Origin of the sequence: Halorubrum sp. F4 (assembly GCF_027257195.1) — an archaeon.
Taxonomy (GTDB): domain Archaea; phylum Halobacteriota; class Halobacteria; order Halobacteriales; family Haloferacaceae; genus Halorubrum.
Window position 1 is genome coordinate 56,017 of the sequence record NZ_JAPDFS010000005.1, and the last position, 52,425, is coordinate 108,441.

Here is a 52,425-nt window from a genome sequence, read left to right on the forward strand (position 1 = left end):
TGGGGATGGTCCCCGGCGAGACGACGATCCACGACGTGCTCGCCGGGCGCGCGGAGCCGACCGAGGCCGTCCACGACGGCCCCTCCGGGCTTCGGGTCGTTCCGGGTGATCCCGATCTCGACGCGTACGCGGCCGCCGATCCGACCGAGCTCGCCGGGATCGTCGAGGCGTTCGCGGACGCCGAGTACGTGTTCCTCGACTCGGGGGCGGGGCTCTCACACGACTCGACGCTTCCCGTCGGGCTGGCCGACGAGACGCTTCTCGTCTCCACGCCGGACCGGAGCGCGCTCGGCGACACGGAGAAGACCCGGCAGCTCGCCGAGCGCATCGGCGGCCACGTCGCCGGCGCGGCGATCACCCGCATCGGCGGCGACGGGGACGAATCCGGGGACCTCGGCGAGGACGACGGGACGGCTGGGTCGGAGGACCCGACCGTCGACATCGTCGACGAGATCCTCGCGGCGGAAGTGCTCGGACGGATCCCCGAGGACCCGACCGTCGCCCGCGCGAGCGCGGCCGGAGAGCCCCTGACGACCTTCGATCCGAGCGCGCCAGCGAGTGGCGCGTACCGTGAACTCACGCGGATGCTGACGGGGTTCGACGTCGCGGAGCCGGAGGCGACGGGGACCGAAACGGGATCGGACCCGGAAACGGATGCGGATCCGGAGATGGAGACGGACCCGAAACTCGATGCGGATTCGGAAACCGATCCGGAGACCGAAGCCGATTCGGATCTACAGTCGGCGTCGGAGACGGGGTCGGTGGCGACGACCGGGACGGAGACGGACGAGACGGAGACGGACGAGGGGACCGGAACGAAGGAAGACGCCGACGATGCTGCGGACGACGACGTCGCCGTGGCCGAGACGGAGACCGTCGTCGAGGAGTCAACGGAGAACGACGATGAAAACGAGGGATCGGCCGAACTCATCGGGGAGGCGGAGCCGGAGACTGACCCCGACGACGAGGGAGACGCTGATGCCGACGAGGGAGACGCCGATGCCGACGATGGGGATGACATTGACGAGGACCTCGCCGGAAGCGTCCCGTTCCGCGACGACGACACCGGAACGATGGACACCGCGCTCACGGGCGCGAGCGACGATGAGCGGAAGACGGGCGACGGCGACGAGCGAGGCGACGACCACGAAGGCGGCGACGGCGACGAGGGAGACGGGAAGGACGACGACGGGAAGCGCGGGTTCTTCAGTCGGCTGCTCGGCCGGTGACGGTCGGTCGAACGCCCCGCGACCCGACTACGCTTCCGACGGGGCTTCCGCGCGGTCGCGGATCAGTTCGCGGATCGTCTCGGGGTCGCTGACGTTCTCTATCTCCGCACAGGAGACGATCGCGGTGCCGTCGACGGACTCCCGGTCCTCGGACTCCTCGGTGAAGTACACCGATCGCGTGTGAGCCACCTCGCCGATGGATGACATGATCCGCGCACGCTTCTTCGCGGCGGGCGTGAACGCCGAGTGACCGGTGAGCAGCCGCATTACGGGGTCGTCGTCGTCCTCGGAGACGGCCTTGAACGGCGCGCGAGCGGTCGGGTGGACGGTGAAGCCCGCGGTGGTGAGCACGTGGACGACGTGTTCGTCGTCCGGATCGGCGTCCGGCGCGGAGGGAGTCGGGTCCGCGTCGCGGACGTCGTCGGCCCCCTCCAGTACGTCCACCGGGCTGGAGAACGGCTCGTCGAACAGCTCCTCGAGCTGGATCGCGACCTCGATGGAGGCGTTCATGCCGTCCTCGTACTTCGAGACGGTCCGCCGGGAGACGCCGAGCTCCGTCGCGAGCCGGCCGAGGGACCAGCCGCGCTCCTCGCGTTCGTCCGCCAGCAGGTCGCCGTCCAGACTGACGTAGAGTCCGCCGGGGGCCGCGTAGATGAGCGGCGGCATCTCCTCGATGAACAGCTCGTAGGCGGTGTCGGGGTTGATCACCGGGACGCCGTGTCTGAAGTAGACGACGCCCGGCTTCAGCTCCTCGTCGCGGGTCCGGATCCCGATCACCATCGGCGTGGCGTCGAGATACTCGCCGAGCCGCCGCATCTCCGCGCCGGTCGCCGCGTCGAGCGCGTCGACGTTGCCGAGGATCTTCAACAACAGGAGGTCCTCGCCGCGCCGGATGGCCACGTCGAAGCTCTTGGGCCGGACCGCACACCGGTCGCTGACGAGGAACCCCGCGTCCTCGAGCATCGCGGTGACGTTCTCGATCAGCGCAGTCCGGGACATACCCGAGATAAGCGGCTCGGAGCATATATACGTTGTGTCGGCGGGTTTCGCCGATACCCGTGCCACCTTGCGTTTTTCCGAACCACTGCGGACGATACGGTTATATAGGTGTTCCCGCCACGGGCGGCGGGCGGTCGAAACCAACCCGTCCGCCGAAGGGTCGAAACCGGCTTGTCCGCCGGCACGAAACCCCGACCATGCCGATCGTCGCCGTCGACGACACCGATTCGCGGGACCGCGGCATGTGTACGACGTACGTCGGGGTCCGGCTCGGAGAGCGGCTCGAGGCGGCCGGCGGCCGGGTGTCCCGGCGGCTGCTCGTGCGGCTCAACCCCGCGGTGAAACACAAGACGCGGGGGAACGCCGCGGTGGCGACCCACGTCGCGGGCGTCGACGCCGACGCGGCGTTCCGGATCGCGGGAGAGACCGTCCGGGAGTACGCGGCCGCCGAGGACCCGCGAACCTCACCCGGCGTCGTGGTGGCCGACGTGGAGATCGCCGACCGCGACGTCGGCGCGGGGTTCGCCGACGGCGTGGACGACCTCGCGGGGCGGATCCCCGACGACGTCGCGGCCTTCGCCCGCCGCGCGCTCCGCGAACGGCTGGACCTCGCGGAGGGCGTCGCGCTCGCGGACCGCCACGGCTTCCGCCACGCCGGGTTCGGTGCCGGCGGCGCGGACGGAGACGAGACCGAGGGTCGCGGACGGATCGGCGCGCTCGCCGCGGTCGGCGCGCCCGCCGCCCACGACGAGTGGACGTTCGAGCGGATCTCCTACCGGGAGTTGGACCGCTGCGGAACGCCCCGCGACGTCGACGCCGACAGCGTCTTCGAAGCCGCGGACGAGGGATATCCGGCGGTATGGGACACCGTCGACCGCGGAACCGGCGAGGTCGTCTGCGTCCCGAACGCTCCGGGCCCGATCCTCCACGGGATCCGCGGCGACGACGCGGCCGCCTGTCGGCGGGTGGCGGGTGCGATCGACTCCGAGCTGGTCGAGCGCGCCGCGACGTTCGTGACCAATCAGGGGACGGACGCCCACCTCGCCGACGGCTCCCTCGGCGACCTCCGCGACGGGGCGGGCTACCGCGTGACCGGCGTCGTCGCGGACGAGCCGGAGACGAAACGAGGGGGTCACGTCCACGTCGCGGTCGCCGGCGTGGACGACGACGGCGACGAAGACGACGGGGCGGAGGTCGGTCCGGCCCTCCGGGCGGTCGCGTTCGCGCCGACCGGGCGGTTCCGTGACCGCGTGCGCGCGCTCCGCCCGGGCGACCGCGTGACGCTGTGTGGCGAACACGAGGTCCGCGAGGGGGCGTCGGGCCCGGAAGCGACCCTGAAACTCGAGAAGTTCGCCGCCCGCGAGCTGGTCCGGACGGAACCGACCACGCCGACCTGTCCGGAGTGCGACCGGAGAATGTCGTCGGCCGGAAGAGGACAGGGATACCGCTGTCGCGACTGCGGAACGACGGCCCCCGGGAAGGTCGAGGAGCCGATCGACCGGGAACTCGAGCCGGGCTGGTACGAGGTTCCCCCGAGCGCCCGGAGACACGTCGCGAAGCCGCTCGTCCGCGGCGGGTTCGACGCGCCGACCCACCCGGAGCGGTAGGGCGTCGAGCGCGACCCGGTCCGGCATCGGCGCGCCCGGGAGCGGGCCGTCGGCCCGCGACCGGACCGCGAGGGAGTCGGCCGCCTCCGGGCGGCCGACGAGGCTGGGGAGGCGTGAGGTGCGGGGCCGTGCGGTGCCACGAGCGTGAGAGAGCGGGTGGAGGGAAGTCGCAGCCCGCGCAGCGAAGCGAGCAGGAACGTCTTCGGTAGTGCGGTCGCGGAGGGCGGGACTCAAAGGGACAGTTGTGAGGCTTTGGAGACGGTCACCGCGCGAGCAACGATCCCGTTCTCATCACCCGCGTCTCCCTCGAAACAGCCGTCCTACAACACCCTTCATCGCTCGGCCGTTTCGCTCTGTTTTGTATTCGAAGAATAGGATCTCAACGGACCCGAGTGACCTACCGATCGCTTCGTTCCGATCGGGTCCTCGAACCCGTGCGACTCGGCGGAGCGATTAAGTCACTCCGCCGTACCCACGGTACCATGTCAGGGATCGTCTTCTACGCGACGGAGAACCACGACGCGGTCGTCGGTTTCTACCGCGAGCGACTGGGAATGGACGTCTGGCTCGACCAGCCGGACTGCACGATACTTCGCCACGGGAACCTCCTCGTCGGGTTCTGTGACCGGGATCGAACCGACGACTGCGGGATCGTGACGTTCGTCTACTCGGACCGTGCGGGAGTCGACGACGCCCACGACCGCCTCGGCGAGGCCGCGGACGAGGAGCCACACGAGAATGAGAGATACGACATCTACCAATTCTTCGCGACTGACCCCGACGGACGGACCGTGGAGTGTCAGGCGTTCCTGAACGAGGACGTGGAGCTGCCCTGATCCGTCCGATCCAGGCGGCACCCCCGCCATAACGACCCGTTAATCGTCGAGGTCGCGTTCCTCACGCCACGCCGCCGCCCGCTCCTCGGCCGCGGCGCGCTCGTCGAGGACGACCCGATCGTACGCGCGGTCGTCGACGGCCTGCTCCATCACGTCGAGGCGCACGACGAACCGGCCGTCGCCGCGCTCGCGGATCCGGACCGTGGCGTACCCGTCCGACCGTTCCCACTCCGTGATCGTCGCGTCCTCCCGCTTCAGAGACCAGGTCATACGGGAACGGGGAGTGCCGCGGGGCTAAAACGACGCGATCCCGTCCCGACGAGCCGGAGATTCAGGCGTCGACGACGCCTTCGGGACCGGCCGAGTACGAGCAGGCGGGACAGACGGCGTACCCGAGGGCGTCGTACGGCACGGACGTCGACGGAACGGTCTCGCCACAGTCGGGACAGCGGAACGTCGAGGGGTCGGTGCCACCGCCGAAGTCGAACGACGTGAAGTGATCGGTCGCCATGGCTCGGATCAGGGGAGAGATCCCTATAGTTACGACCCGCTTGATGGGGCGGTAGTCATACCCTGATTTATATGCTCCCGCCGGGCGGAGGGTGCGTATGACCGACGACGCGTACGCGGCCCGCCGCGACCGGGCGGGAGGGCGGCTCCGGGCGATCGGGGCCGACGCCCTGATCTGTTTTCCGAGCCGGAACCTCCAGTATCTCACCGGGTTCGCGACGGAGCCGGGCGAACGCCACTTCCTGCTCGTCGTCCCCGCGGAGGGGGAACCGGGCCTGCTCGTTCCGTCGCTGTACGGGGCCCAACTCCGCGAGGAGACGAGCGTCGCCGACGTGTGGACCTGGGCCGACGGCGACGATCCGCGGACGGAGGTCCGGAACTTCCTCGAGGCACACGACCTCCGCGACGGACGACTCCTCGTCGACGACACGATGTGGGCGCGGTTCACTCAGGACCTCCGGGCGGTCGCACCGGACGCGGAGTGGGGGCTCGCAAGCGAGGCGCTCGCCGATCTCCGGGTCCGCAAGGACGGGACAGAGCTGGCCGCGTTGCGGGCGGCGGCCGCGACCGCGGACGCGACCGTCGAGGACCTCCGGGGGCTCGGCTCCGATGCGGTCGGGATGACCGAGCACGAACTCGCGGACCGGATCGCCGACCGACTGGCGGCCCACGGCGGCGAGGGGACCTCCTTCGAGACGATCGTGGGCGCGGGCGCGAACGGGGCGAAGCCGCACCACGGCCACGGGGACAGGGAGATCCGCGCCGGCGACCCCGTCGTCCTCGACTTCGGGACGCGCGTCGACGGCTATCCCTCCGACCAGACGCGGACGCTCGTGTTCACGGGCGATCCGCCCGACGAGTACCGGACGGTTCACGCTATCGTCCGGGAGGCACAGGCCGCCGCGATCGACGCCGTCGAGCCCGGAGTCACCGCGGCGGCCGTCGACCGTGCGGCCCGGTCGGTGATCGAGGCGGCGGGGTACGGCGACCGCTTCGTCCACCGGACCGGCCACGGGGTCGGCCTCGACGTCCACGAGGAGCCGTACGTCGTGGCGGGCAACGACCGCGAGCTGGAGCCGGGGATGGTGTTCTCGGTCGAGCCCGGAGTGTACCTCGAGGGACGGTTCGGCTGTCGGATCGAGGACCTGGTCGTCGTCACGGACGACGGCGCGGAGCGACTGAACGCGACCGATCGGGGGTGGCGATGAGGAGGAAGGGGGCCGTACCGAAACCGTTACCACCGACCGACCGGAATCGCGAGCCATGAGCGAAAGCGACGAGGAGGCCGACGCGGAGGCCGAAGAGGACGCCGAGCCCGCCGTCGAACTCGGCGACGGCCCCGTCGTCGCGGGCGAGCCGGTCGCCCGCGTCGCCTCCCGGCTCACGTGGCCCGCGACCCGAAGCGACGTGCGCGCCCAGGAGGGTGACGCGACCGTCCGGACTCCCGACGGACCGACGAGCCTGGACGCCGTCCTCGAGGAGTCGGAGGTCCCGCTCTTCGAGAGCCGCGGCGAGTTCCGCGAGGCGGTCGAGGACGTGGTGGGGAGCGGCCCGGTCGCCACGGAATAGACGGTCCCGAACGTCCCGGCCGGATCGAGCCCCCGGACGCGCCCGCGACGGGCCGACACGCCACCCTTTTTGTCCGTACCGGTCCGACGGTCGCACATGACGCTCCCGTTCGATCCCGACGACCTGGACGGCGACGACTTCGGCGAGAAACGCACGACCCTCGAGATGGACCACGAGACGGCTATCGAGCACGTCCGCGAGGTCTGTGCGGACGTGGGGTTCGGCTTCCCCGTCGAGTTCTCCCCCTCGGAGATGCTGAACGAGAAGGTCGACGCCGACCGCGATCCCTACTACGTTCTCGGCGCGTGTAACCCCGCCGTGGCCGACCGCGCGCTCGACGCCACCGACGGCCGGATCGGCTCGCTGTTCCCGTGTAACATGGTGATAGAACAGGTCGAGCCCGGGAGACAGGTCGTCCATCACGTCTCGATCATGAAGATCGCGCGGCTGCTCGGCCTCCCGAGCGACGACGAGGAGATGGACGCGATAATCGACGACACCGGCGAGATGGTCGGCGAGGTCTTCGAACGCCTCGAGGACTGAGCGGTCCGCGACGTCGACGTCCCCGACTCGGTTCCCGTTCGTCTCCGGACCTTCCTTCTCGTTCGTCTCCGGCTCGTCCGCCGCCGACGGGCCCGCCTCCGCGGCCGCGAGGAGCCGGTCCAGCCGGGCGCGTCAGCCGTTCACAGGTCCGATCGAAGGGAGTTCGGCTCGCTCGAATCACCGCACGTCCGGGTGTTATCGCCCGTTCTCGACGCGCTCGCGGAGCCGGTCCACTTCGGACTCCAGTTCCGCGATCCGTTCCTCGAGCGTCGACCGACGGCGAAGGAGGAGGAACACGGCCACGGCGCCGAGCGCGACGGGAGCGGCGAGCAGCAACAGCACCAGCATGATGATCACGAGTTCCGGACCGCCCGGGACGCCGAACTGCGCGGGGAGGGCAACGAGCATGTCGAACGCTCATCATGACGGGACAAAAACCCTCGGTCCGGACCGCCGGATCGACGGGGGCGAGCGTCCGAGCCACGACCACTCCCGACGTGAGCGTCCTCCCCGCGGACGTCCCCGCCGCGCCCTCTCGAGCGCTCAGTCGTCCCGGCCGGTGAAGTCGGCGAGGTTCGCCTGGAGTCCCGCCGCCATCGTCGACTTCCGCCGGAGTCGACCGAGCGAGATCGGCAGCCGCTCCGTGACGCCGCGAACCGCCTCGCCGAACGTCTCCGCGGTGCCGTGCTCGCCCTCGAAGGCGTTCCGGACGGCCTCGCGGACCTGCCAGACCCCGACCGGTCCCCAGTAGTCGTCGGAGACGTGCCGGCAGACGAGGACCTTCGCCTGTCGGCCGCGGTCGTGGAGGTGTTCGAGGACGCCGAGGCGGGCCGCGTAGTACGCGCCCGCGGTCTCCTCGACGTACCCCGTCCGGCCCTCGCGACCCTCGCTCGCGGCCGCGAGGTAGACGCCGGCGTCGGGGCCGGGGTTCCAGATCGAGCCGGGGGCCTTCATCTCCACCAGCTCGTACTCCCAGTGTCCGGGCACGAGAACGACCCAGAACGCGTTTCCGAGGTACTCGTTGCGGTGGACCTCGATCCGGTCGATCGACGGTGCGTCCCGGATCGACCCGCGGAGGAACTGCCCGATCGTGTCGTCGACGGCGGTGATCGACCAGCGGGTCGGCACGAGCCGGCGGTCCCGCCCGCGCCCGAGCGCGCCCGCGGAGAGGATAGTGTTGATGTCGTACACGTCGAACCCGCGACGGTAGAGGTACGTCATCGCCCCCTCCGCGCGCCAGTCGTCGTCCTCCAGGGTCTTCTTCACCGGCCGCGGCACGTGCGGGTTCTCCCCGAGCGACGCGTCCCGCGCCGCCGCCCGCGGCCCGGTCGGCGTCTTCACGTCCTCGAGGCCGACCTCGAAGTCGAGGTCGGGCGTGCCGTCGAGGCCGATCTCGACGTCGACGGGGCGGTCCGCGATCGCGACCTCGCGTTGAACGCCGAGCCAGCCGTCCCACGCGTCGTGGACGCTCGCCTCGCTGCTTCCGGTTTTCCCGACCCCGGAACTGCCGATCCCGGCGTCGGTCACGTCGACGCCGCGGTTGGCGTTGAGCAGGCTGGTCCGGCGCTCGAAGACGTCCGCGATCGAGACGCCCTCGTCGTACCACGCGCCGGAGGTCCGGAAGCTGGCGGCGCGCTCCTCGCGACCGACCGGCGAGAGCAGCCCCGTCGAGACGTTCGGATAGTCCGATCGGCCGACGAAGATCGACGGGGAGACGCTGCCGACGACCGCGTCGTCCGAGACCTCCGCGTCGAACCGCCGCTCGAAGGAGTCGAGGTGCTCTATGATCCCGTAGTCCTTCTCGCGGGCGAGCCGCCGGCGCTCGGCCCGTTCGCTCGTCTCGAACTCGAGGAACTCGTCGAGCCGCATTCGTCGATCGTTGGCGGCGGGCCGGCTTGAACGTTGCTTCGATCGATGGGTTCCAGTTCGGTCGAGTCGTACCGCGTTATGCGGTCGGCGCGCCCGGGAGCGGGCCTTCGGCCCGCGACCGGATCGCGAGGGACGCGGTGAGCGCTCGAAGAGCGCGAACCGCGAGGCTGGGGAGGCGTGAGGTGCGGGATCGTGAGGTCGGCTGGGGCTTCGGCGGTGTTCGTAGACACCCTGACGACCGAGTATAGCCGATCGGCTGGAATCGTGGAAAGGTTCACCGCGCCAACAACGATCTACGCGTGGATCCCCATGGCCTCGATCTGCTCCTGATAGCGGTTACGGATGGTGACTTCCGTGACCTGGGCGACGTCGGCGACCTCGCGTTGGGTCTTCTTCTCGTTACACAGAAGCGACGCGGCGTAGATGGCGGCGGCGGCGTAGCCGGTGGGGGACTTCCCCGACAACAACCCCTGTTCGGCGGTGGTCTCGATGATCTCGTTGGCCTTCGACTGGACCTCCTCGCTGAGGCCGAGCTCGGAGGAGAACCGCGGGACGTACTTCTGGGGGTCGACGGGGCGCATCTCCAGTCCGAGCTCCTGGGAGATGTAGCGATACGTCCGGCCGATCTCCTTGCGGTCGACCCGAGAGACGTCGGATATCTCCTCGAGCGATCGGGGGATCCCCTCCTTGCGACAGGCGGCGTAGAGGGCGGCGGTGGAGACGCCCTCGATCGACCGGCCGCGGATGAGGTCCTCGGAGAGCGCGCGTCGATAGATGACCGAGGCGACTTCCCGGACGGATCGCGGGACGCCCAGCGCGCTCGCCATGCGATCGATCTCCGAGAGCGCGAACTGGAGGTTGCGCTCGCCCGCGTCCTTCGTCCGGATCCGTTCCTGCCACTTGCGGAGCCGATGCATCTGCGAGCGCTTCTTCGAGGAGATGGAGCGCCCGTACGCGTCCTTGTCCTTCCAGTCGATCGTCGTCGTCAGCCCCTTGTCGTGCATCGTCTTCGTCGTCGGCGCGCCGACGCGGGACTTCGACTGCCGCTCGGAGTGGTTGAACGCCCGCCACTCCGGGCCGGGGTCGATCTGCTCCTCCTCGACGATGAGCCCGGTCTCCTCGTGTATCAGTTCGCCGTCGGCCGTCCGGGTGAGCTCCGCGGGGTCGAGGTCGTCGGGGTCCAGCTCGTCGGGATCGACTTCTTCGACGTCCACCTCGTCGGTTTTCGATCCCTCCGCGTCCTCGTCCCGCACGCGCTGCCGGTCGTGATCCCGTTGCCGGGTGGGCCGTGTCATCGCATTTATATACTACATTTACCGACTGACTTAAAAGTTCGTGAGCGATCGGATCGAGCGGCCGCGGAGGTATCGCGCCGACCGGCGGACGGACAACGCTTTGGGTCGCCGACACCGACTCCCGAGAGATGCCGACGATCGACTGCGATCCGACCGACGCGCGGGCCCGTCTGGAGGACGCCGGCGTCCGGATCGACGCCGGAAACACCGCCCACGAGCGGTGGCGTGCCGAGCGCGACGGGGCGGTCGCCGTCGCCTACGACGACAAGGTGGTCGTCCAGGGAAGCGATCCCACTCGACTGACGAACCTCCTCGCGGACGGGGGCGGACGCGCGCACGTCTACTTCGACGGCGCGTCCAGGGGGAACCCCGGGCCCGGCGCGGTCGGCTGGTGTCTCGTCACCGCCGACGGCGTCGTCGCCGAGGGAAGCGAGCGGATCGGTCGCGTCACCAACAACCAGGCGGAGTACGCCGCGCTGATCCGCGCGCTGGAGGCGGCGGACGAGTACGGCTTCGACGAGATCGACGTCCGGGGGGACTCCGAACTGATCGTGAAACAGGTGCGCGGCGAGTGGAACGCGAACGACCCGACGTTACGCGAGAGACGCGTCCGGGCCCGCGAGCTGTTGGACCGGTTCGACCGCTGGTCGATCGCGCACGTTCCGCGGGAGATAAACGCGCGCGCCGACGACCTGGCGAACGAGGCACTCGATGACGCGAACTGACGACGAGCCACCGGAGTGGGCGAAAGAACGGGCACGAGAGCTGATGGCGGCCGAGGACGACGAGGGCGTCGATGACTCGGACGAAGGCCACGAGGACGGCGAAAGCGGGGGCGACACGCCGGGCGAGGACGGGTCCGAACGGGTTCCCGACGTACCGGTTGAGGTCGTCGACGAGGCCGAACGCCTCACCCGACTCGCGAAAGAGGCGACCGATCCCGCGGCCGCGGAGGGATACCGCGAACGCCGGGACGACCTGGTGACCGACCACGAGTACACGCCGCGACTCCGCGAGGAGGACGACACGCTCGTGTTGTACCCCGAGGAGTGGATGGAGTCGGGGACCGTCCGACTCGACCGCATCGAGGACACCGACCGGGCGGTGGAGGTGTCGCTCTCGGGGCCCGGCGACGCCGACCGCTACCGCGAAGTCGCCGCCTACAACGACGCGGTCGCCGACGCGGTCGCCGAGCGGGTCGACGGGGTCCACGCCGAGACCGCACGGAGCTTCGCGGCGTTCATGAGCAACCACTACGTGCGCGCGGTCGACGACGCGACCCCCGAGATGCGCGCGGAGTTCCGCGAGGAGTTCTTCCCGCGGAACGCCTGGCCGAGCGACGAGCAGCGGGCGGCTCTCGAGGAGTCGCTCGAGACGATCGAGCGCGTCGCGGCCGCGCTCGACGAGCCGGCGCCGTAACGGACCTCGGTCACGCTCGCAGCCGGTCACGTTCGAAACCGGTCATCCCCCTCGCTCAGTCGGCCGAGCCGACGAGGCCGGGGCTCCGAGGGTCGAAGAAACGGACCGCGAGGTTCCGCGACGGAACGGTCTACTCCTCGATGAGTGCCCGTACCTCGGCCGCGCGACCCTCGTCGGTGACGAAGCGGTCGAGCACCCACTCCAGCTGGCCGAGGACGACGTCGTGGCCGGCATCGGTGAGCGCGTACTGGTTCGTACGTTTGTCGAGTTCGCTCTTCTCGATGAAGCCGTCATCGACGAGGTCGTCGAGGTTGGGATAGAGCCGACCGTGGTTCACCTCGGAGCCGTAGTACGCCTCGAGTTCGCGTTTGACCGCGAGCCCGTACATGGGCTCCTCCGCCAGGATCGTCAGGATGTTCTGTTGAAACGCGGTCAGATCGTGTGCGGTCGTCGATGCTTCAGGAACCGATCGTGCCTCTGACATGCCGAATAGAAAGGTTCCCTGACTTATAACCTTTCTCAACGTTCATCGAATTTACGACCTCTCAACGGGATCGATTCCGACGAACGGGCGTTTCGGGCGATCGATCCGGCGTTTCCGTCCGATGGTCCGACGAGGTGTAGAAAACGATCCGTCGGTTTCGATCGTATATACACTTACTGTAGACAACGAAACCGGCAATACGCCAACGGATCCACGGTCGAGGATCGGTCCGATCGGGCCCGAATCGGCCCCGATCGGTTAGGTTCATCCTATGAGAATATCCGAAACGTCTCGGGAGAATATCCCCGGTGCCCCCGGACGACTACTCGGGAGTACTCGTGAAGGAGGACGTCGACGGTCATCGAGGTGAACGCGCGGTCGGCTCGCCCCGTCCCGAAAGGATTTTCCACGCGTTCGTCGCAGTACCCGATACATGGTAAACCTCTGGGAGGACCTCGAGACGGGACCGGACGCCCCCGACGAGATCTACGCGATCGTGGAGTGTCTCAAGGGCGAGCGAAACAAGTACGAGTACGACAAGGACGTCCCGGGCGTCGTCCTCGATCGGGTGCTCCACTCGAACGTCCACTACCCGTACGACTACGGATTCATTCCGCAGTCGTACTACGACGACGAGGACCCCTTCGACGTGATGGTGCTCGTCGAGGACCGGACGTTCCCCGGCTGCGTGATCGAGGCTCGCCCCGTCGCGCTGATGAAGATGGACGACGACGGCGAGCAGGACGACAAGGTGATCGCGGTGCCGACCGAGGACCCGCGGTTCGATCACGTCGAGGACCTCGAGGACATCCCCCAGCAGATCCGCGACGAGATAGACGAGTTCTTCTCGACGTACAAGAACCTGGAGGAGGGGAAGGAAGTCGAGACGTTGGGCTGGGAGGACGCGGCGGCCGCGAAGGAGGCCATCGAGCACGCCCAGGACCTCTACGACGAGGAGTTCGGAGCCTAACGAGGGCGGTCGGGACGCGAACGAGAGCGTTCAGGATCGCCGGAGGATAACCGTCGCGTATGGCGGACCTCGCGTCAATGTTTTATGCGTATGAGTAATTTTTAGAGGATGGAACCGGTAGTATCGGGTGGAACCATGACGACCACCGCCTCGTCGTTCGGCATGGATCACCCGACGGTCGTGCCGGTCAACTTCGACCCGGAGCGACGCGAGGGGACGGACGATCGCGAGTCGGGCGCTCGCGGGTCGGACGTCGCCGGAGCCGCCGAACGATGACCTTCATCGGAGTCTCGATCGACTCCCGCTCACTCCTGACTCACTGACGACTCCCGTATCACCGCCGAGAGCGGCGTGGCAGCGCTCGCGAGCGACTCGAACCGTTCGTCCGCCCACTCGATGACCGTCTCGTCCGTGGTCTCGAAGACGCAGCGCGGGTTGTTTCGCTCGTCGTAGGCGACCACGCAGGCGACGTCGTCGTACCGGAAGAGGCCGTACTCGATGGGTTCGGCGGAGACGTACACCGTCGCACCCTCGTCGGACAGGGCCCGGTCGGTCGCGGGCCCGAACTCCGCGATCGACGTCTCCAACACCTCCCGGTCGATGACCAACTCGATCTCCGCGCCCGCATCGAGTGCGGCTCCGGCCGCCTCGTTGTACTGGGTCGTGACGATCGGCGAGACGGCCCTGACGTCCGATCCGCACGTGTCGCGGATCAACTCCACCACGCGGTCGAGCGCGGCCAGCGGATCGCGGTCGGTCGCCGCGGTGAGATCGCCCGTCTCGAGCCCGGCCGCGGGAAACGCCGCGCCTGCCCGCTGTAAGTCGGCGGCGAATCGCCCGTACCGGTCGCTGCGGTCGATCTCCGAGAGCAAGTCCTCGTAGGCGGCGTGAACGCGTTCGCCCGTCGGTGTCACGTGGTAGACACCGTCGCGTTTGACGACCCACCGACGCTCGCGGAATCCGGCCAGGATCCGCTGGACGGTGGTCCGCGTCGCGTCGACCGCGTCGGTCAGGGACGCCGGTCGTCGCGGATTTCGGTCGAGCGCCCGGAGGATCGCGATCCGTACCGGCGATCCGGCGAGGTATCGTGCGTCGTCGTGTCCGCTGTCGGACGCCATCGTCTCTCACTGAGATACGAACACCCGCGTGATAATCGTGTCGTCGGAGCGGACGCCGCCGCGGAGGCACCGTGGACGGAGACCCGTACCCGATCCGACGAGAGGCGTGTCTTTGTGACGGGGGAATCGAACCTCGCGGCGACGTGAATCGAGATCTCGTGGCGAATCGCCGTGTCCGAAGCACCGTCGTGGAACCGTGTGGGCCTTCGAACCAATTTCTTTCAATATAGATGTAATTCAAACATTATAGACGTACCACTTCGCATAAGACTAGAACTTAATCTCACGCGCATTCTGGTGTAATATGCCCGAAAGTGTTGCGGCATACCTGGCAGAGCACCCGAAGATGACCGGCGTCCTGTTCACCGCCCTGCTGCTGTTGACGCAGGCGGCCCCCGCGGCGGCGAACGCGGCACAGGCGACGCCCGGCCCGTAGAACCGAAGCCGGATCAAAGCGGCAGCAACTCGTCGCTCCAGTGGAGTTCGTCCTCGTAAAACACGGGGAGGGTTTCGAGCTGAAGCAACCCGGTTAGCTGCTCGGAACTGATCCCGCCTATTCTCGCGTCGCTCGGAACGGCATAGTTCTCGGAGATCCCCTCGATCGTGGGACTGTACATCGTTCCGACGCCGTACGGTCCGTTCGGATACGCCGACATCGTGAAGTTCCACGCCGAGCCGTCCGGCTCGATGTCGACGACGATCGCGATCCCGCTCCGACTCTGACAGATCGTGGTCGCCCCGTCGCCGACGACGATGTACTGGTGGCCGGTGAGCAGCTCCCGCTTCGCGACGTGGAGCGCGGTCCGGAGGTTGAACCCGCTGTTCATCAGGCGGGCGACGATCCGGCCGAGCTTCGTCGCCGGCGAGTTCGCGACGTCGCTGAGCGTGACGATCCCGCCTCGGCTCCCGCGGTGGATCAGGGCTTCCCCCTGCTCGTAGGACTGACAGGCGTTGAGGAGGAACGCGCTGACGCTGACCTGGAGGTCCTCGCGTGTGAGATCGAGGTAGTCGTCGGTACACTGCATCCCTCGATCGTCGACGTGGCCGACGTAGTGGAGGAAGTCGACGTCGGCCGCGAGGGCCTCGCGCATCTCCGCGCGGGTGAGGTCGTGGCGCACCTCGATGTCGAACTGGACCATGTCCCGGAGCCCGTAGAGCTCCGACACCTTCCCCTCCTCGCGCATCTGTTCGTCGTTACAGACGACGAGCACCGAGATGCGCGACTGCTCGACGGCACCCGTCTCCAGCCGTCGGCGGTAGGCGTCGAGCGTGGCCTTGTTCGCGTCGAGCGGAACCCCGTCGCCGACCCAGGCGTGCTCGACCGTCTCGACCGGATCGGGACGGACGAACTCGGCGGACCCGAGCGCGGCTCCGTGGTCGCCCGGGGCGTCGGCCCCGCGCGGTCCGGCCCCACGACGAGTCGGATCGCCACCGAGATCGGGACCATCCCCGGGCTCGGGACCGCTTCCGGGATCGGAACCGCCGCCGACGCCCGTCCCGCCACGGACGAACTCGGCGGGCCCGGGATCGGGCGCTCGGAGGAAACCGATCCCGCCTCCGGGACCGGTGTCGGCCGGCGTGACCGTCTCCGGCGACCGAACGATGGAGAGCTCGCCGGCCACGAACGGGAGCGCCTCGACGTTATTCGGGTCGGGCCGGACGTCGGTCGTGAGCGTCCATCGGGGGAGCTCCGGCTCGATCCGCTCGAACGGCACCTCGAGGTACGCTCCGAGCCGCTCGGCGAGCGGAGCCTCGTACAGCGCGGCCCAGTCGAGGTCGGCGACGGTCGTCTCCCGCTCGTGGAGGTCGACCGGGTAGAACCCCTCCGTCCGGGCGATACAGTCGAAGTGGAACGACTGCCGGAGGGCCTCGGCGGCCCGCCGCTCGACGTCCGGTTCGAGCGAGTGTACCCAGCCGTCGCCCTCGATCCGCGCGGCGGAACCCGGAACCACCTCGGCCGCGAAGTAGTACGCGAGCGGGACGACGGGGTAGACGTCCCGGTAGGAGGGAGGGACCACGATCCGCACGCCGCTTTCGGGTCGCTCGATCCGGTCGGGCACGTGGAACTCCGTTCCCGGCTCGATGAGGGGCGGGTGTCCGCGGAGCGTCGGGAAGGAGCGCTCCGGGCTCGTCGTCTGGAGGGCCGATCCGAGGTGCGAGATCGCGTCCATCAGCGACTCCGGGTCCGTCGGCGTCGTGATCGTCCCCGCCGGCCGCTGATGGAGCGACCGGAATCCGAGGGTCACCTCGGTGGGCGTCTCGAGGTCGATCCGGGTGGTTCGATCGGTCGTCGTGACGGAGAACCCGGACTCGAAGTGCGAGTAGAGCTTCGTGGGCGCGGGGTCGATACCGAGGTGGTACTCCCCCGCGGGCATCGTGAGGTCGTCGCCGCGCGCGAGCAGGGCTCCGTCGCTGGATCGGGTCTCGACGACCGCGATCCGCGGGATCTCGATGGAGCCGGTCTCGACGGTCACGCTCGCGTCGACCGGGAAGTAGTGGTCCTCGACGGGAGAGGGCCGCGGGGTGACCGGCCGGTCGGTGTAGAGTTCGAACTGCGTGTTCTCGATGTGGTCCGTGATCGTGAGACCGGGCGCGTCACACAGCGGGTCGATGTCGATGCTCATGTGCGGTGGGCCGCGATCGGCCGTCGGGACGGCGGTAACTACCGTCCGTTCGGCGGAAGCGGGTGTAAACCTTGTGTCGCCGACTCGCCCGTTCGTCGATCCGGCGGAGTCGTCCGCTCGTCGCTCCGGCAGGGTCGTCAGTTCGTCGATCCGGCGGGATCGCCCCGGATCGCGCGTCGTCGGCCGACCCGAGGGGCGGAAACCGCCGCCGACCGAACGGATAAAGGGGCCGCCGACCCACGTCCGCGTAATGATCACGCTGGGTACGGCGCGAGCGTCCCCGGGCGAGACGGACACCGGCCGTCTCGAGGTGGGCGAGACGCGGGACGGGAGCCCGGTCCGGCTCCCCGTCGCCGTCATCAACGGGTCCGAGGAGGGGAAGACCCTCTACGTACAGGCGGTCAGCGACGGCGACGAACTCAACGGGTTGGGCGTCGTGAACCGATTCGTTCCCCGCGTCGATCCGACGGATCTGTCCGGCGTCGTCCTCGTCGTCGGGATCGTCAACTACTTCGCGTTTCAGGTGGCCGAGCACCGGAACCCGATCGACGACCGCAAGATGAACCGCGGATACCCCGGCGACGCGGACGGCACGACGAGCGAGCGGATCGCCCACGCGACCTTCGAGGAGGCGAAACGCGCCGACCTGATCGTCGATCTCCACCAGGGGTCGACGAGCCGCATGATAAACGAGACGCGGGTCCGCTGCGGGATCAGACACCACCTCCACGGGGACTGTCTCGAGCTGGCGAAGGTGTTCGGCTGCGGGCACGTGCTCGACATCAAGGGGCCAGACGGTCAGCTCGCGCGGGCCGGCCCCGACCAGGGGATCCCGACGATCGATCCCGAGCTCGGCGGCTGCGTCGGGTGGGACGAGGAGTCGATCCGATACGGCGTCGAGGGACTGTTCAACGTGCTCCGCCACTACGGCTTCCTCGACGGGAGCGTCGAGGTCGAAGAACAGGTCCGGGCCCGCGGGTTCGACCAGTACGGGTCGCCGGCGGGCGGGCTCGTCCGGTTCGAGGCCGCCCTCGGCGACCGGGTGTCCGCGGGCGAGACGCTCTTCGAGGTGACCGACACCTTCGGCGAACGAAAGGGTCGGGTGACCGCCGACGCCGACGGCGTGTTCTGGCGGACCCGCCGGCTCCCGCAGGTCGCCGCGGGCGAGTACGTCTGCTCCGTCGGGACCAACGTCGACCGATACTGATGCCGGGATCCGACCGCGACGACGACACGACCCGATCCCTGGCGTGTTCCGACTGTGGGACCACGTTTCCGGATCGTTGGCGCTGTACGTGCGGCTCCCCTCTCGAGTTCGTGGACCGGCCGGTCCCGTCGGGCGGAGCGCCCGACCCCGGCGCGTTCGACGCACGACTGGGCCTGTGGACCTTCGAGGACTTCATCGCCGTCGGCGACGACTCGGCCGATCGGGTGACCCTCGGCGAGGGCTCGACGCCGCTCGTCGACGCCGACGGGGCCGCGGGCGACGCCCTCGACGACCCGTGGAACGCCGAGTTCAAGCTCGAGTACGTCTTCCCGACGGGCTCGTTCAAGGACCGCGGCGCGACGACGACGCTCACGCGTGCTCGTGAGTTGGGCGTCGATCGGGTCGTCGAGGACTCCTCGGGCAACGCCGGGGCCGCGATCGCGACCTACGCGGCCCGCGCGGGGATCGACGCCGAGGTGTACGTCCCCGCCGACGTGAAGGAGGCGAAGCTCCGGGCGATACGTCGAGCCGGCGCGACGCCGGTACGGGTGGAGGGGTCGCGCGCGGACGTGACCGACGCGTGCGTGGCCGCGCTCGATCCGGACGCGGAGCGTTCCGATTCCGAGGGAACCGACTCCGCCTGGTACGCGAGCCACGCCTGGAACCCGGCCTTCTTCGAGGGGACCGCCACCGTCGCCTACGAGATCGCACGCCAGCGTGACTGGGAGGCACCCGACGCGGTCGTGACCCCGCTCGGACACGGCACGCTCTTTCTCGGCGCGTACCGGGGGTTCGAGCGACTCCGCGAGGCCGGCTGGATCGATTCGGTTCCGCGGCTCTACGGCGCGCAGGCGGCCGGAACCGCGCCGATCGTTCGGGCGCTCCACGGTCCCGAGGCGGCCGATCCCGACGGGAAACGCAACGAGTCGGCGGACGGGATCCGGATCGCCGAGCCGGTTCGACGGGAGGAGGTCCTCGAGGCGATACGCGGGACCGGCGGCGACGCGGTCGCGGTCACCGAGGCCGCGGGCGATCGAGAGCTCGACCGGCTCCACGCCGCGGGGTTTTACACCGAACCGACGTGTGCGGTCGCGCCGGCCGCCCTCCGCGAGTTCCGCGCTCGCGGGGCCATCGACGCCGACGAGGACGTCGTCGTCCCGCTGACCGGGAGCGGGCTGAAGGGCTGACGGCTCGGGGCCGACTGAAGAACTGACGGGTCGAGAGCCGGCATCCCCCGGCACCGACATCGCTTTTCGACGGCGGGTCGTTCGACTGCGCATGGAGGTCCTCGTGTACGGCGCCGGCGCGCTGGGCAGCCTCGTCGGCGGACTGCTCGCGCGCGCCCACGACGTGACGCTCGTCGGCCGGAACCCGCACATGCGACGAGTCCACGAGGAGGGACTGCGGATCGAAGGGCGGATCGACGCGTGCGTCCGGCCGCGAGCGCTGACGGACGGCCGCGATCGGTCGGCGGACCTCGCGCTGGTGACGACGAAGGCGTACGACACGGACGCGGCGGCGCGGGCGCTCGCGACCGGTGAGTACGACGCGGTCTGCTCGCTCCAGAACGGGCTCACCGAGGAGCGGCTCGTCGCGGCGCTCGAGCCCCCCGTCCTCGCGGGGACGGCGAGCTACGGCGCGCGCCTCCTCGAGCCCGGACGCGTGCGGTGTACCGGGATCGGCGAGGTCGTCGTCGGGTCGCTCGCCGGCGGCGGGAGCGCGCTCGCCGACCGGGTCGCCCGGGCGTTCGCCGATGCCGGGATCGAGGCGGCCGCCGCCGTCGACATGCCCCGGCGACGGTACGAGAAGCTCGCGGTCAACGCGGGGATCAACGGTCCCTCGGCGCTCGCGCGGGTCACGAACGGGGAGACGCTCGAGGGGCCGGCGGGGGGCATCGCCCGAGAGGCGGCACGCGAGGTCGCTCGCGTCGCGAAACCGGAGGGGATCGAACTGGCGGAGCCGGCGGCGGTCGACGCGCTCGAGCGCGTCGCTCGCGACACGGCGGCGAACCGCTCGTCGATGTGCGAGGACGTCACGGCCGGCCGGCGGACCGAGGTCGACGCGATCTACGGGGTCGTCCTCGAGCGCGCTGCTCGGCGGGAGGTTCCGGTGCCGACGTGCCGGACGCTGGCGTCCGTGATACGGGCGTGGGAGGCGGGGCAGGGACTCCGGAGGCAGTGAATCGACGTACCGATCGAAGGGTGTTAGCGGGTCGTCGCGGTCAACACCACTCCTCGAGGACGGTCGCGTTCTGCTCGTCGACGGAGAGCCACGCGTTCTCGCGGGAGACGTCGGCGATCACGAGTTCCGGTCGCGACGAGGAGGAGTCGATCGACGCCATCACGTCGGTCGAGGAAGGGCCCGTCGGCTCCGCGTCCGTCGGCAGCGCCGTCCGCCGACGGTCGGGGTCCGGGTCGTCCCAGGGAGTGGAACTCCGTGACATGATTGTGATTAGTTCACAGCCCGTCAAAAGGGTTGCGAACCGCGAACCGAGATCCGTCGGAAGACGCGGCGATTCGTGCCGGGATCGACGACGGAGCCGAGCGATCGTCGTCGATCCGACGATCACCACGGCGGTGACGGACGATCGGAGGACGGGAGGAACGGCGGGACGTGATGAACGGCGGGACGGGAGGAACGGTGGGAGACCGCGGTGACGACGCGACGCCGGGAGGCCGCGATGACGACGCGACGACCGCGTGCCGACGTCGATCCGGGCCGTGATCGCCCTTCGGGGGATACAAGAGGAGCGACGCTGAAAGACGGGGCATGAACGTAGCAGACGCCATGACGCCGCGGACCGATCTCGTCGTCGTCGAGATCCCCGGCAGCCGGAACGACGTGTTGGAGTACCTCCAGGAGTACGGCTTCTCCTCCGTCCCCGTCGTCAAGGACGTCGGCGGCGAGGAGGTGTACCGCGGGCTCGTCTCCCGGGACGACCTCATCGACCAGCCGGACGAGGACCAGCTCGCGCTGTTGATGCGCGAGGTGCCGGCGACGACCACGGACGCGACGATCGAGGAGGCGGCCGCGACGATGGTCTCGGAGCGCTCCCGCCGGCTCCCGGTCGTCGACGGCGACGAGCTCGTCGGGATCGTGACCGTCACCGACGTGGTTCGGGCGATCGCTCGCGGCGAGGTCGACGGTGACGAGCCGGTCGAGGGACTCGCGACCCGCGAGGTCAACGCCACGCACGTGGAGACGCCGCTGCCGGTCGCGGAACGAGAGATCGGCCTCGCCGGCGTCCCGTACGCGGTCGTGCTCGACGACGACGCGGACATGGCGGGGATCCTCACCGAGGTCGACGTGCTCGAGGTCGCACGCGTCGTCGAGGGCGAGGCGAGCACGGGCGACTCGATCGCGGAGCAGGACTCGGAGTGGTCCTGGGAGGGGATCAAGGCGACGGGCGCGCGCTACCTCCCGACCCGCAACGTCGAGATCCCGGCGGGCGCGACGCGCCACTTCATGACCGACGAGATCGTTACCGTCGGCGGCACGCGGACCGCGAAGGAGGTCGCCCAGGAGCTGATCTCCAACGACATCGAGCAGGTCCCGCTCGTGAACGGGACGGAGCTGTCGGGGGTCGTCCGGGACATCGATCTCCTGGAGGGGATCTGATGGCCGGTGCGGAGCTCGTCGAGCTCGCGAAGCGGCGCGGGTTCTTCTTCGGCGCGAACGGCGCGTACGGCGGCACCGCGGGCTTTTACACCTTCGGCCCGCAGGGCGCGGCGCTCAAACGAAACCTCGAGGACGCCTGGCGCGACCGGTTCACGCTCCAGGAGGGGAACCGCGAGATCGAGGCCCCGACCGTGATGCCCGAGGCGGTCTTCGAGGCCTCGGGCCACCTCGAGGGGTTCGACGACCTGCTCGTCGAGTGTGGCGAGTGCGGCGAGTCCCACCGCGCGGACCACCTCGTCGAGGACGCGACCGGGATCGAGGACGCCGAGGCGCTGCCGGGCGAGGAGGTCGAGGAGCTGATCCGCGAACACGACGTCGCCTGTCCCTCCTGCGGCTCGCCGCTCGCGGGCCGGGACGTCGAGGACTTCAACCTCATGTTCGCGACCGACATCGGCCCCGGCGACGGCCAGCCCGGCTACCTCCGCCCGGAGACCGCCCAGGGGATCTTCGTCGAGTTCCCGCGGCTGAAGGAGTACGCCCGCGGGAGCCTCCCGTTCGGGATCACCCAGATCGGTCCCGCCTACCGCAACGAGATCTCGCCGCGGGGCGGACTCCTCCGGCTCCGCGAGTTCACCCAGGCGGAGCTCGAGCAGTTCATCGACCCCGAGGCGGACGAGCCGCCGCTCGAACGCGTCGAGGACGTCGAGGTCCGACTCTACCCGGCGACCGCACAGGACGAGGAGGACGGCGAGTACCTCGACACCACGGTCGGCGAGGCGGTCTCGGAGGGGGTCATCGGCTCGCCGTGGGTGGGGTACTACCTCGGCGTCGCCCAGGAGTGGTACGAGCGGGTCGGCGTCGACACCGACCGGTTCCGGTTCCGCCAGCACCTCGCGGGCGAGCGCGCCCACTACGCCGCCGACTGCTGGGACGCGGAGAGCGAGGTCGACGGCGACTGGATCGAGATCGCCGGCTTCGCGTATCGCGGGGACTACGACCTCTCGAAACACGACGCGTACGGCGACGACTCCTTCACCGTCTTCAAACGCTACGACGAGCCGAAGACCGTCGAGCGCGCGACCGTCGACCCCGACATGTCGGTGCTCGGTCCCGAGTTCGGCGGCGACGCCGCCGCGGTCGCCGAGGCGCTGGAGACGCTCGCCGGACGCGACCCCGACGCCTTCGAGGACGAGACCGTGACCGTCGAGGTCGGCGAGGGCGACGAGCGCGAGACCCACGAGATCGACGCGGACGTGGCGAACTTCTCGATCGAGGCGGTCACCGAGAACGGCGAGCACATCACGCCTCACGTGGTCGAGCCGTCCTTCGGCGTCGGCCGGACCGTCCAGACGCTTCTGGCCCACGCCTACGAGACCGACGAGGTCGACGGCGAGGAGCGGACGTACCTCTCTCTGGCCCCCGAGATCGCGCCGCGAGACGCCGCGGTCTTCCCGCTCGTGACGAACGACGAACCGCTCACCGACCTCGCCGGCCGGGTCGCCGCCGACCTCCGGGAGGCCGGTCTGGCGGTCGCGTACGACGACTCGGGCTCGATCGGCCGCCGGTACCGGCGACAGGACGAGGTCGGCACCCCCTTCTGTGTGACCGTCGACCGCGACGGGATCGAGGGCGACGGGCCGGAGACCGTCACCGTCCGCGAGCGCGACTCCGCGGCACAGGCCCGGGTTCCCGTCGCGGACCTCGCGGACGAACTGGCCGCGCTCCGGACCGGCGGGACCTTCGACGACCTGATCGACCGGTACGGGGCCGTGGAGACCGACGTGGAGACGACGACAGAGAACTGATCGTGGCGCTCCCGGCGGCGGCCTGGCGCGAGCGCGTGGAGTTCGAGCGGCGGCTCGTCCACGCGAGCGGCACCCTCTATCCCGTCCCGTACCTGCTCGGATGGCTCTCGTGGGCGGAGACCGCGGCGCTTCTCGTCGCCAGCGTCGTCCTCGTCGGCACCCTGGAGTTCCTCCGGCTCGTCGTCGGGCTCGACCACGCGGTGTACCGGACGCTGACCCGCGAGTACGAGTCGGACTCGATCGGCGGCTACGCGCTCTATCAGGTCAGCATGGCCGGCGTCGCGCTGCTCGCGAGCACGTCGATCGCGAGCCCGACCCTCGCGATCCCGGCGATGTGGATGCTCTCCGTCGGCGACCCGGTGAGCGGCGCGCTCGGCTCGAACGGCCCGCGGGAACCGAAACGCCGGCTCGTGTGGGTCGTGATGTTCGTCGTCTGTGTCGCGGTCGCCGTCCCGTTCCTGGTCCCCGCGTTCGGGATGAGCGCGGGCGTCGCCGTCGCGGTCGCCGGCGCGGCGGCGGCGACGATCGCGGACGGGGCCCCCACGATCGTCCGCGGGATCGCCGTCGACGACAACCTCACGATCCCGCCGGCGGCGCTCGCCGGGATGGTGGCGGCCGTCGCGGTCGTCGGGTGATCCCCGAGCGGGAAGCGTGAACCGCTTCGGGGATCGAACGGCCGCGAGGTGCGACTTTATCCGTCCTGCCCGTCTTTGAGCGAGCCGAGCGAGCACCATGAGCACGCGATCAGTGTACGAGACGGTCGAATCGGAGCGGGAGCTACTGTACGACCTCGCGGAGCGGCTCTGGGAGACGCCGGAGTTGGGCCTCCACGAACACGAGTCGGCGGAGGCGCTCGCGACCACCCTCCGCGAGGAGGGGTTCGACGTGGAGACGGACGTCGCCGGGATGCCGACCGCGTTCGTCGCGACCTACGGCGAGGGTGACCCGACGATCGGAATCCTCGGCGAGTACGACGCGCTGCCGGGCCTCTCACAGGATGTGAAAGCCGAGCGGTCGCCGATCGAGCGGGGCGGCCCGGGGCACGGCTGCGGGCACAACCTCTTCGGGACCGCGACGCTCGGGGCCGCGGTCGCGGTCAAACGGGCGATCGAGGACGGGGAACTCGAGGGGACGATCCGCTACTACGGCTGTCCGGCCGAGGAGACGCTCGTCGGGAAGACGTACATGGCCCGCGCGGGCGTCTTCGACGACCTCGACGCCGCGTTGACCTGGCATCCCGGCGACCTGAACACGCCGCGGGTCGGCAGCTCGAACGCGCTCAACTCGCTCCTCTTCGAGTTCGAGGGCGAGGCCGCACACGCCGGCGGGTCGCCGGATTCCGGCCGAAGTGCGCTCGACGCCGTCGAGCTCACCAACGTCGGCGTCGAGTTCATGCGGGAGCACGTCTCCGACGACGCGCGGCTCCACTACTCGATCCCGAACGGCGGCGACGCTCCGAACGTCGTCCCCGCGGAGGCGTCGGTGTGGTACTTCGTCCGCGCGCCGACCCGCGAGGAGGTCGAACGCAACACCGACTGGCTCCGCGACATCGCGCAGGGTGCGGCGACGATGACGCAGACCGAGGTCAGCGAACGCTTCCTCTCGGGCTGTCACGACTACCTCGCGAACGGCCCCGTCACGGACGCCATCTGGGAGAACATGGAGGCGGTCGGCCCGATCGACTACGACGACGACGATCGGGAGTTCGCCCGCGAGCTGCTCGAGACGGTCTCGGAGAGCAATCGGGAGTCCCGACTCGAGGACCTTCCCGAGGACGTCCGGGAGACCGTCGAGCCGCACGCGTTGTACCCGGAACCGGTCCCGCCGTTCAACGAGGACGTGACCTCCGGCGGGTCGACGGAGGTCGGCGACGTGAGCTACATCGCGCCCACCGGCCAGTTCAACGCGGCGACGTGGCCGGTCGGCGCGCCGGGGCACTCCTGGCAGGTCGTCGCCGCCAACGGCGACTTCGCGCGGAAGGGGATGATGTTCGCCGCGAAGGTGCTCGCCGGGGCGGCTCACGACCTGATGACCGATCCGGAGCGGCTCGAAGCGGCACGCGCGGAGTTCGAGGAGGCGACCGGCGGCGAGCCGTACGAGACGCCGCTTCCGCCGGAGGCGGAGCCGCCGTTCGACATGACTGCCGAGTGATGGGGATCGGGAGTCGGATCAGTCCCCGGCTTCCGGCCCGCTGCCGGCCGGATCCGGGCCGTCAAGCCACGAGACGGCCGTGCGCTCGAACGGCCCGGAATAGCCCATCAGCGTGGTCCCGAGGATCGCCATCACGAGCACGTAGCCGACGGCGAAGGCGTTGATCGTCGCCGCGAGTTCCGGGTCGAACGTCCCGGCGTTCGCGCCGCTTATCGCGATCGTCGCGATGATGAGCGAGAACTCCCCGCGGGTCGTCATTCCGAGGCCGACGCGCGCCGATCGTCGGGTGTCGAGCCCGAACGCCCGCCCCCCCAGATAGCCGCTGACGAGTTTCGTCGGCGTCGTGACGACCACCGCGAGCAGGATCAGACCGAGCACGCCGCCGAAGAGCAGCGGGTCGGTCACGAGCCCGATCCAGAAGAAGAAGACGCCGGCGAACGTGTCACGGAGCGGTTCGAGAAGCCCCTCTAACTGGTGGGCGTGGTCGGTCGAGGAGAACGCCATCCCGACGAAGAAGGCCGCGACAGCCTCGCTGACGCCGAGCGCGAGCGCCGCACCGGCGATGGAGATGAGCACGCCGAGCGTCCGGAGCACGACGGACTCGTGGTCGTCCGTCTCGACGAGCCGGGAGAAGAGGCCGGTCCCGGCGGCCACCAGAAGCAACAACGCGAGGATGAATCCGACCGCGATCCCCACGTCCGTGACCGCCTCCGCGACGCCGCCGCTCCCGAGGACGACCGCCGAGACGACCGCGAGGTACACCGCGATGAAGAGGTCCTCGTAGACGAGGGTACCCAGCATCGGCTCTGCCTCGTCGTTGGCGATCCAGCCGAGGTCGATGAGCGACTTCGTGATCACCGCCGACGAGGAGATGTAGACGATACCGGCGAGGAGGACCGCCGGGAGGAGCGCCCCGAAGACGAGCCACCCGAGGACCAGCCCGGCCCCGAAGTTGATCCCGAGGTCGATCGTCCCCGAGGCCGTTATCTCCTGGCGTCGCGCGAGCAGTCGATCGAGGTTGAACTCCAACCCGAGAAAGAAGAGCAGGAAGACGATCCCGAGCTCCGCGCCGAGCGCGACGAACTCCGACTCGGCGACGTACACCTCGCCGAGGACCGGGAGCCCGACGCGACCGAGGACGAACTCCCCGAGCAGCATCCCGGAGACGATGTAGAAGGGGATCACCGACTGGCCGAGCCGGTTCGCGATCGCTCCGGAGGCGGCGATCGCCGCGAACATGACGCCGACCTCCAGGAGGAGGTCAGCCACGGAGGATCACCGACGAGGGGGACTCGAAGGGGATTCCGGAGAGCGGGGAGCGCGCCGTCATTCGGTGAGGAGTTCCTCGAAGGCCTCGCAGTTCTCGCGGGTGCCGACGCCGATCACCGTGTCGCCCTCCTTCAGCGTCGTGCTCGCCGGCGGGCTGTCGATGGTCTCGTCGTCGCGTTGGATCGCCACGATCGTGAGTCCGGTCCGGTTGCCGATCTCCGCGCTCTCGAGCGTCTCCCCGATCAGCCCGGACCCGGGGTGGAGCTCGTACCACTCGAGGAGGATCCCGCCCGGAAGGGTGGTCTCCTGGGTCGCCGGCTCGAGCGGCTGGAAGTGGGCTCCCTCGATGATCGACCCGATCGTCCGGGCCAGGTCGTCGTCGAACTCGAACACCTTCTGGCTGTCGGCGCTCGGTTCGGGACGGTAGAACAACTCGCGTTTGCCCGTGTTGTGGATGACGACGATCATTTCGCCGTCGTGGAGTTCGATCTCGAACTTCTTGCCGACCCCCGGGAGATCGGATTCGGTGATCGTCATACGGAGTGTACGATCGGCCTCGGTAATAGTCCTGTATACCGATCCCGGATCGAGTTCGACGCCGGAAGCGCTCGCCGGGAGCACCCGTCGGACGGACGTCAGCCGGCGGCACCAAACGCTAAGTAGACCGGGTTCGAGAATGTTCCTATGTGGCGCTCCCCGAGGAGCCAGGACCGTCGGACCGTGGTCTGTATCGCGTGCGGGGAGTCGGTGTTACGCGAGGACGCGCGCGAGTACGACAAGGAGGGAAACCGCTGGGACCGGCGGGACAAGGAGTTCGAGTACCTCTGTGTCGACTGTGACGACGATCTCTGTCACCAGCCCCGCGACGGACTCGAGTCGCTCGTCCTCTCCATCGAGTCCGACGGCCTCTCACAGGAGGAGTTCCTCGACCGGTACACGGACGCCGTCGCCGACTCCGCGAAGCGACGCGACGACGGCTGATCCGACGACCGTCCCGACCGCGACCGTCCCCGACAGGCCTTTCTAACGCACCCCCGTTGGGGTCGGTATGTCAGACGACGAGCCGAAACAGGGCTCCGCCGAGGACCAGGGTCCCGTGACGGTCACGCCGGAGTTGGCCGACCGCCTCGCCGACAAGCGCGAGGACCTGTTCGAGGAGTTCGAGATCCGTGACGAGTTCCCTCCCGAGGTCCTCCGCGAGGCCGAAGCCCGGACCGAGGGCGTCTACGACGAGATCGAAGCCGAGATCGACGAGCGGCGGGACCTCCGCGATCTGACGACGTGGACCACGGACCCGATCGACGCCCAGGACTTCGACGACGCCATCTCGATCGAGCGCGAGGAGGACGCCTACCGGCTGTGGGTCCACATCGCCGACGTGACCCACTACGTCACGCCCGACACCGCGATGTGGGAGGAGGCGGTCGAGCGAGCGAACACCGTCTACCTGCCCGCCTACACGATCCACATGCTCCCGCCGGTGCTCGCCGAGACCGTCTGCTCGCTCGTCCCGGACGAGGACCGGCTCGCACACACGGTGGAGATGGAGATCGACGACGAGACGCTCTCGTTCGAGGACATCGAGATCTACAAGTCGGTGATCAACTCCGACGAGCGGCTCACCTACAACGAGTGCGAGGAGCGGCTGGAGGACCCCTCCTTACCCCTCGGTGAGGAGAACGCGCTCGCGTTCGAGCTGGCCGACCGGATGCACGAACAGCGCAAGGAGGACGGCTCGCTCGTGTTGAACCCCAGCCGCGACCGCGCACACACCATCATCGAGGAGTCGATGCTGAAGGCGAACAAGGCGGTGACACACACCCTGATGTGGGACCGCGGCGTCGAGGCGATGTACCGCGTCCATCCGCAGCCGACGCCCGACCAGTGGAACGAGGCGCTCAAGGAGATCCAGGAGCTCGACGGCGTCTCCATCCCCGGCTCGGCGTGGGGCGACGACCCGCGCAAGGCGGTCAACGCCGCCTTGGAGGAGTCGCCCGACCGCCAGCTCAACAAGATCCAGCGGGCCGTGCTCAAGGTGATGCCGCGCGCGAAGTACATGAACGACCCGTTCGGCGGCCATCACGCGCTCAACTTCGACATCTACGGCCACTTCACCTCGCCCATCCGCCGGCTCTCGGACACCATCAATCACTGGATCGTCCACGAGAACGACGTGCCCGAGAACCTGATCGAGTTGTGCGACCGCGCCAGCGACAAGCAGAAGGACGGCGAGACGGCGGAGCGGCTGTACAAGCAGTTCCTCCAGGAGCAGGGACTCGATCCCTACGCCGTGAACAACCGCGGATTGGAGGTCGTCGAGGACGCCGACGAGGCGAAACACACGGTCTGAAGGGGATTCTCGACGTCGACGCTTCCCGAGCGGACACGGGAGAACAAGAGATTTACTTCTGAGTCGGGGATCAGGAGTCATGCGAACTGCCCTCCTCGTTCTGGTTCTTGTTACCGTCCCTCTTGCGGGGTGTAGCGGTCTTCCGGCGGAAGATACGCCTTCGTCACCGACTGTCGGTTCTCCTACCACTCTCCCGGACGGTCTCTCCGAGAACGGCACCGTTGACACTGAAACCCTGGTCAACGGGCATGTCGAGACGCTCCGAGAGGAGAATTACACCGTCGAAAAGCGGATCGACGTCGAGACGGAGAACGGAACGACGCTGGTGAACTACGCGCACGTGAGCAAGGTCGGGGACGATCGTACACAGGCAGTGGACACACAGACATACGACGACAAGCGCGTTGACTGGTGGCTCAACGGTACCCGCACTGTGAGTCGGACACAGCGATCGAACGGTACCGAGTACTCCGTGAACAACAACGGTGGAGGGGGCACTCTCGGACTACTGGGTGGCGACGCTCTCCGTCAGGCCTTGGATAACGCCGAAGATCCGACGATCACAACGGAAGACGGGACCGTTCAGATCCGCTCTACGACGACACCTGCTGACCTCGTACGGGGATATGAGATCGTCGGTGGAGTGAATATGACGAACCAGACGACCACGGTCACGATGACTGAGGACGGTCGAATAACTCGCTACACCACCGAATTTACCGGCCACCCAGCCGATGACCCTGAAACGACTATCACAGGCACCTACGATCTTCACTACACTGCATACGGCGAAACGACCGTTGAGCGGCCGAGTTGGGTCGAGGACGCCCGAAACGCATCGACATAGCGGGACCAGTAATTCACCAGATAGATGGCGAGAATTTCAACGAACTGATCGGTACGGGAGTCCCCCGTACTGAGCGATCACTCCACGATGTCGATCGCGGGACGACCGGGTTCCGCGTGGCGGGCCGTCTCCGGGTCGGCGTCCGCGGCGCGCTCGACGACGACGGGGGCGTCGAACTCGCGTTCGACCAGCCAGGCGGCCGCGCGCAGCGCGGCGTACTCGTCGTCGCCCGAGAGCGTCTCGGAGAGCGCCTCCCGCTCCGCCTGGAGGTCCTGCCCGTAGGACGCCGCCTCGTCGCCCTGCTCGCGGATGTGGTCTTCGGCCATCAGCTCGCCGATCAGGTTGTCGGCGTCGCTGTCGATCGCGATCTCGAGCGCGTCGTACTTCCAGTCGGGCGCGACGACGACGTCGATCCTCTCGGGGTCCTCGATCCCGGCGACCTCGACGATGTCGCGCACGTCCTCGCGAGTGTTCGTCACTAGTCGTCGACGCCGGTCGACCGTCTCGCGGTCGGCGGTCGCGCTCGGCCAGTCGGCCTCGACGACGAACCCGTCGCGACCGAGCGTCTCCCACAGCTCCTCGGCGAGGTGCGGGGCGACCGGCGCGAGCAGCCGAACGGCGGCGTCCAGTCCGCGCTCGTAGACCGCCGGATGCGGCTCGGCGTGCTCTCGATATCCGCGGAGCGTCCGGACGAGGTCCTGCGCCTCGCGCAACGCGACGTTGAACGTGAGGTCGTCGTACTCGTCGCCGGCGATGACGACGGCGGCGTCGATCTCGTTCGCGACGTACTCGTCGACGGTGTCACGGTCGGCGTCGACGTCGGCGGTCGTCACGTCGCCGGCGGCGTAGCCCTCGACGAGGTCGGCGAGCCGGGCCAGGAACCGGTGTGTCGACTTGACGCCCTCCTCGGACCAGTCGAAGTCGCGCTCGGGCTGGGCGGCCTGCATCATGAACAGCCGGGCGGTGTCCGCGCCGTACTCGTCGACGATCCGCTGGGGGGAGACGACGTTCCCCTTCGATTTGGACATCTTCTCGCCCTCGAGTTGGACCATCCCCTGCGCGAGCAGGTTGGTGAACGGCTCGCGGTGCTCCAAGCCCTCCTCGTCGGCGAGCACCTTGGTGAAGAAGCGCGAGTACAGCAGGTGCATCACGGCGTGTTCGATGCCGCCGACGTACTGGTCGACCGGCATCCAGTCGTTGGCCCGCTCCAGATCGAAGGGGGCGTCCGCGAGGTCCGGCGAGACGTATCGCAGGAAGTACCACGAGGAGTCGACGAACGTGTCCATCGTGTCGGTCTCGCGGGTCGCGGCCGCGCCGCACTCCGGGCACGTCGTCGCCTTCCACTCCTCGGCGGCGTCGAGCGGGTTGCCGGTCGTGTTGATGAACTCGGGCAGCTCGACCGGAAGGTCCTCGTCGGGAACCGACACCGGCCCGCAGTCGTCGCAGTGGACGATCGGGATCGGCGTCCCCCAGTAGCGCTGTCTCGAGATACCCCAGTCGCGCAGCTGGTACTGGGTCGCCGCCGCGGCGCTCTCGATCTCCTCGGTCAGCCGTTCCCGGGCGGTCTCGCTGTCGAGCCCGTCGTACTCGCCGGAGTTCACGAGGACGCCGTCCGCCGTGAACGCCTCCTCGCTCACGTCGGGGACCGTCGGCTCGACGTCATCTCCCGCCGCGTCGCCCTCGACGTCCTCGCCGGGTTCGGGCGCGATCACCGGACGGATCTCGACGTCCTTCTTCGTCGCGAACGCGTAGTCGCGCTCGTCGTGGGCCGGAACGGCCATCAGCGCGCCGGTCCCCACGTCCGAGAGGACGAAGTCGGCGACGAAGACCGGGATCTCCTCGCCGGTGACGGGATTGGTCGCGGTGAGCCCGGTCTCGACGCCGTTGGGCTCGTCGCCGTCGGGATCGGCCTCGTGGTGGACGAAGTCGCGGACCGCGTCGTTCTCCTCGGCCAGCTCCTCGCTTATCGGGTGGTCGGGCGCGAGCGCGAAGAACGTCGCGCCGTGGATCGTGTCGAGGCGGGTCGTGAACGCCGTGACGGGACCGTACTCCCGCGGCTCGGTGCCCTCGCCGCGTCCGTCCGAGGCGCTCCGCGCCTCGCCGACGACGAACTCCACCTCGCTACCGTGTTGCCGGCCGATCCAGTTGCGCTGCATCTGGCGGACCGAGTTCGGCCAACCCTCCAGGTCGTCGATGGCGTCGAGCAGCTCGTCGGCGTACTCGGTGATCGAAAGGAACCACTGGTCCAGGTCGCGGACCTCGACCGGCGTGTCACACCGCCAACACAGCTCGGCGTCGCCCTCGACCTGCTCGTCGGCGAGGACGGTCTCACACGAGGGACACCAGTTCACCTCGGCCTCGCGGCGCTCGACGAGCCCGGCGTCGGAAAAGCGCGAGAAGAGCCACTGGTTCCACTCGTAGTACTCCGGGGTACAGGTGGTGACCTCCCGGTCCCAGTCGTAGCCGAACCCCATCGACTTCATCTGGCCGCGCATCGTGTCGATGCAGTCGAACGTCCAGTCGCGGGGGTTGGTGTCGCGCTCCTTGGCGGCGTTCTCGGCCGGGAGGCCGAACGCGTCCCATCCCATCGGGTGGAGCACGTCGTCGCCGCACATCCGGCGGTAGCGGGCGTACGCGTCGGTGATCGTGTAGTTGCGGACGTGGCCCATGTGGAGCTTCCCGGACGGGTACGGATACATCCCGAGGACGTACGTCGGGTCGTCGACGTCGTCCGGCGTGCGGTACACGGAGGCGTCCGCCCACGCCTCCTGCCACCGACTCTCGACCGCGGTGTGGTCGTAGGGCTCCTGAGACATCTGCTTATATACTCGTGATGCGGTCGGCGTCGTATAGCTTTCCATCCACGGGGAAGCCGACGAACGACGACGGGGGCGTCGACGTCGCGGCCACCGGGGGTCGATCGTGGTCTGCGGCCGATGGATTCTCCTCCCCGCCCGCGGACTCACCGATATGGACCACGTCGAAACGTTGGAGTGTACGCTCTGTGGCGACGAGTACGACCCCGACCAGGTGATCTACACCTGCCCGAACCATCCGGGCGTGAAGGGAATCCTCGAGGTGAAATACGACTACGACCGGGTGCTCGATCGGTTCGACGAACCTCTCGACGGGAGGATCGGCTCGCAGTGGAAGTACCGGGCGTTCCTCCCCGTCGCCGACGACGTCGAACCCGTGACGCTCGGCGAGGGCGGCACTCCCCTGCTCTCCGCGCCCCGACTGGGGGCCGAACTCGACGTCGACCTCCGGGTGAAGGACGACGGCCGCAACCCGACCGGCGTGTTGAAGGACCGCGCGACCGGCGTCTCGGTGACGAAGGCGAGGGAGTTCGGGATCGACGTCGTCACCTGTGCCTCGACCGGAAACGCCGCCGCGTCGCTCGCCGGCTTCGCCGCCCGCGGCGGCTTCGACTGCCGCCTGTTCGTCCCCGGCGACGCCCCGGAGGGAAAACTCGCCCAGCCGCTCGTCTACGGGGCGGACGTCCTCGGCGTCCGCGGCAGCTACGACGAGGCGTACGACCTCAGCATGGAGGTGACCGAGGAGTTCGGCTGGTACAACCGCAACGCCGCGGTCAATCCCTTCCAGGTCGAGGGGAAACGCACCGTCGGCCACGAGCTGGCCGAACAGACTCGTGGAGCAGCCCCCGACTGGCTGGTGTTCTCGATGGGCGACGGCTGTACGATCGCCGGCGGCTGGAAGGGCTTCCGCGAGTTCGCCGAACTCGGACTCGTCGACGAAACGCCGCGAATGCTCGGCGTTCAGGCCGAGGGCGCGAGCGCGATCCACGACGCGTTCCACGACCACGACGACGTCGACGAGGTCGCCGACACGGTCGCCGACAGCATCTCGGTCGGCCGCCCCCGAAACACGGTGAAGGCGTGTTCGGCGCTCGCTGAAAGCGATGGAGAATCGCTGCTCGTGAGCGACGAGGAGATCCTCGCGGCGGAGTCGCTTCTGGGACGAACCGAGGGTATCTACGCCGAACCCGCGGCGGCCACCCCCGTGGCCGGACTCCGGAAGGCCCGCGAGGAGGGGATCGTCGAGGAGGACGAGTCGGTCGTCGTCGTCGTCACCGGAACCGGACTGAAGGACACGGCGAGCGCGATGCGTGCCGGCGGCGAGGTGGCGGGGATCGATCCGGAGATCGACGACGTGATCGACCGGTACGGCGAGGGCAGCTGACGCGACCGCGCTACAGCTTCCCGGCGTCCCGGGCCTGATCGGCTCGGTGGTCGGCCTGTTCCAGCCGGTTTCCGGCCGCGTTCGAGAGCCCGGGCGGAAGCCCGCTTCGAGCCGCCTCGAGCCGCTCGGAGACCCGCTGGAGCCGCTCGGCGACGACCTCCAGCTGTCGGTCCGTGTTCCCTCGGTCGCCCTCGCGGGCTCGCTCCTCGGCCCGTTCCGCGGCCTCGACGACGGCCGCGAGCGCGCGCTCGAGCCCCCGAACCGCGTTTTCGGGACCGCCACCGGAGCCGCCCGAGCCACCCGAATCATCGGTTCCGGAGGACTCGTTGCTTCCGCCGCTACCATCGTCGTCATCGCCGTCGCCGTCGCCGTCATCGTCGCCGTCATCGTCGTCCGTCGCCGCGACCGCCGCGCGCGTCTCCTCCGCGATGTCGGCTAAAAAGCCCGCGAGCGACGCCTTCCCGGTCTCGGGCCGGTCGATCCGGACCCCCTCGTCTGCTTCCACCTCCGTCGCCGGATCCGGGTTGACTCGGTACGCGCCGATCTCCTCGTCGGCGTCGCGCACCTCGGTCGTGTAGGCACCCCCGGAATGAACGTACACCGCGTCCGATCCCTCGGTCGGCGACTCGTAGATCCGGCCCGCGAAGTCGTCCTCGATGGCCGTTCCGACCACGTCGGTCTCCGATTCATCGTCCGTGATCTCCAGTTTCGTCGCGTCCTCGCGCGCGACGAGCGGGATCTCCCCGTCGGCTCCGGCGACCGTCACCGGGTCCGCACCGTCCTCGGCCGGATCGACGGTCAGCCGCTCGCTGTGCGGGGCCCGCCCCGCGCCGTTGACCGTGAGCCGGTGATCGCCGTCCTCGACGTCTCGAACGACCGCGATCCCGCCGAACGTCGGCACCGCCTCCGGGTCGCTCTCGAGGAGGGCGACGGACTCGACGCCCGATTCGGTGGTCGTCAGTCCCTCGTTCTCGGGGGCGTCCTCGCTCGTGACGGCGTCCGTGACCCGCGCCACGACGGTGTTGACCGGCGCGGGCTCGCCGATCGCGTCGTACCGGTCGGCCAGCTCCGCGCGGTGGTTCGGCGCGGTGATGTCGGCGGCGGGGTTGTCGTACCGCGGCTGCTCCCACGGCACACCCGTCGTCGTGAGGTGGCCCGCGACCGCGTCCTCGACCGCTTGCGGGACCGCGAACTCGAAGCTCAACTGCGGGCCGACGAACGCGTCGATGTCCTCGAGTTCCGCGCCGGCGACGAGGTCGTAGGCGACCGTCGTGCTCCGCCCCTCGTTCCCTCCGCCGTCGGCGTCGTCGTCTCCACCGTCGGCGTCGCCAGCCTCGCCCCCTTCGACGCGTTCGGCGTGCTCGAAGGCGATCCCCGTCTCGCGCAGCGGGAGGTCGGTCGGCGGCGACGTCAGCGCGTCGAGCGAGCGCACGGTGAGCGCGCCGTCGATCAGCGACTCGGCGTCGACCGCCGGCAGTCGGTCGTGTTCGTAGACGGGCGAGCCCTCGTACTCCGGAACGACGAACGGGAGCCGCGCGCCCTCGTCTCGGGGCAGCCCGTAGGCGAGCGGCACCTCCGCGAGGTCCGCGATCCCCTCGATCGCGGAGTTCGTGACGTCCGCGAGCAGCCCGTCACCGGTCACGCGCTGGAAGCGGTCGGCCACCTCGTTGACCGACAGCGTCGAGGAGTGCGAGCCGAGCTCGGGGAGGATCCGCGGGACTCGGTCGGGGTCCGGGTCGAGGAACTCGTTGTTGGGAACCCGCCTGGAGTGCGAGCTGGCGACGTACAGCTGTGGCTCGTCGGTGTCGCGGTCGACGAAGACGTGGAGCACCTCCCAGTCGTGCCAGTGGAAGTTGGCCGTGAACTGGTCGAACGCCGAGTAGAACCAGAACTGGACGACGTCGAGCGGCGAGTCCTCGTACTCCACGCCGTGGTAGAAGGCGGTCGGGTTCGGCGGGGTCGGCGTCCCGTCCGGGTCGCCGGCGGTCCCCTCGAAGCGTTCGTGGTACCCGTTCAGCGCGTCGAAGCCGTCGACGACCGTGTCACCGTCTCGGTCGCTCGTGTAGGGTCGCGGGTCGGTCGGGAACCACGGCTCGTGGACGTCGAAGTACAGCGTCGGCGCGAACCGCGTCGCGAGCTCGCGGGCGCGGTCGTCGTCCATCCCGGCCGCCCCGGCGTCGGCCTCCCGTTCGAGGGCCGAACAGCCCGCGATCGAGGCCGTCCCGGCCCCGCCGACTGCGGCGAGAAGCGCCCGACGGCCGAGAACTGCCCGTCCGTCGGGGACCGATCGGGAGGGCTCCGGAGTCATTCCGTTCGGAGACGAGTACAGAGGGGTATAAGCCTTCTGACGCCGGGAGAAGATATTTGCGCGGGGGAGCGCCACTCACCGGTATGGACACCAAACGGGCCCTCTACTACGCGGCGATCGCGATCGGGACGCTGATCGCGGTCAGCGTCCTCGTCTCCGTGATCTCGGCGATCCTGAGCCTGGCGTGGGCGGTCGTCTCCGGGATCCTCACGCTCGCCGTCCTCGCCGGGATCGTCTACGTCGCCTACAAGGCCGGATCGTGGCTGTCGGGAAGCGGTAGCGGCGGAAGCGACTCGACCGATCTCGACTCGATCGGCGGATCGCGGTCCACTTCGTCGACCTCGAGCACGACCTCGAGCGACTCCGCCGCGGATCGGCAGGATCGCCTCCGTCGGCAGTACGTCGAGGGCGAGATCGACGAGACGGAGTTCGAACGACGGATCGCCAAGGAGCTCGAATCGGAGGACCTCGACGACATCGAGCGGGAACTCGAACGGGAGCGGTAGACTGGATCGCGGTCGGCGCGATCCGGTGAGCGGGCCGGCGGCCCGCGAACCGAGCGCGAGGGAGGGCGAGGCGACCTGTCAGCGGTTCGGCGGGTCGCCGAGACCGAGGCTGGGGAGGCATGAGGTGCGGGGCCGTGCGGTCGGGTGGGTCCTTGGCAGTGTTCAGCGCGTTAGCAACCACGTCTCGCCGAGCGCCCGGACCATTGGGGACGTTTTCCGCGGGAAGAGGAACCGGTAGGAAGCCGTTCGATCAAAACCGGTCGCGGAGCTCCCCGCGAAGGTCCTCGAGGTCGAGGTCCTTCATCGAGAGCAACACCAGAAGGTGGTAGACCAGGTCCGCGCTCTCGTAGGTGAGCTCCTCGAGGTCGTCGTCCTTCGCCGCCAGGATCGCCTCCGTCGACTCCTCGCCGATCTTCTCCAACACGGCGTTATCGCCCTTCTCGTGGGTGAAGAGCGAGGCGGTGTAGGATCCCTCCGGCAGCTCCGCCTTCCGCGACTCGATCGTCGCGAACAGCTCGTCGAGGACCGCGTCGTCGGGGATGCGCTCCTCGACGCCGTCGCCGATCCCTCCGTCCGCATCGTCGCTCACGCCACCACCTCGCTTTCGGGGAAAAAGGCCAGGTCGTGGACCCGCGAGTCGTCGGTGAGTTCGGGGTGGAAGGAGGTGGCCAGAACGGGACCGTCCCGCACCGCGACCGGCCGGCCGTCGACCCGCGCGAGCGTCTCGACGCCCTCGCCGACGTCGTCGATGAGCGGCGCGCGGATGAACACCGCGTGGAAGGGCTCGTCCAAGCCGTCGACGGGCACCTTCGCCTCGAAGGAGTCCTTCTGTCGGCCGAAGGCGTTGCGGTCGACGGAGACGTCGACGAGCCCGAGCGCGTCGACCCGGTCGTCCTTCGCGTCCCGAGAGAGGACGATGAGCCCGGCACACGTCGCGAGGACGGGTTTACCGGCCTCAACGTGGTCGCGGATCTCGTCCGCGATCCCCTCGCGGTGGATCAGCCGCGAGATCGTCGTCGACTCCCCGCCCGGCATGAGGAGGACGTCGCAGTCGGGGACGATCCCCGAGTCACGAACCTCGACGACCTCCGCGGACTCGCCGTGTGCGGTCGCGGCGCGGCGGACCGCCTCGGCGTGTTCGGCCACGTCGCCCTGGACGGCGATGACGCCAGCTTTCATACCTCCGCTCGGCGGGGCACGTCCAAAAAGGGCGCGCTACGGCGACCCGTCGCTTTCGGGCCGACCGGCTCAGTAGACGACGAGCGCGAGGTACAGCTGGCCGATCCCCGCCACCACCATCACCGCGCCGGCGAGCCGCTTCAGTTTCCCCGAGTGGGTCATGATCCGGCCGGCATTCGTGAGCAGGCCCATCCCGGTCGCGACCGTCGTCGCGACCATCAGCGCGGCGACGACGCCCGCGTAGGTGCCGAGGAGGAGCACCGCCGCGTTGGTCGGCAGCGCGATCGCGCGGGCGATCACGGCGAGGAAGATCGGTGCGACACAGCCCGCGCCCGCCAGCGCGTACCCCGCGCCGAAGAGCCCGAACCCGAACACGCTCGCCCGGCGCTTCGGGAGGGGGATCGATATCGACGGGGTTCGCCCCGCGAGGACCACCAGCCCGAAGACGACGAGCAGCCCGCCGACGAGCGACTCGAAGACGGTGATGTTCGCGAGCGTCGCGTTGCCGACCCGGACGGTCGCGCCCGCCAGCAGCGCGAAGGTCGCCAGCACGCCGATCCCGGCCGCGATCCCCCGGACTCCCGCGCCCGCGATCGAGACCTCGTTCGCGTCGGTCTGGTTGACGTAGAACCCGACGTATCCGGGCAGGAGCGGGTACGCACACGGCGAGAAGAACGTCGCCACGCCGGAGGCGACCGCGAACGAGAGATCGGTCGCGAGGGCGGTTCCGGTCATCGGCGGAGAGAGCGGTCCGTCATCCCTCGAGGACCGCCTCGATCTCCTCGACGAGCGTGTCGGCCGTGTGGACGCCCGAGTCCGACCATCGGACCCGTCCGGTCCCGTCGATGACGACCGCGGTCGGGTAGCCACCGACTTCCAACTTGGCGGCGAGTTCGGCGGTCCGATCCACCGCAGCCAACCAATCCCCGCCGGTCTCCTCCCACATCTCGACGACCGCCGATTCAGGGACCGCGTCACCGACGTCCTCGGTCGTCACCGAGACGAACAGCACGTCGTCGCCGACCCGATCGTTCGCCTCGGCGAGCGCCGGCATCTGTTCCCAACAAGGGTCACACCACGTTCCGAAGAAGTCGACGAACGTGGCGCGGTCATCGGCCGGCACCGTCACCTCCCCGTCGCGGCTGCCGGGGGCCTCGATCGTGTCGAGCGTGATCGGCTCGACCGGCTCGACGGAGGAACCACCGAGCACGGCCGGCACGGTCCCGGTCGCCACGACGCCGCCCGCGCCCAACACGCCGGCGCTCGCGATCCCGGCGAGGAGGTGCCGTCGGTCCATCCTACCCGTTCACCACCCGTTCGAAGTCCTCGACGAGCCGTTCGACGTCCGTCTGCGGTCCTCTCGGGTACACCCGCTCCACGATCCCCCGCTTGTTCGCCAGCAGTATCAGTCCGTAGTGGGGGAACTGGTACTCCAAGTTCTCGTACTGGTCGGCGGAGGCCTTCTCGATCACGAGCCCGAAGTTCTCGTCCAACAGTTCCTGGCCCCGTTCGTAGCTCTCCGGGCGGAGGAAGTGCCAGTTTCCGGCGTCGAGGTCCACGCCCTGCTGGCCCGCGTACTCGCGGAGAACGTCCGTGGTGTCCCGCTCCGGGTCGAACGTGAGCGCGAGGAACGCCGCCTCGTCGCCGTATCCCTCCTCGGCGGCCACCTCCTGTGCGCGCCGGAGCCGGAGGATGAGCGCGGGACAGACGCCGTCGGGGCAGTTCGTGTAAAAGGAAGTCCAGAGGACGGCCCGCTCGTCCTCGTAATCGGCGGTCGACACCGTCTCGCCGGTGATCGGGTCCGGGACGGACACGTGTGGCATCTCGTCGCCGTAGCTCGGATGTGACGCCTCGCTCAGGGCCTGCTCGGGCGGGTCGAGCACCGTTCCCTCGGGCCCGGAGTCACCCAGGACGCCGAGACAGCCGGCGCTCCCGGCGACGGCGGGGACGGCGAGCGATCGCAGGTAGTGGCGACGATCCATATCGGAACCCGGGCCCTCGTGAATAAGTCCGTTTCGTCCGGTCCCAGTCGATGGGGTCGGAGCGGAACGCCGCTACCGCTCGCTCGTCTCGAAAGCGTGAGTCGGACGGGAAGGGGCGGTCGTCCTACGCGACCGTCAGCGAGAGGACCTGGACGAAGACGCCGAAGAGAACGCAGAACGCGAGGACCGTCTTCGGGTCCATCGCGATCGCGTTCCGGTCCTGCGAGTCGAAGTATCGAACGAGCCCCGCGCTGGACATCAGTCCGCCGGAGTTGCTGCCGCTGCTCATATCCGTCAGTTCTCCGTCCGCGGGCCTAAGCGTTTCGTCTCGAGGAGCACCGCGGGAGCGTCGCGGGAGCGTCGCCGGTCACCCCACCTCCCCGCCGCGTGAGAAACCCTTATCGGCGAGCCGCCGTTACGTGTCGGCGAACCATGACCGTTCGAGTGCTGGATTTCTACGCCGACTGGTGCGGCCCGTGTAAGACGCAGGACCCGATACTGGAGGAGGTCGAAGAGGAGCTCGGCGACGCCTTCGAGCTTCAGAAGGTCGACGTCGACCAGGAACAGGACGTCGCCAACCAGTACCAGGTCCGATCGCTTCCCACGCTGATCGTCGAGAACGACGACGGCGTCGTCGACCGGTTCGTGGGAGTGACTCAAAAGGAGGACATCACCGCCGCGATCTCGGAAGCCGCCGCCTAGTCGACGGTAGTCGACGCGCACACAACGACGGAGCCCACGGCCGAGACGTCTCGCAACCTTTTACAGCGCCCGCGTGCTCACCACGAGTATGGCCAGTTTCGACGCCGCGGAACGCCGCAACCTCGACCGACAGATCTGTATGCGCTGTAACGCCCGCAACGCGCCCGACGCCGGACGCTGCCGCAAGTGCGGCTACACCAAGCTCCGCCCGAAGGCGAAGGAACGCCGCGCGGCGTGAGCTAACCGAATCGATACGCCACGGTCCGGCATCCGGTCGGACGGCCTTCCGCGGATCGATCGCCTCGGAACGACTCCTCCACCGTCTCGGAACGACCTCGCCACTCCGACCGCTAGGTCTCCGTCGCGTGAAAAGTGGTCGAAAACGGAGTGGTCGATCCGGCGTATGACACCCCTTCCGCGGAGCCTCAGGCGTCCTTCGCGCCCCGAACCGTCTCACGGACCGCGTCGACCCCCTCGTCGTGGAGGAGGTCGCCGACGACGATCACGTCGCTGTGGCGCGCCATCGCGTTCGCCGACTCGTAGTCGTGGATCCCGCCGCCGTAAAACAGGGTGGCGTCGTCGAGCGCGTCGCCCGCGGCGGCGACCTTCTCGGTGTCGCCGAAGGTGCCCGAGTACTCCAGATAGACGATCTCCTGGCCGAACATCCGTTCCGCGACCTTCGCGTACGCCGCCACGTCGTCGGCGTCGAGGTCGCAGTTCGCCTCGGTCAGCTCCGCGACCGAGGCGTCCGGGTTCATCACGATGTACGCCTCGGTGTGGGTCCGGTCCCAGTCGAGGTCGTCGATGCGGACCCACTCCTTGTGTGCGCCCGTGATCCAGAAGGGGCCACCAGCGTTGAACACCGTCGGGATCAGGTACCCCTCGAGCGCCGGCGAGTCGATGACGACGCCCGGGTTCGACGGCTCCTGATAGAGCGGGACGTCGTACTCCGCGGCGGCGTCGATGACCCGCGTCATCTTCTCGGCGGTGACGTCGAGGGTCCCCCCGATCTCGATCGCGTCGGTCCCGGTCCGGCACACGTCCTCGAAGGTCTCCCCGTCACGGAGGTCCTTGTCGGGATCGACCTTCAGCACGTGGTCCCAGTCGTCCCACGGGTTGCTCATCGGACGACTGTCCTCCGGGCGGGACCAAAAAGGTGCGGAAGCGCGCCGACGACGGACGACTCCAGGCCGGGGCGCCGCAGTCGGCACCCGGATCGACTCACATCAGGTCGTCGATCTCGTCGTTCTGAAACGCCATCGCGGGATCCGGCTTCGCCTCCGGCTCGTCGCGGACGGCCTGTCGGGCGCGCTCGAGGAACTCCTCGACCCGCGTGGAGCGCTCGACGCCCGCGAGCAACACCACGGCCGCGAGCCGGTCGGAGTCGAGCGGGAAGTCGCCGCCGCGGACCTGCATCGAGCCCGTCTCCTCTTGAAGCCACTTACGAGCCTTCTCCGCGCCCTTCCGTGAGATCCGGTTCGGATCTCCGGCGACCGCGACGAGTCCGGCGTCGGCATCGGTGGCGTTCGGCAGGGAGAGCCCGGTCATCACCGCGCTGCGGACCGCGCTCGTCACCGTGTTGACGTTCTCGCCCGGGTCCTCGGCGGCGGGCGAGGAGGCGTATCCGACCGCCGCCATTCCGCCGGCCCGGAGCGTGTTGATGACCTCACTGGTGTCGACGACGGACTCGCCGACGCCCTGCGTGGCCTCGCCGGCCGCGAGCAGCAGCCCGACGCGCTTCGCCATCGACTCGTTGATCGCGGCGTAGCCGCCCTCGACGCTCTCGCCCGCCGAGCGCCAGGCGTCGTTGTCGAGCAGGATCGTGGCGTCGGCCTCCCTGACGAGCGTCTTCAGCGACCGGCCGGCGTTCACCTGATAGAGCGCGCCCTCGTCGCGGCCGGGGAGCACGCCGAGCGCGTACACCGGCACGTCGTACACTCGCGACAGCTCCCGAACGAGCACCGGCGCGCCGCCGGACCCCGTTCCGCCGCCGAGGCCGGCGACGACGACGACGGCCTCTATCTCCGCGGTCATCCGCGGGGCGAGCGCGTCCAGCACCTCGATCGAGTCCTCGTCCATCACCTCCGCGCCGAGCTCGTTGTCGCCGCCGACGCCGTGACCGTTCACGCGCGACTGTCCGATGAGAACCGTGTCGAGCGGGAGGGGCTCGAGGTCGGCCGCGGCGGTGTTGACGGCGAGCGCGTCACGGACCGCACCGAACCCCATCTCCGCGTCGAACTCGGAGAGGGCGGTCGTGAGCTTCCCGCCCGCCTGTCCGACGCCGACGAGGAGGGCCTTCATGGGTTCACGATGTAGCGCTGACAGTAATACTCTTTCCCCGACCGTTTAAATGTGAAACCGCACCCAGTCGGCGCATGGCGAACCAGCCGAACGCGAGCGGATCGTCGCGGGACCGCGCCCGACTCGAGGAGCGGCTCGACGCGGTCGAACGCGCGCTCACCGGGACGGATCGCACGGTCGCGAGCGTCGTCGACGGGGCGGCGGCCGACGCCGAACGCGAGGCCATCGCGGAGCGGCTCGACGCGGTCGAAGCGCGGATCGAGGAGCTCGAGGCGGCGACCCAGGCGGTCCGCGGATACGCGGGCGCGATCCGCGCGGTCAACCGCGAAGTCGAGCGCCGGGCCGACCTGGCGCTCGCACGAGCCACGGCCGCTCGAGACGGGTCGTCCCCCGGTCCCGAACCCGCCACGGTCGACGAGACCGTCGGGGACGAGAGGGCCGGAGTTCACGAGGTGCCGAGCGAGGACGCGCTCGACGCTGCGATCCCGGACGGGGACCGATCCGCGGGAGGCCGTTCGAGCGCGTCGAACGTCGACGCGCTCACTTCCGAAACGGGGAACGCTTCGCGAGGAGAGTCCAACGACGGATCGAACGGAAACGGATCGGAGACGAAGGGTAACCCGTTGGATCGGCTCCGTGAGGCGCTGTAACGGACATCTCCGCGGATCCTCTGGCCACCGCAACCCGTCCACCGTCGCGGACGCGGAGCCGTGATCCGCGTCGTCCTGACGGTCCTCCTCGCGATCGCGCTCCTGGCCGTCTCGATGCCGACGCTCGAGGACGCCAGAACGGACACGACCGTCGAACGACTCGGAACGGAGACGGATCGTCTCGAGCGTGCCGCGGGAGGACTAGCTGCCGACTCGGTCGCCGTCGGCGATCCGGACCTCGCCGCGCGGACGTCCCTCGTCGTGTCCGCGCCGACCGGGTTCGCCGCGGCACCGATCGAGCGGCTCGCGCTCGTGAATCCGTCTCGAACCGACGTGGGCGCCGAAGGTCGTCTCTCCGGGGGAACCGTCGTTCTCGTGTATCGGCTCCGACACGGTCCGGTTCGATCGGTCCCCGTCGCCCCGCCGACGGACGCGATCGGGATCTCCCTCGAGAACGGGCCGATCGAGCTCGAGCCGGGTGGGGTGACCGGACTCGAACTGCGGTTAGTCGACGACGACGGGCCGACGGTTCGGGTCGTCCGGGTCGCGTAGCCGGATCGAGTGATCGGAGCGTTCGGGTCGCGTAGCCGGTCGTTCGGGCGATCGTTTATATACGATGTCGCGGCCACGACCGCCATGAGTCCGGATCTCCTCTCGATCCCGCGGTTCGGAACCGACGACGGGTGCGGCTGTGACGCGTCGTTCGATCGGCCGGTCGGCACGGGCGTCGACGACCGCGTCGTCCTCGCGGTCGACGCGAACGGCTGTCCGGGTCGCGGGGACCTCGCCGACAGTCCGGCGTGTCTGGCCACCGTGGTCGAGGCGCTCACCGACCGCGACGCCGACGTGGTCCGAACCGAGCACGCCGGCCTCGAACGCGCGTACGCCGGGCGGGCGGCGGCGTGTCTGCTCGCCGCGGGGCGGTTCCGCGAACGCGTCGAGTTCCACGAGACGCGGCTCGCGGAGCGCGTGACTCGCGACCCGGTTGGAGCCGCCCAGGAGGCGGACGGACGCGCGGGGGCGGTCGGACGGATCGTCGCCGAGACGGGACTCGCGGCGGCGATCTCGAGGATCGACCGGACGGCGGACGCACTCAGAGCCCACGTCGGGCCGACCGTGGCGGCGACGCGGATCGCCGCCGACCCGCCGCCGGGAGCGACGCTCGTCGACCGGTGGACCCTCGAGACGGGCGCGACGGTCAGACTCTACGAGGGGAGGGGAGCGCTCCGGACGTACCACCTCACGCCGCCGGCGGCGGCGTTCGACGCGGACGCGTTCGAGACGCTCGACGCCGCGAAGGAGCGGCTCCTCGCCGATCCGACCGGTGGCGATCGCGCACCGGGTCGAGCGGTCAGAGCGGTCGCGGACCCGGACGATCCGACCGACGCGATCACCGCTACGCTCCGTCGCCACACCCACGGGTACGGCGCGTTCGAACACGTCCTCGCCGACGACCGCGTCAGCGACGCGACCCTCTCGGCACCGGTCGCGGAGAACCCGCTCCGCGTCGTCCTCGACGGCGAGCGCTGTCACACGAACGTCAGGCTTCCCCCGGAGGGTGCCGCCACGCTCGCCTCCAGGCTCCGTCGAACGAGCGGTCGGGCGTTCTCTCGGGCGTCCCCGACGCTCGATGCGACCATCGACACCGAGTCGGGAAGCGTTCGGGTGGCGGCGACGACCGCACCCGCCAGCGACGGGCTCTCGTTCACCTTTCGGCGCGGCGATCCGGAGGCCTGGACGCTCGCCCGTCTCGTCGACGTCGGGACGCTCTCGCCGGCGGCTGCCGGTCTCCTCTCCGTCGCCGTCGAGCGCGGCGTCACCGGGCTCGTCGCCGGCGGCCGTGGGGCCGGCAAGACGACCGCGCTCGGTTCCCTGTTGTGGGAGCTGCCGCCCGACGCGCGCTCGATCCTGATCGAGGACACGCCGGAGCTCCCCGCCCCGGCGCTTGCCGACGCCGATCGGGACGTTCAGCGGCTCCGGGTCGGCGACGGTGCGGAGCCGACGCCGACCGAGGCGGTGCGCACCGCGCTCCGGCTCGGCGGCGGAGCGCTCGTCGTTGGCGAGGTCCGCGGCGAGGAGGCGAAGGCGCTGTACGAGGCGATGCGGGTCGGAGCGGCGGGCGAAACCGTTCTCGGGACGATCCACGGCGAGGACCCGGCGGCGGTACGCGAACGCGTCGTCACGGACCTCGGCGTGGGCCTCTCGTCGTTCGCATCCACCGACCTGCTCGTGGTGTTGGACGATCACCGGGTAGAGATGATCGTCGAAGTGACGAGTCACGGCGACGAGGTGAGCTTCGACGCGCTGTTCGATCGAACCCTCGACGGGCTCGAATCCACCGGTCGGATCGAGAGGGGCGAGAGCCGACTCGTCGACGGGCTCACATCCACCGGCGAGTCGTACGCGGACGTCCGGGAGGCGATCGACCGACGCGCCGATCGGGTCCACACGGCGGCGACGACCGGACGGACGACGCCCGATCGCTATGCGGGGTGGGGACGGTGACGGAACCGCGGTCAGCCCGACTCGAGGAAGTCGCGACGAGCGGACGGGACGGCGCGGGACGGAGTCGAAAGGCGAACCGGGAGGGGAACGACGCGAACGATCCGAAACCACGAGCCGCCACCGACCGCAACGGCCGGGACGGGAGCGACGAACGGTCGGCGGTGGAGCGCGCGCTCGAGACGTGCTCCGCGGTCGTGAACGGCGACGCCGGGGAACGTGGAGTCGGGTCGGCCGGGACGGGATCGGACGAACTTCGACGAGCGATCGCGTTCCTCGAGTGGGAGTCGACGGCGGAACGGGTGATAGAGACCGGATATCGCGTCGGAGTCGGCGTGGGACTCGCTTTCGCCGTCGTCGTGCTCCTCGTCGGAGTCGTTCCCGGGGTGTTCGCGGGCGTCTCGGGCGGGCTCGCGGCGACCCACGTGGTCCACCGGGGACCCGTGTGGCTCGCGGCGCTACGGCGGACCCGTGCGCTCGGGGCGGCCCCCGGACTCGTCGGACGGCTCGTCCTCCGGATGCGCCTCGATCCGTCGACGGAACGCGCGGTGCGGTTCGCCGCTCGAACCGGTCGCGGACCGCTCGCGGAGAACCTGTTACGACACGAGCGTCGGTGCGTCAACGGCCCGACTAGCGGGCTCCGCGAGTTCGCCCGTGAGTGGGGTGTATGGTTCCCGGCGATCGAACGGGCGTCGACGCTCGTCCGGACCGCCGCGGCCGCACCGCCTGAACGCCGCGCCCGATGTCTCGATCGTGCACTCGAGACGACGCTGTCGGGGACGACGGAACGACTGGCCGAGTTCGTCGGGGACGTCCAGGGACCGGTGTCGGCGCTGTACGCCTTCGGCGTGCTCCTCCCGCTGGCGCTCGTGACGCTGCTTCCGGCGGCCGCCGCCTCCGGTGTGCCGGTCCCGCCGTCGGCCGTCGCCGGGATCTATCTGGTGGCGCTTCCCGTCGGCCTCCTCGTCGCGGCCGCGTGGCTCCTCTCGAAGCGGCCGGTCGCGTTCCCGCCACCGACGATCGGGAGCGACCATCCGGACGTCCCGGACGGGCGATTCCACGCCGTTGCCGCCGGGATCGCATCCGGCGTGATCGCCTGGATCGCGTCGGGGTCGCTCGTCGCGTCGTGGGCGGCGCCGATCGGCGCCGTCGGCGTCGGGACCGGCACGGGGTTGGTCGTCCTCGTCCGACCGCGACGGGCGGTGCTCTCGGAGATCACGGCGATCGAGAGCGGGCTCCCGGACGCCATGACGATCGTCGGCGGTGACGTGGCCGAGGGCGTCTCGGTCGAGCGCGCGGTCGCCAACGCCGGCGACAAGCTCGACGGCGCGACCGGGACCGTCTGCGAGCTGGCCGCACGGCGCAGCGACACGCTTCGCGTCGACGTTCGAGAGGCGTTCCTGGGCGAGGGAGGTCCGGCGGCGACGGTCCCTTCACCGCGTGTCCAGGGGACGGTCGCCCTGTTGGCGGTCGCTGCACGGGAGGGACGACCGGCCGGCGACGTGTTGTTGGAGCTCGCGGACCAACTGGAGCGGCTTCGCGAACTGGAGCGCGACGCGCGTCGGCAGCTCGCGACGGTGACGGGCACGCTGTCGAACACGGCGGCGGTGTTCGCCCCGCTCGTCGGCGGCGCGACGGTCGCGCTCGCGACCGGCGTCGAGACGATGGGGGCGGACGGGCTCGAGACGACCGCCGCGATGGCGAGCGATCCCCTCGCGGCCGACGCGGCCGCCGGGTCGGCTCCGTCGACGAAAGCGGCAGGCGAGGGTGCCACTACCGTGCTGTCGGTGCCGGTCCTCGGCCGGATCGTCGGCGTCTACGTGGTCCTCCTCTCCGGGATCCTCACCGCGCTGGGAACGGGGCTCGAGCGGGGATTCGACGGAACGCTCGTCGCCTATCGGATCGGGATCGCGCTGCCGACGGCGACGACGACGTACCTCCTCGCGTTCGTTGCGGCGGGAGCGTTGTTGTAGTCCGTTCGTGACGTCGGGCGATCGCTCGCACGACAGTTTATATGCTAAACCGGGGCCATCCGCCCCATGTTCGAGACACACCTCGATGCCACCTACGCGTGGTTCGGCCTCGCGCTGGTGAGCGTCGCGGCCGTCGGCGTGGTCGCGACGCTCCCCACGGCCCCGCCGCCCGACGCCGACGGAGCCGCACACACGATCGGGTCGGTGGCGGAGGGCGAGTACGTCGCGACCGCCGAACACGGTCTCGCCGCCGATCGAATGCGACTCACACCGCGGACGATCGAGCTCACGAGCGGCGGCGGCTCCGCCCGTTCGACGGTCCGCGGGATGGCGATCACGCCCGTTTCGCCCGGCGGATCCGGTGGCGATCCACGACTTCGTCGGGTGCTGAACGGCGTGCCGGCACGAACCGCCTTCGAGGATCCCGAGGCGTTCGCCGACGCGGCGGCACGGGCACGAACCCGGGACCATCGATGGCGGACCGCCCCGCAGCGACTGACCGTTCGGCAGGTTCGATACGGAGGACATCGTGTCACGCTCGTCGGGTGAACGGTTCGGCGAAGAGGACCGCGCCGCGGTGGAGCCGCTCGCCGCGCTGGTCGCCGTCCTCGCGGTCGGCGCGGCCCTCGGACTGTACGTGACCGCGCTCGACGACGCGGCGCCGTCGACGGAGTCCGAGGAGTACGCGGCTGACGCCGTGCTGGATCGGGTCGAACGCGACGTGGCGGGCGGCGGGATCGTTCGGCCGAACGAACTGTCTCGGCTCGACGGGGAGACTCCGGCGACCGTCGAGGTCGTGACGGATCGGCGTCGGTGGCGCGTCGGTCTCGCCGGGGTCGATCCCGCCGCAGGCGGTCGGATCGACCCCCGATCCGAACGCGTCGCGGAGCGGTCGGTGACGGTCGCCGTCGCGCCCGGCGAGAACGTTCGCGGGAAACTCCGGGTGGCGGTTCGTCGATGACGAGCACGGTCCTCGACGTGACGCTGCTGTTGCTCTGCGTCTCCGCGAGCGTCGTCGTGCTCGGCGGCATCGAGGGGAGATCGGACCCGGGAGCGGACGAATCCGCCGCCGACGTCGCTGCCGACCGGATCGTGACCGAGACGGCGACGGTGACGTACGACGTCGCGGGAGGGGACCACGACTCGCGGACGGTTCACGCGACCCTCGCGGAACTCCTCGTCATGGCCGTCGAGGACCGCGGTATCGATTCCGGCACGAGCGATCCCGACGCGATCGATCCTCGGGCCGCCGATCGGTTCCGAGCGGGAGCGATCGAGGCCGTCGAACACGCGATGGGGCCACGGACCCGTCTCGACGTTCGCTACGACGCGGACGGACGGTCCGAGACCACGGAGGAACACGGGACGTCCGATCGACCGGCACGGACGATCGGGACGGGGCCCGAACCGCCGGCGGACACGGACGTCTCCGTCGCCGTCGTCACACACCCGTCGTCGAGCGACACCGAGAGTTCCGAGACCGATCGGTTCCGGATCGTGGTGAGGACGTGGTGACGATGACGAACACGAAACGTGATCGGACGATGTCACTCGCCGACGACGAACGGGCCCGCGTCCCGTTCGCGCTGATCGGCGTGTTGCTCCTCGTGACCAGTTCGGCGTACGCCGCCGGCGTCGTCGATCAGGGGCTCGTGAGCGAGGACCGCAGCGTCGAGCGGGCCGTCGAACGCGCCGACGCGGACACGACCGCGGCTCTCAGGCGTGCCGCACGGGCGGCGGCACACGAGGCCGCCGCGCGACCGGTCACCCGGGCACCGACGGCCGATCCCGACGGCGCGGATCCGGCGGGGAGGGTCGGCGACGCGGACCCGCCGGCCAACGACGACGGAACGGTGTCGACGGGGGCGGTGCGTCCCGTCTCCGCCTTCGAGGACGCGTTCCGGATCCGGCTCGCGCTGGCCGGCACGGAGGCGTTGGACGGGGTGGCCGCCGAGGTCGGCGACGTCTCTGCGACGGCCGGGTTCGAGCGTATCGACGGCTCGATCGCGCCGAGCGACCTCGAGACGCTCCGCGAGACGGTCCGGGTGAGTCCCGTCGCGAACGGGACCGCGACCCGCGTGGTCTTCGAGGACGTGACGGTGACCGCGACCCGGGAGGGCCGCACCGTCGCCGAACGGACGCGGAATCGGACCGTCGTCGTCGCCGTCCCGACGCTCACAGCGCACGAACGGACCGAACGGTTCGAGACGCGGCTGAACCGTGGTCCCGTCGAGGGACCCGGGCTCGGCCGACAGCTGACCGCCAGTATCTACCCGATGGCATGGGCGCGGGGGTACGGCCAGTACGCGAAGGCGCCGATACGGAACGTGATCGCGAACCGGCACGTGGAGCTGTCGACGAACGCCGGGATCGTCAGGACACAGCGGGACGTGTTCGGCACGAGCGACCCGGACGCCAGAGGCGGCGTCGCCGCGGCGACGGCGAGAACCGGACTGAATGACCTCCTCGCACCCACACGGCTCGACGAAGCGGCCTGGAGCGACGCCGTCCTCGACACGCCGACGCCGGATCCGGACGCCGGTGGCGACGGGTTCGGTCCGGCGAGGAACCACGGCGACGAAACCACGACGGTGTCGGTCGGCCACGCCGCGGACGTGGCCGCCGTGTCGACTCACGACGACCTCGAGTCCACGATACGGGACAGCTACCGGGTGGAGGCGTCACTCGACGTCTCGGCCGACCGGTTCGTCGACGGGGGACGGCCGCGACCTCCCCGTCCGAGCGGCGGCGCGGGTCGATGGAGGCGCGTCGGCGTGAGCGTGGACGAGACGACGCGTGTCGTCCCCGACGATGAGGTTCCGTCGGGCGTTCCGTCGGGTACCGTGGAGCCGGGAGAACGACTCGACCTCGGGGAAACGACCCGCGAGGTCAGGATCGAACGGGTCGTGACCGGTCGGTGGAAGCGGGTCGTCCGGCGGATGGTGGTCGTCGAACCGGCGGAGATCGGTCCGAACGGAACCGTACTGGAGCCGGCGACTCGCGAGATGCGTGACGTGGTCGTCGACCGGGAGACGACACACGCGACCGCGACGGATCGGTATCGGGTCGATGTCGACGTGTCAGGAGCGTACGAACCGCGAGACGGCGCGCCCGACCACGCCATCGAGACGTTCGGTGCGGGCACCTCGATCGCGGGCGGAGACCTCGTCGACGTGCCCGGGTCCGCCCGGTCGAAGCTCGGCGTCGACGCCGCCAGTGACGTCGATCGACTGGCACTGGAGGCGGTCGAGGACGGCGACGTGGAGCGCTCGACCGTCGTCTTCGGGGAGCGCTCGACGGCGGCCGTCGAGCGGGTCGGAGCCGACCTCGACGAGCTGCGACGCGAGGTGCGAACGGTCGAAACCGAACTCGCCATGGAGACGATGGCGGTCGGCGACGCCGACCCGTACGGGGAACTCGCCGAAACGCTTCGGGATCGGCGGGACGAACTCGTCGACGCGCCGGAGACCTACGACGGCGCGGTCGACCGGGCGCGGATAGCGGTCAGGATCGACTACCTCGACGCCGTCATCGACGAACTCGAATCGGCCGACGACGACGAGTCGGCCGCGACGGACGAGTTCATCCAGCGAGTGGAGGGGGCGTTCGGCGGCCCCTCGCTCGGGGAGATAATCGCGAGTCGCAAGGCGGCACGGGACACGGATCCGTACCGGGTCGGCGAGGACGGCCCGGGCGGGTCCGTCGCGCTCACGCCGAACGGCTCGCCCGGCTACCTGCCGCGAACCGCCGTCGACGGCGCGGACGTCGGGGCGGTCGACGGGACCACGACGCGGCCGCTCGCC

General features: G+C 69.6%; 55 protein-coding genes (1 of these 55 only partly in view). 33 read left to right on the plus strand and 22 right to left on the minus strand.

Translation table 11 applies throughout. The features are described 5' to 3' along the window. Positions 1-1,229, plus strand: partial view of a P-loop NTPase gene (locus OKW78_RS12945; protein ID WP_281195576.1) — the 3' portion only. Its footprint begins 148 nt before the window's first position; the window shows 1,229 of its 1,377 coding nt (coding positions 149-1,377); its start codon lies beyond the left edge, outside the window; it ends in the stop codon at positions 1,227-1,229. A 27-nt stretch (positions 1,230-1,256) separates the two neighbouring features. Here OKW78_RS12945 and OKW78_RS12950 read toward each other — a convergent pair whose 3' ends face one another. Next, the gene (locus tag OKW78_RS12950; RefSeq protein ID WP_281195577.1) at positions 1,257-2,228 is read right to left on the minus strand and encodes a transcriptional regulator; all 972 of its coding nucleotides are present in this window, start codon (positions 2,226-2,228) and stop codon (positions 1,257-1,259) included. 197 nt (positions 2,229-2,425) lie between these two features. Between OKW78_RS12950 and OKW78_RS12955 the strand changes: the two genes are divergently transcribed. Continuing rightward, on the plus strand, positions 2,426-3,835 hold the full coding sequence (locus OKW78_RS12955) for a tRNA(Ile)(2)-agmatinylcytidine synthase (protein WP_281195578.1): 1,410 nt from the start codon (positions 2,426-2,428) through the stop codon (positions 3,833-3,835). 482 nt (positions 3,836-4,317) lie between these two features. Then, entirely contained in the window at positions 4,318-4,671 is a 354-nt protein-coding gene (locus tag OKW78_RS12960; RefSeq protein ID WP_281195579.1) for a VOC family protein, read from the plus strand. A 39-nt stretch (positions 4,672-4,710) separates the two neighbouring features. Here the strand turns inward: OKW78_RS12960 and OKW78_RS12965 are convergent, their stop codons facing one another. Beyond that, entirely contained in the window at positions 4,711-4,941 is a 231-nt protein-coding gene (locus OKW78_RS12965) for a hypothetical protein (RefSeq protein ID WP_281195580.1), read from the minus strand. A gap of 61 nt (positions 4,942-5,002) precedes the next feature. Further along, on the minus strand, positions 5,003-5,182 hold the full coding sequence (locus tag OKW78_RS12970) for a hypothetical protein (RefSeq protein WP_122104134.1): 180 nt from the start codon (positions 5,180-5,182) through the stop codon (positions 5,003-5,005). A gap of 97 nt (positions 5,183-5,279) precedes the next feature. Here OKW78_RS12970 and OKW78_RS12975 point away from each other — a divergent pair, with 97 nt between their 5' ends. From OKW78_RS12975 to OKW78_RS12985, 3 genes are all read left to right on the plus strand, one after another. Beyond that, complete coding sequence (locus tag OKW78_RS12975) at positions 5,280-6,389, plus strand: aminopeptidase P family protein (RefSeq protein WP_281195581.1); 1,110 nt, start codon at positions 5,280-5,282, stop codon at positions 6,387-6,389. 55 nt (positions 6,390-6,444) lie between these two features. Then, complete coding sequence (locus OKW78_RS12980) at positions 6,445-6,750, plus strand: DUF5789 family protein (protein ID WP_281195582.1); 306 nt, start codon at positions 6,445-6,447, stop codon at positions 6,748-6,750. 96 nt (positions 6,751-6,846) lie between these two features. Next, positions 6,847-7,293 (plus strand): DUF302 domain-containing protein, encoded by a 447-nt coding sequence (locus tag OKW78_RS12985; protein ID WP_281195583.1) that lies wholly within the window; start codon positions 6,847-6,849, stop codon positions 7,291-7,293. 195 nt (positions 7,294-7,488) lie between these two features. Here the strand turns inward: OKW78_RS12985 and OKW78_RS12990 are convergent, their stop codons facing one another. The 3 genes from OKW78_RS12990 to OKW78_RS13000 form a co-directional block, all read right to left on the minus strand. Further along, positions 7,489-7,701 carry a preprotein translocase subunit TatA gene (locus OKW78_RS12990; protein ID WP_281195584.1) on the minus strand — a complete coding sequence of 71 codons (213 nt, stop codon included), beginning with the start codon at positions 7,699-7,701 and terminating at the stop codon, positions 7,489-7,491. Positions 7,702-7,836: 135 nt separating this feature from the next. After that, on the minus strand, positions 7,837-9,162 hold the full coding sequence (nreA, locus tag OKW78_RS12995; RefSeq protein ID WP_281195585.1) for a DNA repair protein NreA: 1,326 nt from the start codon (positions 9,160-9,162) through the stop codon (positions 7,837-7,839). Positions 9,163-9,455: 293 nt separating this feature from the next. Then, positions 9,456-10,457 carry a transcription initiation factor IIB family protein gene (locus OKW78_RS13000; RefSeq protein ID WP_281195586.1) on the minus strand — a complete coding sequence of 334 codons (1,002 nt, stop codon included), beginning with the start codon at positions 10,455-10,457 and terminating at the stop codon, positions 9,456-9,458. A 128-nt stretch (positions 10,458-10,585) separates the two neighbouring features. Here OKW78_RS13000 and rnhA point away from each other — a divergent pair, with 128 nt between their 5' ends. Together rnhA and OKW78_RS13010 are read left to right on the plus strand one after the other, a co-directional pair. Next, the gene (rnhA, locus tag OKW78_RS13005; protein WP_281195587.1) at positions 10,586-11,182 is read left to right on the plus strand and encodes a ribonuclease HI; all 597 of its coding nucleotides are present in this window, start codon (positions 10,586-10,588) and stop codon (positions 11,180-11,182) included. Beyond that, entirely contained in the window at positions 11,169-11,876 is a 708-nt protein-coding gene (locus OKW78_RS13010) for a hypothetical protein (protein WP_281195588.1), read from the plus strand. The genes rnhA and OKW78_RS13010 overlap by 14 nt, the downstream gene beginning before the upstream one ends. A gap of 130 nt (positions 11,877-12,006) precedes the next feature. On the opposite strand, the gene OKW78_RS13015 is transcribed toward OKW78_RS13010, so the two are convergent. Beyond that, positions 12,007-12,360, minus strand: coding sequence for a PadR family transcriptional regulator (locus OKW78_RS13015; protein WP_122104142.1), 354 nt, complete (start codon positions 12,358-12,360; stop codon positions 12,007-12,009). Positions 12,361-12,793: 433 nt separating this feature from the next. Here OKW78_RS13015 and OKW78_RS13020 point away from each other — a divergent pair, with 433 nt between their 5' ends. Next, complete coding sequence (locus OKW78_RS13020) at positions 12,794-13,330, plus strand: inorganic diphosphatase (protein ID WP_281195589.1); 537 nt, start codon at positions 12,794-12,796, stop codon at positions 13,328-13,330. 135 nt (positions 13,331-13,465) lie between these two features. Next, positions 13,466-13,606, plus strand: coding sequence for a hypothetical protein (locus tag OKW78_RS13025; protein ID WP_281195590.1), 141 nt, complete (start codon positions 13,466-13,468; stop codon positions 13,604-13,606). 29 nt (positions 13,607-13,635) lie between these two features. On the opposite strand, the gene OKW78_RS13030 is transcribed toward OKW78_RS13025, so the two are convergent. Beyond that, positions 13,636-14,448 (minus strand): winged helix-turn-helix domain-containing protein, encoded by an 813-nt coding sequence (locus tag OKW78_RS13030; RefSeq protein WP_281195591.1) that lies wholly within the window; start codon positions 14,446-14,448, stop codon positions 13,636-13,638. A 304-nt stretch (positions 14,449-14,752) separates the two neighbouring features. Here OKW78_RS13030 and OKW78_RS13035 point away from each other — a divergent pair, with 304 nt between their 5' ends. After that, on the plus strand, positions 14,753-14,884 hold the full coding sequence (locus OKW78_RS13035; protein WP_255417640.1) for a hypothetical protein: 132 nt from the start codon (positions 14,753-14,755) through the stop codon (positions 14,882-14,884). Between the two features lie 13 nt (positions 14,885-14,897). Here OKW78_RS13035 and OKW78_RS13040 read toward each other — a convergent pair whose 3' ends face one another. Then, positions 14,898-17,072 (minus strand): caspase family protein, encoded by a 2,175-nt coding sequence (locus OKW78_RS13040; protein ID WP_281195592.1) that lies wholly within the window; start codon positions 17,070-17,072, stop codon positions 14,898-14,900. 250 nt (positions 17,073-17,322) lie between these two features. On the opposite strand from OKW78_RS13040, the gene OKW78_RS13045 reads away from it, so the two are divergent. From OKW78_RS13045 to OKW78_RS13055, 3 genes are all read left to right on the plus strand, one after another. Beyond that, entirely contained in the window at positions 17,323-18,279 is a 957-nt protein-coding gene (locus OKW78_RS13045; RefSeq protein WP_281195593.1) for a succinylglutamate desuccinylase/aspartoacylase family protein, read from the plus strand. Beyond that, positions 18,279-19,466 (plus strand): threonine synthase, encoded by a 1,188-nt coding sequence (locus OKW78_RS13050; RefSeq protein WP_281195594.1) that lies wholly within the window; start codon positions 18,279-18,281, stop codon positions 19,464-19,466. Before OKW78_RS13045 ends, OKW78_RS13050 begins: the two co-directional genes overlap by 1 nt. Before the next feature lie 91 nt (positions 19,467-19,557). Continuing rightward, positions 19,558-20,460 (plus strand): ketopantoate reductase family protein, encoded by a 903-nt coding sequence (locus tag OKW78_RS13055; RefSeq protein WP_281195595.1) that lies wholly within the window; start codon positions 19,558-19,560, stop codon positions 20,458-20,460. 40 nt (positions 20,461-20,500) lie between these two features. On the opposite strand, the gene OKW78_RS13060 is transcribed toward OKW78_RS13055, so the two are convergent. After that, positions 20,501-20,722 (minus strand): hypothetical protein, encoded by a 222-nt coding sequence (locus tag OKW78_RS13060; protein WP_281195596.1) that lies wholly within the window; start codon positions 20,720-20,722, stop codon positions 20,501-20,503. Positions 20,723-21,048: 326 nt separating this feature from the next. On the opposite strand from OKW78_RS13060, the gene OKW78_RS13065 reads away from it, so the two are divergent. The 4 genes from OKW78_RS13065 (at position 21,049) to OKW78_RS13080 (ending at position 25,853) form a co-directional block, all read left to right on the plus strand. Beyond that, positions 21,049-21,897: a CBS domain-containing protein gene (locus OKW78_RS13065; RefSeq protein ID WP_281195597.1), complete on the plus strand. Its 849-nt coding sequence runs from the start codon at positions 21,049-21,051 to the stop codon at positions 21,895-21,897. After that, positions 21,897-23,702 (plus strand): glycine--tRNA ligase, encoded by a 1,806-nt coding sequence (gene glyS / locus OKW78_RS13070; protein ID WP_281195598.1) that lies wholly within the window; start codon positions 21,897-21,899, stop codon positions 23,700-23,702. The genes OKW78_RS13065 and glyS overlap by 1 nt, the downstream gene beginning before the upstream one ends. 2 nt (positions 23,703-23,704) lie before the next feature. Then, positions 23,705-24,337 (plus strand): dolichol kinase, encoded by a 633-nt coding sequence (locus tag OKW78_RS13075; protein WP_281195599.1) that lies wholly within the window; start codon positions 23,705-23,707, stop codon positions 24,335-24,337. A gap of 97 nt (positions 24,338-24,434) precedes the next feature. Then, positions 24,435-25,853: an amidohydrolase gene (locus tag OKW78_RS13080; protein ID WP_281195600.1), complete on the plus strand. Its 1,419-nt coding sequence runs from the start codon at positions 24,435-24,437 to the stop codon at positions 25,851-25,853. An 18-nt stretch (positions 25,854-25,871) separates the two neighbouring features. Here OKW78_RS13080 and OKW78_RS13085 read toward each other — a convergent pair whose 3' ends face one another. Further along, positions 25,872-27,092, minus strand: coding sequence for a cation:proton antiporter (locus OKW78_RS13085; protein WP_281195625.1), 1,221 nt, complete (start codon positions 27,090-27,092; stop codon positions 25,872-25,874). Between the two features lie 87 nt (positions 27,093-27,179). After that, complete coding sequence (locus OKW78_RS13090; protein WP_281195601.1) at positions 27,180-27,659, minus strand: TrkA C-terminal domain-containing protein; 480 nt, start codon at positions 27,657-27,659, stop codon at positions 27,180-27,182. 147 nt (positions 27,660-27,806) lie between these two features. Here OKW78_RS13090 and OKW78_RS13095 point away from each other — a divergent pair, with 147 nt between their 5' ends. The 3 genes from OKW78_RS13095 (at position 27,807) to OKW78_RS13105 (ending at position 30,319) form a co-directional block, all read left to right on the plus strand. Continuing rightward, complete coding sequence (locus tag OKW78_RS13095) at positions 27,807-28,103, plus strand: hypothetical protein (protein WP_281195602.1); 297 nt, start codon at positions 27,807-27,809, stop codon at positions 28,101-28,103. A 67-nt stretch (positions 28,104-28,170) separates the two neighbouring features. Beyond that, the gene (locus tag OKW78_RS13100) at positions 28,171-29,472 is read left to right on the plus strand and encodes a ribonuclease catalytic domain-containing protein (protein WP_281195603.1); all 1,302 of its coding nucleotides are present in this window, start codon (positions 28,171-28,173) and stop codon (positions 29,470-29,472) included. Positions 29,473-29,551: 79 nt separating this feature from the next. Continuing rightward, positions 29,552-30,319: a hypothetical protein gene (locus tag OKW78_RS13105; protein ID WP_281195604.1), complete on the plus strand. Its 768-nt coding sequence runs from the start codon at positions 29,552-29,554 to the stop codon at positions 30,317-30,319. Positions 30,320-30,396: 77 nt separating this feature from the next. Here OKW78_RS13105 and leuS read toward each other — a convergent pair whose 3' ends face one another. Then, complete coding sequence (gene leuS / locus OKW78_RS13110) at positions 30,397-33,135, minus strand: leucine--tRNA ligase (protein WP_281195605.1); 2,739 nt, start codon at positions 33,133-33,135, stop codon at positions 30,397-30,399. A gap of 154 nt (positions 33,136-33,289) precedes the next feature. Here leuS and thrC point away from each other — a divergent pair, with 154 nt between their 5' ends. Then, entirely contained in the window at positions 33,290-34,519 is a 1,230-nt protein-coding gene (gene thrC, locus OKW78_RS13115) for a threonine synthase (protein ID WP_281195606.1), read from the plus strand. A 10-nt stretch (positions 34,520-34,529) separates the two neighbouring features. Here thrC and OKW78_RS13120 read toward each other — a convergent pair whose 3' ends face one another. Then, positions 34,530-36,827 carry a hypothetical protein gene (locus OKW78_RS13120; RefSeq protein ID WP_281195607.1) on the minus strand — a complete coding sequence of 766 codons (2,298 nt, stop codon included), beginning with the start codon at positions 36,825-36,827 and terminating at the stop codon, positions 34,530-34,532. 83 nt (positions 36,828-36,910) lie between these two features. Here OKW78_RS13120 and OKW78_RS13125 point away from each other — a divergent pair, with 83 nt between their 5' ends. Then, on the plus strand, positions 36,911-37,333 hold the full coding sequence (locus OKW78_RS13125) for a hypothetical protein (protein WP_281195608.1): 423 nt from the start codon (positions 36,911-36,913) through the stop codon (positions 37,331-37,333). A gap of 250 nt (positions 37,334-37,583) precedes the next feature. Here the strand turns inward: OKW78_RS13125 and hisE are convergent, their stop codons facing one another. The 6 genes from hisE to OKW78_RS13155 form a co-directional block, all read right to left on the minus strand. Next, positions 37,584-37,922 (minus strand): phosphoribosyl-ATP diphosphatase, encoded by a 339-nt coding sequence (hisE, locus tag OKW78_RS13130; RefSeq protein ID WP_281195609.1) that lies wholly within the window; start codon positions 37,920-37,922, stop codon positions 37,584-37,586. After that, on the minus strand, positions 37,919-38,512 hold the full coding sequence (gene pdxT / locus OKW78_RS13135) for a pyridoxal 5'-phosphate synthase glutaminase subunit PdxT (RefSeq protein ID WP_281195610.1): 594 nt from the start codon (positions 38,510-38,512) through the stop codon (positions 37,919-37,921). Before pdxT ends, hisE begins: the two co-directional genes overlap by 4 nt. 69 nt (positions 38,513-38,581) lie before the next feature. Then, entirely contained in the window at positions 38,582-39,247 is a 666-nt protein-coding gene (locus OKW78_RS13140; protein WP_281195611.1) for a cytochrome c biogenesis protein CcdA, read from the minus strand. A gap of 19 nt (positions 39,248-39,266) precedes the next feature. Further along, on the minus strand, positions 39,267-39,809 hold the full coding sequence (locus tag OKW78_RS13145) for a TlpA disulfide reductase family protein (protein ID WP_281195612.1): 543 nt from the start codon (positions 39,807-39,809) through the stop codon (positions 39,267-39,269). Position 39,810: 1 nt separating this feature from the next. Then, complete coding sequence (locus OKW78_RS13150; protein WP_281195613.1) at positions 39,811-40,494, minus strand: SCO family protein; 684 nt, start codon at positions 40,492-40,494, stop codon at positions 39,811-39,813. A gap of 124 nt (positions 40,495-40,618) precedes the next feature. Then, positions 40,619-40,783, minus strand: coding sequence for a preprotein translocase subunit Sec61beta (locus OKW78_RS13155; protein ID WP_122104168.1), 165 nt, complete (start codon positions 40,781-40,783; stop codon positions 40,619-40,621). Positions 40,784-40,926: 143 nt separating this feature from the next. Between OKW78_RS13155 and trxA the strand changes: the two genes are divergently transcribed. After that, entirely contained in the window at positions 40,927-41,196 is a 270-nt protein-coding gene (gene trxA, locus OKW78_RS13160; protein ID WP_281195614.1) for a thioredoxin, read from the plus strand. A gap of 88 nt (positions 41,197-41,284) precedes the next feature. After that, entirely contained in the window at positions 41,285-41,434 is a 150-nt protein-coding gene (locus OKW78_RS13165; RefSeq protein ID WP_066412216.1) for a 50S ribosomal protein L40e, read from the plus strand. A 187-nt stretch (positions 41,435-41,621) separates the two neighbouring features. On the opposite strand, the gene OKW78_RS13170 is transcribed toward OKW78_RS13165, so the two are convergent. Together OKW78_RS13170 and OKW78_RS13175 are read right to left on the minus strand one after the other, a co-directional pair. Then, complete coding sequence (locus OKW78_RS13170) at positions 41,622-42,320, minus strand: phosphoglycerol geranylgeranyltransferase (RefSeq protein WP_281195615.1); 699 nt, start codon at positions 42,318-42,320, stop codon at positions 41,622-41,624. A gap of 97 nt (positions 42,321-42,417) precedes the next feature. Further along, positions 42,418-43,497, minus strand: a complete 1,080-nt coding sequence (locus OKW78_RS13175) for a tubulin/FtsZ family protein (RefSeq protein WP_281195616.1) — start codon at positions 43,495-43,497, stop codon at positions 42,418-42,420. Between the two features lie 74 nt (positions 43,498-43,571). On the opposite strand from OKW78_RS13175, the gene OKW78_RS13180 reads away from it, so the two are divergent. From OKW78_RS13180 to OKW78_RS13215, 8 genes are all read left to right on the plus strand, one after another. After that, positions 43,572-44,147, plus strand: coding sequence for a hypothetical protein (locus OKW78_RS13180; protein WP_281195617.1), 576 nt, complete (start codon positions 43,572-43,574; stop codon positions 44,145-44,147). A 60-nt stretch (positions 44,148-44,207) separates the two neighbouring features. Beyond that, the gene (locus tag OKW78_RS13185; protein WP_281195618.1) at positions 44,208-44,699 is read left to right on the plus strand and encodes a hypothetical protein; all 492 of its coding nucleotides are present in this window, start codon (positions 44,208-44,210) and stop codon (positions 44,697-44,699) included. An 84-nt stretch (positions 44,700-44,783) separates the two neighbouring features. Then, positions 44,784-46,652: an ATPase, T2SS/T4P/T4SS family gene (locus OKW78_RS13190; protein ID WP_281195619.1), complete on the plus strand. Its 1,869-nt coding sequence runs from the start codon at positions 44,784-44,786 to the stop codon at positions 46,650-46,652. Between the two features lie 194 nt (positions 46,653-46,846). Next, the gene (locus OKW78_RS13195; RefSeq protein WP_281195626.1) at positions 46,847-48,622 is read left to right on the plus strand and encodes a type II secretion system protein; all 1,776 of its coding nucleotides are present in this window, start codon (positions 46,847-46,849) and stop codon (positions 48,620-48,622) included. Positions 48,623-48,688: 66 nt separating this feature from the next. After that, positions 48,689-49,171, plus strand: a complete 483-nt coding sequence (locus tag OKW78_RS13200) for a hypothetical protein (protein ID WP_281195620.1) — start codon at positions 48,689-48,691, stop codon at positions 49,169-49,171. Further along, complete coding sequence (locus tag OKW78_RS13205; protein ID WP_281195621.1) at positions 49,152-49,583, plus strand: hypothetical protein; 432 nt, start codon at positions 49,152-49,154, stop codon at positions 49,581-49,583. Before OKW78_RS13200 ends, OKW78_RS13205 begins: the two co-directional genes overlap by 20 nt. Further along, positions 49,580-50,137 carry a hypothetical protein gene (locus OKW78_RS13210; RefSeq protein WP_281195622.1) on the plus strand — a complete coding sequence of 186 codons (558 nt, stop codon included), beginning with the start codon at positions 49,580-49,582 and terminating at the stop codon, positions 50,135-50,137. Before OKW78_RS13205 ends, OKW78_RS13210 begins: the two co-directional genes overlap by 4 nt. 29 nt (positions 50,138-50,166) lie before the next feature. After that, on the plus strand, positions 50,167-52,425 hold a 2,259-nt coding region (locus tag OKW78_RS13215; protein ID WP_281195623.1), incomplete at its 3' end, for a hypothetical protein.

Bases quoted from the DNA above. Each gene is read 5' to 3' on its own strand.
- OKW78_RS13210 (WP_281195622.1), top strand. From the start codon at position 49,580: ATGACGAGCACGGTCCTCGACGTGACGCTGCTGTTGCTCTGCGTCTCC.
- nreA (WP_281195585.1), bottom strand. From the start codon at position 9,162: ATGCGGCTCGACGAGTTCCTCGAGTTCGAGACGAGCGAACGGGCCGAG.
- trxA (WP_281195614.1), top strand. From the start codon at position 40,927: ATGACCGTTCGAGTGCTGGATTTCTACGCCGACTGGTGCGGCCCGTGT.
- OKW78_RS12985 (WP_281195583.1), top strand. From the start codon at position 6,847: ATGACGCTCCCGTTCGATCCCGACGACCTGGACGGCGACGACTTCGGC.
- OKW78_RS13040 (WP_281195592.1), bottom strand. From the start codon at position 17,072: ATGAGCATCGACATCGACCCGCTGTGTGACGCGCCCGGTCTCACGATC.
- pdxT (WP_281195610.1), bottom strand. From the start codon at position 38,512: ATGAAAGCTGGCGTCATCGCCGTCCAGGGCGACGTGGCCGAACACGCC.
- OKW78_RS12970 (WP_122104134.1), bottom strand. From the start codon at position 5,182: ATGGCGACCGATCACTTCACGTCGTTCGACTTCGGCGGTGGCACCGAC.
- OKW78_RS13020 (WP_281195589.1), top strand. From the start codon at position 12,794: ATGGTAAACCTCTGGGAGGACCTCGAGACGGGACCGGACGCCCCCGAC.
- OKW78_RS13000 (WP_281195586.1), bottom strand. From the start codon at position 10,457: ATGACACGGCCCACCCGGCAACGGGATCACGACCGGCAGCGCGTGCGG.
- OKW78_RS13170 (WP_281195615.1), bottom strand. From the start codon at position 42,320: ATGAGCAACCCGTGGGACGACTGGGACCACGTGCTGAAGGTCGATCCC.
- OKW78_RS13180 (WP_281195617.1), top strand. From the start codon at position 43,572: ATGGCGAACCAGCCGAACGCGAGCGGATCGTCGCGGGACCGCGCCCGA.
- OKW78_RS13025 (WP_281195590.1), top strand. From the start codon at position 13,466: ATGACGACCACCGCCTCGTCGTTCGGCATGGATCACCCGACGGTCGTG.
- OKW78_RS12950 (WP_281195577.1), bottom strand. From the start codon at position 2,228: ATGTCCCGGACTGCGCTGATCGAGAACGTCACCGCGATGCTCGAGGAC.
- OKW78_RS12980 (WP_281195582.1), top strand. From the start codon at position 6,445: ATGAGCGAAAGCGACGAGGAGGCCGACGCGGAGGCCGAAGAGGACGCC.
- OKW78_RS13055 (WP_281195595.1), top strand. From the start codon at position 19,558: ATGGAGGTCCTCGTGTACGGCGCCGGCGCGCTGGGCAGCCTCGTCGGC.
- OKW78_RS13045 (WP_281195593.1), top strand. From the start codon at position 17,323: ATGATCACGCTGGGTACGGCGCGAGCGTCCCCGGGCGAGACGGACACC.
- OKW78_RS13010 (WP_281195588.1), top strand. From the start codon at position 11,169: ATGACGCGAACTGACGACGAGCCACCGGAGTGGGCGAAAGAACGGGCA.
- OKW78_RS13035 (WP_255417640.1), top strand. From the start codon at position 14,753: ATGCCCGAAAGTGTTGCGGCATACCTGGCAGAGCACCCGAAGATGACC.
- OKW78_RS13105 (WP_281195604.1), top strand. From the start codon at position 29,552: ATGCGAACTGCCCTCCTCGTTCTGGTTCTTGTTACCGTCCCTCTTGCG.
- OKW78_RS13120 (WP_281195607.1), bottom strand. From the start codon at position 36,827: ATGACTCCGGAGCCCTCCCGATCGGTCCCCGACGGACGGGCAGTTCTC.
- OKW78_RS13090 (WP_281195601.1), bottom strand. From the start codon at position 27,659: ATGACGATCACCGAATCCGATCTCCCGGGGGTCGGCAAGAAGTTCGAG.
- thrC (WP_281195606.1), top strand. From the start codon at position 33,290: ATGGACCACGTCGAAACGTTGGAGTGTACGCTCTGTGGCGACGAGTAC.
- OKW78_RS13155 (WP_122104168.1), bottom strand. From the start codon at position 40,783: ATGAGCAGCGGCAGCAACTCCGGCGGACTGATGTCCAGCGCGGGGCTC.
- OKW78_RS13150 (WP_281195613.1), bottom strand. From the start codon at position 40,494: ATGGATCGTCGCCACTACCTGCGATCGCTCGCCGTCCCCGCCGTCGCC.
- OKW78_RS13060 (WP_281195596.1), bottom strand. From the start codon at position 20,722: ATGTCACGGAGTTCCACTCCCTGGGACGACCCGGACCCCGACCGTCGG.
- leuS (WP_281195605.1), bottom strand. From the start codon at position 33,135: ATGTCTCAGGAGCCCTACGACCACACCGCGGTCGAGAGTCGGTGGCAG.
- OKW78_RS12990 (WP_281195584.1), bottom strand. From the start codon at position 7,701: ATGCTCGTTGCCCTCCCCGCGCAGTTCGGCGTCCCGGGCGGTCCGGAA.
- rnhA (WP_281195587.1), top strand. From the start codon at position 10,586: ATGCCGACGATCGACTGCGATCCGACCGACGCGCGGGCCCGTCTGGAG.
- OKW78_RS13015 (WP_122104142.1), bottom strand. From the start codon at position 12,360: ATGTCAGAGGCACGATCGGTTCCTGAAGCATCGACGACCGCACACGAT.
- OKW78_RS13085 (WP_281195625.1), bottom strand. From the start codon at position 27,092: ATGTTCGCGGCGATCGCCGCCTCCGGAGCGATCGCGAACCGGCTCGGC.
- OKW78_RS13145 (WP_281195612.1), bottom strand. From the start codon at position 39,809: ATGGACCGACGGCACCTCCTCGCCGGGATCGCGAGCGCCGGCGTGTTG.
- OKW78_RS12965 (WP_281195580.1), bottom strand. From the start codon at position 4,941: ATGACCTGGTCTCTGAAGCGGGAGGACGCGACGATCACGGAGTGGGAA.
- OKW78_RS13165 (WP_066412216.1), top strand. From the start codon at position 41,285: ATGGCCAGTTTCGACGCCGCGGAACGCCGCAACCTCGACCGACAGATC.
- OKW78_RS13080 (WP_281195600.1), top strand. From the start codon at position 24,435: ATGAGCACGCGATCAGTGTACGAGACGGTCGAATCGGAGCGGGAGCTA.
- OKW78_RS12960 (WP_281195579.1), top strand. From the start codon at position 4,318: ATGTCAGGGATCGTCTTCTACGCGACGGAGAACCACGACGCGGTCGTC.
- OKW78_RS13100 (WP_281195603.1), top strand. From the start codon at position 28,171: ATGTCAGACGACGAGCCGAAACAGGGCTCCGCCGAGGACCAGGGTCCC.
- OKW78_RS12955 (WP_281195578.1), top strand. From the start codon at position 2,426: ATGCCGATCGTCGCCGTCGACGACACCGATTCGCGGGACCGCGGCATG.
- OKW78_RS13095 (WP_281195602.1), top strand. From the start codon at position 27,807: ATGTGGCGCTCCCCGAGGAGCCAGGACCGTCGGACCGTGGTCTGTATC.
- OKW78_RS13190 (WP_281195619.1), top strand. From the start codon at position 44,784: ATGAGTCCGGATCTCCTCTCGATCCCGCGGTTCGGAACCGACGACGGG.
- OKW78_RS13175 (WP_281195616.1), bottom strand. From the start codon at position 43,497: ATGAAGGCCCTCCTCGTCGGCGTCGGACAGGCGGGCGGGAAGCTCACG.
- OKW78_RS13140 (WP_281195611.1), bottom strand. From the start codon at position 39,247: ATGACCGGAACCGCCCTCGCGACCGATCTCTCGTTCGCGGTCGCCTCC.
- OKW78_RS13125 (WP_281195608.1), top strand. From the start codon at position 36,911: ATGGACACCAAACGGGCCCTCTACTACGCGGCGATCGCGATCGGGACG.
- glyS (WP_281195598.1), top strand. From the start codon at position 21,897: ATGGCCGGTGCGGAGCTCGTCGAGCTCGCGAAGCGGCGCGGGTTCTTC.
- OKW78_RS12975 (WP_281195581.1), top strand. From the start codon at position 5,280: ATGACCGACGACGCGTACGCGGCCCGCCGCGACCGGGCGGGAGGGCGG.
- OKW78_RS13200 (WP_281195620.1), top strand. From the start codon at position 48,689: ATGTTCGAGACACACCTCGATGCCACCTACGCGTGGTTCGGCCTCGCG.
- OKW78_RS13030 (WP_281195591.1), bottom strand. From the start codon at position 14,448: ATGGCGTCCGACAGCGGACACGACGACGCACGATACCTCGCCGGATCG.
- OKW78_RS13065 (WP_281195597.1), top strand. From the start codon at position 21,049: ATGAACGTAGCAGACGCCATGACGCCGCGGACCGATCTCGTCGTCGTC.
- OKW78_RS13050 (WP_281195594.1), top strand. From the start codon at position 18,279: ATGCCGGGATCCGACCGCGACGACGACACGACCCGATCCCTGGCGTGT.